Consider the following 57,671-nt stretch of genomic DNA (forward strand, 5'->3'; position numbering starts at 1 on the left):
CGACTACTTCCCGAAGGTTGGTACAGGCAGTGAGATAGGCCAAACGCTCACGCTCTCGCTAGGCGCTTTCCTGGCATTTACAACCGTGCAGTGGTGGGCCAGCTGGTACCCGGGCAACGAGCCTGGCGGTGGTGGTTACATCGCGCAGCGCATGATGAGTACTAAAAACGAAAAGCACGCCCTTTACGCAACCCTGTTCTTCCAGATCGGGCATTACTGCATTCGCCCATGGCCATGGATTCTGGTGGCATTGGCAGCCGTGGTGCTTTACCCGAACCTAGGCCCTGGCAACGAGAAACTGGGTTACGTAATGGCGATGAAAGATTTCTTGCCTCCGGGGCTTAAAGGTTTATTGCTTGTAGCCTTCTTTGCAGCCTATATGAGTACCATTTCCACGCAGTTAAACTGGGGCGCCAGCTACATCATCAACGACTTGTATGCACGCTTCATTAAGCCAGATGCCACTCAGAAACAATTGGTAACCGCTTCGCGTGTTACTACGCTACTTCTCATGATCGTTTCACTGGGCGTAACCACACAAATCACATCTATTGCAGCCGTTTGGAAATTTATAATGGAAGCCGGCGCGGGCCTTGGTTTGGTGCTTATACTTAGGTGGTACTGGTGGCGCATTAACGCCTGGAGCGAGATTGCAGCCACCATTGCTCCATTTATTGGGTACGGCGTGGCTAAGTATGTTATTGGATGGGAGTTCCCGGACAGCTTCTTCCTGACCGTTAGCTTTACAACGGTAGTATGGATTGTGGCAACTTTTGTTACGCGCCCTACGCCCGAAAGCAAGCTACAAGCGTTTTACGAGAAGATTCAGCCAGATGGAGCCTGGGCACCTGTACGTAAATCCTTGAAATTACCGAAGCCTAAGACAAAAGTATACCACCTGCTGGTTGCCTGGATCGCGGCTGTGATAATGGTTTACTCCACCCTGTTCCTGATCGGCGACCTGATTTTCCAGAACTATGAGCGCTTTGCCATGTGGCTTGTTTCTGCGGTTATATCACTTGTAATTATGGTTGTGATGTCTAAGCGGGTGAAGTTCTTTGAGGACTAACCCTGATAACAAAACCCCACGAGCATAAAACAGAAATCCCCTTTTGCAAGGGGATTTCTGTTTTATAGGTCAACCCCATCAATTCGCGTTGAGGTTGTAGCAGCCAACGCATAATTTGCGGTTGCGGCTAATTCGGAACTCGCTGCACAAAAACCTATCTTTGCACCAAATCAATGCTTATGAAACTGCAGACAGACTTCTCGCTAAAACCTTACAATACTTTTGGCATGGACGTTAAAGCCCGGCTCTTCGCGCGCTTTGATACGGTGCCGGAATTGCAGGAGCTGCTCCAGATGCCGGAGTTGGAGCAGGAACCCAAACTTATACTTGGTGGCGGCAGCAATTTGCTTCTCACAAAGGATTTTGATGGCGTGGTGCTACTAAATGGCATCAAGGGCATAGAGAAAGTGCGCGAAGACCAGGAGCACGTATACTTACAGGTTGGCGGCGGTGAAGTATGGCACGATTTCGTTTTAAAAACACTGGACCTGAACCTAGGCGGTGTGGAGAACCTGTCGCTGATACCAGGCACTGTAGGTGCAGCACCGCTGCAAAACATAGGTGCGTATGGCGTAGAACTGAAGGATGTGTTTGAGCAACTAGAGGCGGTAAGTATAAATTCAGGCCAAATCAAGAGCTTTACGGCCGATGCATGCCGGTTCGGATACCGCGAGAGTGTCTTTAAAAACGAGCTGAAAGGGCAATACATTGTAACACACGTTACATTCAGGCTGCAAAAAAAGCATAAGCTAAACACTAGCTACGGCGCCATTTCCACCACGCTGCAGGAAATGCAGGTGCAGCAGCCCACTATACAGCATGTAAGTGCAGCGGTTTGCCAGATTCGTCGGAGTAAGTTACCCGACCCAAAGCAGATCGGAAACGCTGGCAGTTTCTTCAAAAACCCCGAAATCCCGCTGGCGCAATACGAAGACCTGCAAAAGCAGCACCCAGATATCCCCTCTTACCCCGTTTCTGAAACAACCGTAAAGGTGCCTGCCGGTTGGCTCATTGAGCAATGTGGCTGGAAGGGAAAAATGCTTGGTAATTATGGCGTTCATAAAAACCAGGCCCTAGTGCTGGTAAACTACGGCGGTGCCAAGGGTGAGCAGATTCGTCAGCTTGCCTATGACGTTATCCAATCGGTGGAAGAGAAATTTGGTATTAAACTCAGCCCGGAAGTAAACATTATCTAAGTATAGCTCCCGCTGGTATTAAAAAGTATAGATCCGCTCCGAACTATTTAGGTGCTTCTTGCGATATATCAGCTATACTTAACTTCTATAACAATGCAATTTAAAAACTACTTCTTATACTTCGCTTTTTTCCTGAGCCTGGGTTTCTTAGTGTCCTGCGACGATGATTCCGACGAAGACGCCGAGCCAAGCAAGACAGAAATGCTTACTACCGGTAAATGGAAAGGCGATAAGATTCTGCTGAACGGAATTAACGCTGCATCCATACCAGGCATTGGCGCCAACGCCAGCAGCTTCCAGACGCTTGTCCTGGAGTTTAAAAACGACAATACTTATTTGGCAACATTCACTGTGGAAGGGCAAACAGAAACCACCAGCGGTAACTGGCAGTTCAACAGCGCGCAAACCACCCTTACGCTGGATATGTTTGGCGAGCTTAATGTTAAGAATCTCACAGATCAAAACCTGGATGTGACCACAACACTTAGCACTGAAAGCATAGAGTTCATTGCCTCGCTGTTCGATATTGATGCTACCCTGATTAAGCTTATAACAGGTGGAGGCGCTGTTAATGCTGAAATGCGTTTTGTAAAGCAGTAAACCCAACACTTCCAGAAAGCCTGTCCTGCTGCGCGGTTTTATGCGCCAGGGCAGGCTTTTTTTTAAAGCGCTGACTAAGAATTGGCTTTTTTACCTACCCTTCCTTCTCGATTTCCTTGGTTTCTACTTTTACAGCGTTAGCCTGGGGCCTAATACCTTTATCATGCTCCCTTGAAAATACCTGCGTAAATTCTGCACCAAGCAGAAAGATAACTGAAGTATAATATACCCACACCAAGATCAGCACCAGCGAGCCGGCAGCACCATACGTGTCGGCTAGTGGGTCGTGCTGAAAATAGATGTTGAGTATAAACTTGCCTATCACAAAAAGTATGGCAGTAACCGTGGCCCCAACCCATACGTTTAGCCATTTTATCTTGGCATCGGGCAATACCTTAAAAATTGTGGCAAAAATAACTATGCTGATAAGTATGGAAACTGTGATATTGCCAGCGGTAATCAGATAGATGGCTACACCAGAGAGCTGCTCCCGCAGGTAATCATTGATCAGGCCCATCACAACATCCACAGATAACGAGACCAACAGCAGAAAACCCAGGCTCACGACCAAAGCAAGGGATAAAATACGATCAATTATCAGCTTAACCCATCCTCTTTGGGGTTTGGCTTTCACCTCCCACATAGCATTCAAGGAATCCTGTAAGGCAACAAACACAGTGGTGGCGCTAAAAATCATGGTGGCAACGCCAACTATGGTCCCGATGGTAGTGGCCGCTGATTGATCTGCGTTTTCGATGATGCTTTGGATTTGTTCGGCGCTGCTGCGGCCCACGATACCACCAATCTGCTTAGAGAGCTGCCCACGAACGGCTTCTTCGCCGAAAACAGAGCCTGCAATCCGGATGGTGATAATCAGGACGGCGGGTAAGGAAAAGATAGTATAAAAGCCGATGATGGCAGCGTAATCCAATGGTTTGTCCTCGCCAAACTCTTTGAAAGTGCGCTTAGTCAGGTTCCAGGTAAGTTTAACTTTTGAGTTCATGGGCCTAAGTATTCTGTTGGCCTGCAGCCTGTGCTACAGTTTACAGCATATTCTTACGGAGCCCGTAAAAACAACGATACCTTTAGTACCAAACAGACATTTCTTCCAGGGATTTTCGAGCCAGGTTAGGCACCTTAACATTCTCGGCGGCATATCCCACGGGCAGCAATAGAAAAGGGCGTTCATTAGCAGGCCTATTCAGCAACTTGGATAGGAAGTTCATAGGGCTTGGCGTATGCGTAAGCGTTACAAGCCCTGCTTGATGAATGGCCGAAATTAAAAAGCCACATGCTAGCCCCACCGACTCTGAAACATAATAATTATTCCGCTTGGAGCCATCAGGTTGCACATCATACGCTTTCTTAAACACCACAATCAGCCATGGCGCGGTCTCCAGAAAAGGTTTTTGCCAATCGGTGCCCAAAGGCGCCAAATCCTCCAGCCACTCCTGGCTCATGCGGCCCTGGTAGCTTTCATATTCTTCTTTTTCGGCAGCAGCGCGTATCTGCGTTTTAAGGGCCAGATCTGAAATCACACAAAACGTCCAGGGTTGCTTGTGTGCACCGGATGGGGCCGAAGCGGCAGTAAGGATAAGTTTTTGAATAAGGTTACGTGGCACAGGCTTATCAGAAAAATCCCTGATAGAGCGCCGCTGGTCCATAAAGGTATAAAAATCACTTGCCCGCTCAAGAGATTCTGACACAGAGAAAGTAACAGGGGCATAAGGTATAAACGGGTTTGCAGTGGGGGCCATAAGCAGCATTATTGTTTAGCTAAGCTACAAAAAGTATGAGACTGATGCCTGCCACGGCAAGAATTAATTTAGCCTGAGTCTGGCAAGGTAATTCCCGGCTTCACCTTCTTGCAGCATCTCGAACACATAACCGTGCTCAACAGCATAGTCTTCCAGAATGGAAGGGTCTATAAACAGCCAGTTAAACCAGCCGCTCTCGTGGTCTTTATACTTCATATTATACTTCACCTCGCCATAATAGCCCGCGTTCAAGTCCAGCAACACAGACCCATCCTCATCCTCATACATATAAAGTATGTCTGAAGACTCGAGCAGGATTTGACCGCCTGGCTTTAGCAACAGCTTAGCATGCTTCAGAAAACGCTCCAGGCCAAGCAGGTTGCCTGCTATACCAATGCCGTTCATCAGCATAAGTAGCGTATCATAGTGCTGGCCTTTAAGAGTATAGATGTCCTGATGCAGAACTTGCTGCACGCCCTGTTGCTTCATAGCCTCCACGGCCCCCGCAGAAATATCCAGGGCAGTAACGTTTTTACCAGCCTGCTGTAGCGCTAAAGTATGGCAACCTGCTCCCGCCCCAATATCCAGCACAGCGCCACGGCAGGTATTTATGGCGAGCTGCTCTAGCTCCGGCATTTCTGCTACTTCCCTGAAAAGGTAGTCAACAGGAATGCAGTCATCTTCGGCCAGGTTACTTTCTACGGTAATCTCTGCATCCTTTGCGCCTGCCAGGTAATCCAGCATAGCTGTGCCAATTGGGTCGTTGTTCATGAGCTTAATAATATGGGGAAAGGTTTGCAATTTCGTGACAAATGCTTTGCTGTAAAAGCTTAAATATACTTGCGAGCGAGTTGTTGGCTTCACCAAGGCATGCATTCACCACACTTTCAAGTAATTACGATAAATTTTAAACTGGTAGCGTGTTGGTTCTTTATGAAAAAAATGTAGATTTAGAGAGAATTTTAGCTATAAGCCAGTGAAATCTGCCATGTATACGTATCCCCTGCTTATGATCCCGAAACTGGAGAACAAGTACCTGCGCCTGGAGCAAACCCGGAACCGCTTACTGGATGAGCTAGAGGCTTTAACGGACGAGCAACTCAACACCGCGGCACCGGGAGGCAAGTGGAGCCTGAACCAGCATGTGGCGCACCTGATTATGGTTGACGAGGTTACGCTAAATTCTATCCAATATAAGCTGAAGCAGCCCGGCACACTGAAGCCAGCAGGATTTAGCCAGGCCCTTAAAGCGCTTTTATTGAAGGTCGCGCTGCTCTCAGGCCGTAAGTATAAAGCACCCGCCCCCGTGGCCGATGTTCCTGACCACTCCGATTTGCAGGATTTGCGCCACAACTGGAACAATGCCCGCTTTGCCCTGGAAGATACATTGACAGCGTTAAACCCGGACCAAATCGACAAGTGCCTTTTTAAGCATCCGCGCGTTGGGCCGCTAAACGTCCTGCAGACACTTGCATTCCTGCAAGACCACTTCGACCACCACCAGAAAATTATGCAGCAGCAAATCCGGGACTTAGTGTACTAAGCATCCCGAATTATACTTGGTTTAGCCACCCACGCCCCATGCTGCTGGGCTATAAGCCTTACCAGTTAAGAATATTGCTCAGAATTTGTTCTGGATGCATGTATATTTACAAAGCTTAAATCAGTTTTGAATATGCTTTCCCAGCGCCACGAAGTTTTCTTTGAAGTTGCCCGTTTACTGAGCTTCACCAAAGCCAGCCAGTCTTTATTTATTAGCCAGTCTGCTATTAGCAAGCAGGTAAAGGCTTTGGAGGCATATTATAAAACTGGCCTTTTCGACCGCCATGGCAATACCGTGAGCTTAACTTCTGCCGGTGAGCTGCTCTACCATAAATTACTGAAAGCTAAGGAGCTGCAGCACGAGCTGTTTGAGGGGTTTAAAAACATAAACTCAGAATTCTTGCCGCAGGTGCGCATGGTTATTGGCTCTAGCACAACCATTTCGCTATACATACTCCCGGCTGTGCTCTCGGCATACTTAAACCAAAATCCTAACGTGCAGCTCACGCTGAAGAACCGGAATTCAGAAAACATACTTAAGGCACTTGTGGACCATGAGATCGATCTTGGCATTATAGAAGGAATAAACAAGTTGAATAACGTGAGTTACACGCCTTTTATGCAGGACGAGGTAATACCTGTATGCTCGGCTAAAAACCCACTGCAGCACCAGCAACTGCAGGTGCAAGACCTCTACAATAACCCGCTGGCTCTACGCGAGTATGGCTCAGGCACTCTAGCCGTGTTAGAAGAGGCTCTTTCACAGAAAGGCATCCGCCTGAACGATATACCGGTTAAAATACGCCTGGGTGGCACGGAGGCCCTTAAAAACTTTGTACGGGCCGATGACTCCTGCTTGTCGTTCCTGCCACGCCCAGCGGTGGTTAAAGAGCTTGAGACAGGTGAGCTTGTTGAGTTACAGGTGGCAGGCCTGAGCGTATGTCGCACGTTTTACTTTATCCAGCGCAAAGGCAGCGAAAATGATCTACTGTTCAAGAATTTTATCCGCTTCACAAAATCTCATTATTCCTAATTGGAATAGCCTATAACTAAATACTATTTGATTTCCTCATAGCTATATGTCTACTTGCCGTAGAACTTAAAACTATGAAGACATCAACAGCCAATTTCAGTTTATTAGATAACCTGAAATGCTCAAACTGCGCAGCCACGTATAGCGCATTTGAGATGCAAACACTCTCCCATTGTTGCGGCTTGCCGCTAGAGGCTACCTATGACCTGCAGGCTAAGCTATCTAGAAGCGTCCTTTCAGGCCGTGAAGCTACTATGTGGCGCTACAGAGAACTACTCCCGGTAATGCAGCAAGAGCATATCGTTAGCCTCGGGGAAGGCTTTACGCCTCTCCTACGCTTGCAAAACCTGGCAAGCCGCATTGGTCTCAGCAAACTACTACTAAAGGATGAAGGCCAAAACCCAACCGGCTCCTTTAAAGCACGTGGGTTAAGCATGGCTATTTCCAAGGCCAAGGAGTTCGGAGTGGAAGGCTGCATTGTACCAACTGCTGGCAATGCCGGCGTAGCTATGGCTGCTTATTGTGCAAGGGCAGGCATGAAGGCCATAGTTGTTATGCCCCGCCACACGCCTGATGCCTTTAAAGAAGAATGTTACTGGTATGGCGCCGAGGTTATACTTGTAGATGGACTTATTAACGACTGCGCAGCGAAAGCAGCCGCACTTAACACAAACGGAAAGTTATTGGATGTGTCTACCCTGAAAGAGCCGTACCGCCTGGAAGGCAAGAAAACCATGGGCTACGAAATAGCAGAACAGCTAAACTGGGATTTACCAGACGTGATACTTTATCCTGCTGGGGGTGGAACCGGTTTAATAGGAATTTGGAAGGCCTTTCAGGAAATGAAATCCCTTGGCTGGCTTGCCAAAGACATTAAGCTACCGCGCATGATAGCTGTGCAGGCAGCCAGCTGCCAACCCTTAGTCGAAACGTTTTATGGGCGCCAGCCTAACGCCAAACAATATGCAGGCAAACCAACCATAGCTAATGGGCTGGCAGTGCCACGGCCAATTGGGGAGCAGATGATGCTGCGCGTATTACAGCAATCGGGTGGCACAGCGATCGGCATAGCTGACCAAGAAATGATTAATGGCCTCCGCGACCTAGGCAAGTATGAAGGCTTGTTTGTAGCCCCAGAAGGTGCTGCGCTATGGGTGGCCACTCAGAAGCTTCTGCAAGCAGGAATGCTAGATGCAGACGAAAGCATATTGCTTTTAAATACAGGTAATGGCCAAAAGTATATGTCAAATATAGCTGGCATGTCAGCAGACTAACATCCCAAATTACGCTGGTTTTTGAGCCGCCAACAATGGATCTCCGCTTATAGCCTGATCATATAAATCCACTCATACTTACCAACCTCCTGCTCCTTGGGCAGGAGGTTCTTTTTTCAGCTCATACCTTTTTAAGTTTATACTTTAACGCCAACAATTAAACTGGTAAATTGGGCTTTTACCTCAACAGATTTATGTACTCTAAACCCTGCACCCCGCTGTTTAAATTATTTGTACTTGGCCTACTTATTTTTACCGTATCCTGTGATCGAAACACTAAGGAAAATACAAAATATAATGTAAATCTTTCCAACCGCCCCAAAGCTGAAAGTATAGATTCTGATGCGGTTTCTTCTGTACCTGAGGGCGAGGAGAGCCCCTTTATTGACTCCACAACTGATGCATCAGCTATACTTTCCAGACCGGAAGTCCCTATCCTCTGTTACCACCAAATCCGTGACTGGGCCGGCTCTGATTCTAAGCTCGCTAAGACATACATTGTCCCTGAGCGGCGATTTGAAGAACACATTAAAATGCTCGCTGATAGTGGTTATCACACAATTTTACCGGACCAACTAATGGCTTACCTTACCACAGGAGCCAGCCTGCCTGAAAAACCTATAATGCTCACCTTCGACGATACAAATCTTACACAGTATGAGACTGCTACCCCTATTTTAGAAAAGTATAACTTTAAGGGAGTATTCTTTATCATGACAGTTTCATTAGGAAGACCGCGCTACATGTCGAAGGCGCAGGTAAAAGATCTTGCAGCGCGTGGCCACGCTATTGGCAACCACACCTGGGACCATCACCAGGTCAAAAAATACGAATCCCAGGACTGGGAAACGCAGGTTTCAAAACCCAAACAGGATTTAGGGGAAATCACTGGGGCGCCTATAAATTATTTTGCATACCCATTTGGCCTTTGGAACACGCAGGGTATACCTGAGCTAAAGAACCGAGGCATAAAAGCTTCGTTTCAGCTTGCCGCTAAGCGCGATAGCATAGATCCGCTCCACACAATCCGTCGGATAATTGCAAGCGGCTACTGGAGCCCTAACTCCCTCTACAAGAATATAAAAGGCAGTTTTCATAAAACAAAAGATATCTCAGGGCAAATAAACAGGTTCAGCGTACACCAGTAAGGTATCCACGTCTACATTCATTCGCATAAATACTGAAAACATGGGGCAACACATGGGAATCGATTACGGCTCTAAACTAGCAGGCACTACAGCTGTGGCGATGGTAAAGGATAACCAATTGCACTTATGGCAAAGCCAAAAAGGCCAAGACGCTGATACATGGCTGTTAGAGTTGATTCGGGAACTAATGCCCAAGGTAATTTACATAGATGCTCCCCTAACGCTCCCTAGCGCATACTACCAAACACCTCAAAACCCCGATGCCGATTTCTTTTACCGGCAAGCCGACAGGGAAGTGCGCGCTATGTCTCCGATGTTCATTGGAGGGCTTACAGCGCGTGCCATGAAGCTACGGTTAAAGCTTGCCCATGAAGGCATAGCCATGCTTGAGACGTACCCGTCGCAAGCGGCCAAAGTTCTGCTCAATAATACAGCCAAAAAAAAAGCCCTGCCGCCCTAACTGAATACTCAGAAGAACTGCAGGGCTTATTAGCCTATCAACTTTATCAAAAGCCAACTAACTGGCACCAGCTTGATGCTTTACTTTGCTGGAAATCAGGACATAGACATTCATTAAACAAATCTATACTTTATGGTGATGCCAAAGAGGGGCGCATTATTATTTAGGCTTAATTGGTAATATCCGCTGCCGTTTCTAGCGTCCGAAACTCCATCTGCAACGCTTTGATTTTCACTTCTGTATCCGTTGGAATAGGTGCTTTTATCTGCTGCTTCTGCTCATTAAGCTCCTCTATAACTCTTTTGGCCATTTCCCAGTCTTGGTTAGACCAATTTCCTTTCTTTGCCCGCACATTTTCCATGAAGGTAATGTATGCATCTCGTATATTGTTCTCACTAAGCATGTTATAATCGGCCCACGTGCCCAATAGTTCAGTGCGCCAAGCGGCAAGTTCCGGCTCAGCCATATTCTGCTGATAGCGTTCATCGGCGGACCTGAATTCCTCTTTTAAATTCTTGTAATCTGCTCTCAGCTCATCACTAAACTGTTCTTGTTTCAGGTCCAACTCCTGCGTACGCGTTTTAAAATCGGCACGGGCCCGCTTCCAGTCTTCTTCGGTGCGGTTAGCAACGTTTGCAGTTGCGTTATTCACCCAGGTTCTGAATTCGGCAAGGTCATCCTCCATTTGTTGTTCTTTAGATGTTGAGCATGCCGTAAAGAACAGGCTGCAACAAAAAAGAACTATAGCTAATGGTTGAGTTAGTTTTTTCATAGCAATTCAACGATTTTAAGTCTTACGATTTCATACGCATTGGTCTGGCTTAAGATATATTAGACCTTACGGCTTACCTATACGTTGGAGTATTTAGGAGAAGCTAGTCTTTATAAATGATTTCAAACTTTAAACACCAACCATCGTAAGCAATATAAATAGTTGGAAAATTCATATACACTTTGTAAATTGATTCCAATCACCCAAAGATTTAGCCTTAAGTAGGCGACAATTGCAATAGCTTATACTTCGAGTATGCATTAAAACCGCACAAGTGAAGTATAAGCTATTTTTATGCCTGCACAGTGGTTAAACCGTGTAATTCCAGCATCTCGTAAACCTTCCAACTCGTTTAAGCATGTTTAGCCAGCTTGCTATCAGCAATTTAAACCTTATGCAAGATCTGTGGAAAACAGCTTTAAACAACAATACAATAAACCCTATACACAATTCTGATTATCAGATAATTAACTAAGTCAGTTAAAAGTTATTATGAAAGACACTTACTTGCCTGACGAAACCTTCATGAGGGAAGCGATCAGGTTATCCAGAGAGAAAATGGAACAAGGTTACGGTGGGCCGTTTGGAGCAGTGATAGTACGCCAAAATGAGATTATAGCCCGCGGATTCAACAATGTACTCTCCTCCCATGATCCAACCGCGCACGCCGAAGTAGATGCAATAAGAAAAGCCGCTTTGGCATTGGGCACCCACGATTTGGCAGACTGTACGATCTACACTAGCTGTGAGCCTTGCCCTATGTGCCTGGGTGCTATTTACTGGGCTAGGTTAAAAAAAGTATACTTTGGCAACACCCACAGCGATGCAGCCGAGATAGGGTTTGATGACTCATTTATATACCAGGAGATTGAAAAGGAACGCAGCCAGCGATGCATCCCGATGCAGCAGTTACTTCCCGATGAGGCGAAGGTGGCTTTTGAGGCATGGATGCAACGCGAAAATAAACAGCCTTATTAAGAACTTTAATAGTGAGAGTATTGTCAGCAAAAGTACAAAAATCTATATTGCACAAGTTTTGCCTGGTCCCGGCACTTTTAGAAGGCTAAAATAAGCCCTTAAATTGCCCCTGCATCAGTCAACAAACCTGACTAAAAACCTCGAATGAAGCTTCTTACAAAAATCTATTTAGCCTTCGGCTTTATCATGCTTATTTTTGCATTTGTAACAGCTTCTTACGTGCTGCAGTCATCAGTCATAGAAACGGATGTGCAACGGGCAATAACCTCCTCTGAGATCCTGCGCCTTTCAGAAACCATGGCTAAAGCCATAATCGATTCGGAGACAGGTGTGCGTGGGTTTCAGGTATCAGACAACGAGGCATTCCTGGACCCTTATTATAAGGGTAGGAAAGAGTATACCGCTACCATAAAGCGGCTCTCAGGCCAAGTTACCGATACCTTGCAAACCAAGCGGCTGGCAGCTATAGACGAGACCTATGATCGTTGGCTGCATACTTTTGCTGCACGCTCCATCAAACTCCAGAAAAGGTCGCTTCAATCAGATTCTGGCAAGGCAGCTTATGAGGACTTTCGCATAAATGTTATCCGAGAGGGTGTAGGCCGCAAGATGATGGATAGCATCAGGGCCCATATTGATGCCTTTGACAAGCATGAGCTAAAGCTCAAAAACGTTCGCATGGCAGAATTGAACGGCACGCTGCGCTTAACGAACAATCTGGCCATCGCACTTACGATTATCTGCCTTGCCGTTGGCTTCATGATTATCCAGATCCTTGTAAAAGCTATACGAACCAGGTTGGAAGGGCTTGCCACCATGGCCACAGAAATCACAAACGGTGACTTTAAGGCACGTGTTGTGGACAAGCGCAGCGATGAGATCTCTGTGGTGTCGAAATCATTGAACACGATGGCTTGGCGCCTGGATGAGAGTTTTACAGACCTGCAGAAAAGCAACGATGAGCTGGACCAGTTTGCCTATGTCGTATCGCATGACCTAAAGGCCCCCCTACGCGCTATTAACAGCTTGGCCGAGTGGATTGAGGAAGACCTTGGCACTGCCCTGGACCCAGACGTAAAGCGTAACATAGACTTGCTGCGTGGCCGTGTGCTGCGCATGGAGAATCTGATCAATGGCATTCTGGAGTATTCTCGCATCGGTAGAAAAGAGCTCCCTCAGCAGCATTTCTCAAGCCACAAACTGGTAACCGACATAGTTGACTCACTCTCGACGGGGCAGAACGTTCACGTGGATGTTGACCCATCTTTGCCAGAGCTTAATACAGAACATATATTTATGCACCAGGTATTCTCAAACCTGATCAGCAATGCCATAAAGTATAACGATAAGCCAAACCCGCACGTGCATATTGGCGCCAGAGAATTGAGCGGCAACTATGAGTTTTGGGTTGAAGATAACGGCCCAGGTATTTCCAAGGAGTATCATGAGAAGGTGTTTGGCATTTTCCAAACCATGGAGGCCCGCGATACAAAAGAAAGCACTGGCGTAGGGTTAGCCATTGTCAAAAAGATAATTGATGAAAAAGGCGGCTCAATTCACATCGAGTCTGAGCCAGGCTTGGGCAGCAAATTTGTTTTTAGCTGGCCTAAAGCTGAAAATACTGTAACCGCAGCAACAACCAGCCTGGAATTGGCATAACTTATAGTATACCTACCCCATGACGACCACCCCTCACCCGTGCCTTGCTGAAAAGGAACAACTGCAAAAAGAATTTGAAGAGTTCTCATACATTGTCTCGCACGATTTAAAAGCGCCTATCCGTGCCATTTCCAACCTGTCGGCCTGGATTGAAGAGGATTTAGGAGAGGACCTGTCGCCGGACGTAAAGCAGAACATTGACCTGCTCCGCAACCGCACCGCGCGCTTAGAGCGCATGATTGAGGCTTTGCTACAGTTTTCGCGGGCCACCCGCACCGACATGGAAATTGTGCCGGTCAGTGTATCTGAGTTGATTGATGAACTTCGCGATGAACTGCCTGAGAATGTAGGGCTTAATCTGCCTGAAGAATTACCGGAATTTATTACCTATAAATTAAAACTGAAACAAGTCTTGCGTAATATCATGCAAAATGCTGTTACCTTTACAGATAAAAACCAGCCTTGCATTTTCGTGGCATGGTACCAGCAGGATGGCATGATAACATTTAGCATTGCAGACGATGGACAAGGTATTCCGGAAGATGCCTACGAAAAGATATTTTCTCTTTTCTATACTGTATCGCCTAAGGATGCCCTGGACACTGTTGGTGCCGGACTGGCAATTTCAAAAAAAATTGTGCAATTTGTAGGAGGCTCTATCAGGGCTGAAGCTAACCAGCATGGCGGTACAACCGTGCACTTTAGCTGGCCTTCAAGTATACAAACCCTTAATTAACTTTAATACCTTTTTAAAGTCTCAGGCTCATATGGAAAAATTGATAAATATCCTGTTGGTGGAAGATGACGAAGTGGATATTATGAACGTGCAGCGCGCTTTCAAGAAAAACACAATCACTAACCCGCTTTTCATAGCTCACAACGGAGAAGAAGCCTTGGAAATGCTTCGGAACGGTGAAGTGCCTTTTCCGCATATCATCATTCTGGACATCAACATGCCCAAAATGAACGGCATTGAGTTTTTGAAGGAACTTCGCTCTGACGATGCCTTTAAAAGCGCCAGTGTTTTTGTGATGACTACCTCAAACCAGGACAGTGATAAAATCAATGCCTATAACTTTAATGTTGCAGGGTATATTCTTAAGCCGCTCTCCTTCGAGAAGTTCATCTCATCGGTAGCAACGCTTAACAACTACTGGCAACTGTGTGAGCGTCCGTAAGACGGCACAGGCAAGAGGTTGCAGATATAATCATAAGTAATAGTTTCAAGTGCATAAGTTTCTCCAACATAAGCAAAAGGCCGTTGAGCAGCTGAAAATCCTCATCATTGACGATGACGAGGTGGACCAAATGGCTCTTAAGCGCTCTTTACATAAATCTGGACTGAACACACAGACGTTCTCGGCCTCCTCCGGCTCGAACGGACTGCAGTTGTTGCATCAAGAAACCTTTGACTGTATTTTCATCGATTTCAAACTACCAGATATGGACGGTTTGGACTTGCTGGAGCAATTGCAGCATTTGGAACTGGAAGCGCCACTTCTGTTGGTTACCTCGCACGGGGACGAACGCATCGCAGCTCAGGCAATCCGGCTGGGCGCGGCTGATTATATCCCAAAAAGCATACTTACGCCTGAAGCTATTTCTCACAGTGTTCGCTCGGCCATACGTTTGCGCAAAGCTGAAACAGAGCGTTTTAAGTACGAAAAAAGCCTCCGCGACGCACAATATCAGCTTGATCTGATAATTTCAAGCTCCCCTATGGCTTTTTTTAGCACCAATGCTGCCGGCGAGTTTTTATTTGTCCAGGGCAAGGTTTGGGAGATGCTAGGCCTTAACCCGGAGGAGTTAGTCGGGAAATCATGCCTTGATGTGTTGAGTAGCTTTCCGCGTGTACTCAACCGTTTTAAAAGAGCCCTCAACGGAGAAACTATTCAGTCGATTGATGACCTCAATGGTTCCTTCTTTAAAGCACACTATGTACCGATTTACAATGAGTTTGGCAAGTTTGTGGGCATAACCGGGTTTGCCATTGACATTACGGACAGGATGAATAATGAGCGCGAACTGACACAGGCGAAAGAACTCGCAGAAAAATCAGTGCGTGTAAAAGAGCAGTTCTTGGCAAACATGAGCCATGAAATCCGAACACCGATGAATGGTATACTTGGCCTGACAAATGTGCTCCAAAAAACAAACCTAGACCAAGAGCAGCACAAATTTCTCAAAGCCATCCAAACGTCTGCCAACAACCTCATGCTCATCATTAACGATTTGCTTGATTTATCTAAGATCACCTCGCAGCAGTTCACTTTTGAGAATATCTCTTTTAACCTAGATGAACTTATTCAGGATATTGTAGACTTAATGCAAGTGCGTGTAAGCGAGCGTAACAACGTGCTGCTTACGCACCATAACGGCAATGTACCTCAAACACTAGTCGGGGATCCATTCAGGCTGAAACAGGTGCTGCTGAATCTCATCGGCAATGCCAATAAGTTTACTGAAAATGGTGACATTAAGCTTCTGATTCATACTTTAGAAGACTCAAATGGCAAGATATTGCTAGAGTTTACTGTAGAAGACTCCGGTATAGGCATCGCTGAAGACAAACTTCAGCTTATTTTCGAGAGCTTCAACCAGGCAACCAACGACACAACCCGTAAGTATGGCGGCACTGGCCTGGGGCTTTCTATTTCCAAGAGCCTCGTCGAAATGCAGGGAGGCACAATTGCTGTGCGTAGCCAACCGTTGGCTGGCAGTGCCTTTACCTTTACCCTACCCTTCTCTGCTCCCAATGCCTCAGAAACACAAAAAGAAGTGCCAATTGAAACGCAAGAGTCTGGGGAGCTAGAGCTCTTGCCTATGAGCCATTTGCGAATCTTGCTTGCCGAGGATAACGAGATAAACCAATTGCTCATATCAACCGTGCTCGCAGATTGGGAAGTGGAGCTAGATATGGTGACCAACGGTATGGAGGCGCTGAAGATGTTTAAGAAAAATCGTTATGACCTTATTCTAATGGATATGCAGATGCCAGAAATGGATGGCTACGATGCCACAGGCTACATCCGGAAGCACGGCGGCGAGCAAGCATGCATTCCAATCATTGCTCTTACGGCACACGCTACTACTGGGGAAGTTGAAAAGTGCCTCGCTGCAGGTGCAGATGCTTACGTGTCTAAGCCCTTCGAGCCGGAGCACCTGTATCAAACCATCTATAAGCTTACGCATCAGAATGGCTGCACAACCACCTCGGCGCATGCTGCCCCAAGTATAAAACTGGAACCATTGCACAAACTGTCTCCGGACCGGGCAAGCTTCCTGAACGAGCTGCTCACGCTGTGCCTTAATAGCACGCTTACCGCACAGGAAGCGTTAGCCAGTTATGACGAAAAGCGTAACTTGCAGCAACTAGAACATGCCGTAGCCGACCTGCACGATAGTATCGCTGTTATTTCAGCCCAACCCTTACTCGGCACATTAGAGGAACTACAGCAAGCCATTGAGCAGCATAACATCCTAAGCATAAAACCACTGATCGTACAGTCGATGTTACAGAGCAAGGAGCTCGTGGATTTGCTAAATCAGGAACTTAGCCAACTACATGAAATAGCCTAAACCTAAAAGCCTATAAAAAAGAGCGGCCATACTTTCAGAAAGTATGGCCGCTCTTTTTTATACTTGATGCTATATTAGCGCTTCATCAGGTTTGCCATGTTGCTCAGGCCGCCACGCTTGCCGGCCATCTTGTTCATAGAGCGCATCATCTTACGCATGTCATTAAACTGCTTCATGAGGTTGTTAACCTGCTGCACATCCGTACCGCTACCTTTGGCAATTCGCGCACGGCGGCTTCCGCTGATCATGTCCGGGTTCTCGCGCTCGGCTTTGGTCATGGATTTAATGATTGCCTCGATAGGCTTGAAAGCGTTCTCATCAATCTCCACATCTTTTAATGCTTTGCCTACACCCGGGATCATGCCAACCAGGTCTTTGATATCACCCATTTTCTTAATCTGCTCCAGCTGCGTCAGGAAGTCATCAAAGTTAAACTGGTTCTTGCGGATTTTCTTGTTGATACGCTTCGCCTCGTCCTCATCAAACGCCTGCTGCGCACGCTCAACCAGGGAGATAACATCACCCATGCCAAGGATACGCTGCGCCATACGATCCGGGTAAAACAGATCAAGCGCCTCCATCTTCTCGCCGGTAGAGATAAACTTGATAGGCTTCTCAACAATGGCACGGATAGAAAGGGCCGCACCACCACGTGAGTCACCATCCAGCTTTGTTAGCACAACGCCATCAAAGTTAATGCGCTCGTTAAACGTTTTGGCAGTGTTCACCGCATCCTGGCCTGTCATGGAGTCAACCACGAAAAGGGTTTCGGTTGGGTTGATGGCCTTTTTGATCTCGGCAATCTCGTTCATCATCGCCTCATCCACCGCCAAACGACCGGCGGTATCGATGATAACTACTTTCTTATGCGTCTTCTTGGCGTGCTCAATGGCGTTCAGGGCGATCTGAACAGGATTTTTGTTATCCAGCTCGGTATAAGCCTCTACGCCAACCTGCTCGGCAAGTACCTGCAGCTGGTTAATTGCAGCGGGGCGGTACACGTCGCAGGCTGCCACCATTACGGAACGGCCTTGCTTCTTGATATGGTTGGCAAGTTTACCTGTGAAGGTTGTTTTACCGGAACCCTGCAACCCAGAGATAAGTATAACTGCTGGCTCGCCCTTCAGGTTAATATCCTGCTTCACTCCGCCCATCAGCTCGGTCAGCTCCTCGTGCATGATCTTCACCATCAGCTGGCCCGGAGACACAGCAATCAGTACATCACGGCCCAGGGCCTTCTCTTTGATGTTATCAGTTACAGTTTTGGCAACTTTATAGTTTACGTCGGCATCCACTAAGGCACGGCGTACCTCTTTAATGGTTGTCGCTACGTTGATTTCGGTAATGCTACCCTGACCTTTCAGCGTTTTAAACGCGCGGTCCAGTTTGTTACTTAAATTATCGAACATCTCTTTTTCTGGATTTACCTACAAAAATAAGGAATATCAGCAATACTTGCTACTCAAATGTACGACAACTGCCAGATCAGTTAAGGTTCCGGGCCAAGTATAAATACAACAGCAGCCCACAGAGCGCGTAAAGCCAATATCGGAATCAATAATTCCCTATATTTGGAAATGAACGCTTATTAGGAATTGCTTTGAAAAAAACTGACCTCACAGACTTATTATATATTTCATACTATTGGCCGCCTTCAGGGGGCCCGGGCGTGCAACGCGGCCTCAAGTTCTGCAAGTATCTGCCGCAGTTCGGCGTGATTCCCACCGTGCTCACCGTCGACGAAAAGCAAGCCTCCTACCCGCTCCTGGATGCCACTTTTGCGCAGGAAGTGCCCGATGGGCTGAAAGTATACCGCACGGCAACCTCTGAGCCTTTTGAGTATTACAAGAAGCTTTCGGGGAAGAAGGAAATCCCTTACAGCGGGTTTGCCAATCAGCAATCCAAGGATACGTTAGTGGACAAGGTGTTCAAGTTTGTGCGCGGCAACCTGTTTATACCTGACGCACGCGTTGGCTGGAACAAGCATGCTCTGCGCAAAGCGCAGGAGCTGTTAAAAGTCGGTAAATATAAGGCCATACTTACCACCAGTCCGCCGCACTCCACGCAGCTTATCGGCTTAAAACTGAAGAAGAAGTATAACCTGCCCTGGATTGCCGACCTCCGCGACCCCTGGACCAACATCCATTATTACGACCAGCTGTACCATACGGCGCTTGCCAAGCGGCTCGATGAAAAGTATGAGCGCCAGGTGCTGGAGCAGGCCGATGCCATTATCGTAACCAGCGAGGATACCAAAAGGCTTTTCCTGAACAAGCCGGCCAGCATCGACCCGGACAAGATCCATGTAATCCCGAACGGGTATGATGGTGCAGATTTTACATACCAAAGCAAGCCGCCAAAAGATGAGTTGCTGATAACCTATACCGGAACGATAACAGAGAACTATAACATTGATGTTTTTCTGAAGGTGCTGGCACATTTACTTTCAGTGCATAGCGAGATAAACTACAAGCTGCGCTTTGTGGGCAAAGTATCCGAGGGCGTTAAAAAGCGCATCGAGAAGGCGGGCGTATTGGGCATCACGGAGTTTATACCCTATGTGCCGCACCACGAATCAATCAGATATATGATGGAAAGCACCGTGCTCTTCCTGGCTATAGCTGATGTAGATAACGTGTACGCCAACGTTCCAGGCAAACTGTTTGAGTACCTGGCCGCCAACAAACCCATTATTGCCCTGGGTCCGGTGCACTCCGACCTGGACCGCATCATTGATGAGTGTGGTGCTGGCCGGCTGTTCCATTACACCGCCTATGACCTAATGCTGGATCACATGAACCAGTGGAGCAAAGCCTGGAAGATCAACCCGAACCTAGACTTGCCATACATTAACCACTCGCGCTACTCCCGTGAGGCGCTCACAGAGGAATTAGCCAGCCTCATCAAATCGTTGAGCAAATGATATGTATGTATCCGTTAACAGTGAAAGCAGCCCCCAAAAGGCTGCTTTTTCGTTTACTGAAAAGGATTAAAAAAATTGATGGTATAACTCGCATCGATACGCCGTATTTCCTATCTTAAGTATTAGTTCATACTTTTTGCAGCCGCTTAGCCGCAAGTATGGGCTATGCTTATTCTCACCTTAATCCGATAACCTATGAACGCACTCTCCTATGCCCACGGAACAAGCAGCACACCTCTACGTGGTGAAACCATCAGCCAAAGCCTGCGCGAAACTGTAGAAAAGTATGGTGACCGCGAGGCCCTCGTGATGGTGACACAGAATTACCGCGCCACGTATCATGAGTTTTGGGAACAGGTAGAACAGGTGGCCAAAGGGCTGCTTGCCGCGGATATTCAAAAAGGCGAGCGTGTGGGCATTTGGTCGCCGAACCGCTACGAATGGGTGCTTGTGCAGTTTGCCACCGCACGCGTAGGAGCCATACTTGTAACCATCAACCCGGCCTATAAAGCCAACGACCTGAAGTATGCTTTGCAGCAGAGCCAGATAAAATTACTTATCGCCGCGCCCAATTTCAGGCAGACAAATTATGTGGAGATTCTGGATGAAATAAAGCCGCACTGCGAATACCCGGAGCAAACGGTTATACTTGGCCGTGACTGGGAGTCTTTTCTGGAGACAGGAAAAACGATAAGCACCGAGGCGCTGGAAACACGCGAGCAAACGCTGCAGTTCGACGACCCGATCAACATTCAGTATACTTCCGGCACGACTGGCTTTCCGAAGGGCGCTACACTCTCGCACCACAACATACTGAATAACGGCTTCTTTATTGGCCAAATATTAAAGTATACCGAGCAGGATCGCGTCTGCATTCCGGTGCCGTTTTACCATTGCTTTGGGATGGTGATCGGGAATCTGGCTTGCATTACACACGGCGCATGCATGGTGGTGCCCGGCGAGTTTTTTAACCCTGAGCAGGTTATGAAAACAGTGCAGGAAGAGAAATGCACCTCCCTCTATGGCGTACCCACCATGTTCATAGCTGAGCTAGACCATCCTAGTTTTCCGAAGTATGATTTCTCAAGTCTCCGCACTGGTGTGATGGCAGGCTCCAACTGCCCTATCGACACCATGAAAAAGGTGCAGCAAAAGATGAACATGCGCGAGGTAACGGTGTGTTACGGCATGACGGAAACCAGCCCCGTGTCTACACAAAGCCGCACTGATACGCCATTAGAAAAGCGCGTAGCCACCGTCGGAACCGTACACCCGCACCTGGAGGTTAAAATAGTAGACCCGGAAACTGGCTTTATTGTGCCTAAAGGCCAGCGCGGCGAATTATGTACGCGCGGCTACTCTGTTATGCTGGGCTACTGGAACATGCCGGAAGCCACGGAACGTGCCATTAAAGACCGATGGATGCACACCGGCGACCTGGCCGTGATGGACGAGGAAGGTTACATTCAGATTGTGGGGCGCATCAAAGATCTGATCATTCGTGGCGGTGAAAACATCGCTCCGCGCGAAATAGAAGAATTTCTCATGACGCACGAAGCCGTGGCTGACGTGCACGTTATCGGTGTACCCGACTCAAAGTATGGCGAGGAGGTTATGGCCTGGGTAAAGCTGCATGATAACACCGAAACTACTAATGAACAGCTCAGCGAATTCTGCAAAGGTCAAATCCCGACATTCAAAATCCCTAAGTACTGGAAATTTGTGGATGATTTCCCGATGACGGTGACTGGCAAGATAAGAAAAGTGGAGATGCGGGACCTTTCGACCAAAGAACTCGGACTGTAAGTATGAAACACCGTTGCTATGATTAGTAAAGAGATATTGCTGACGTTTAGCTTATGGAGCCTTAGCGTAAAATAAGTATCTTGCAACGCGATTGGGTGACCATTATACTCCCGGCGTATTAAGCAAAAAGTTACAGAATGGCATTAGACCTTAACAACAAGGCTATACTTATAACGGGCGGAACCGGCTCGTTTGGAAAGAAATTCGTGGAGATGGTATACGCCCGCTTCCCAAATGTTAAAAGAGTGGTGATTTACTCGCGCGATGAGCTGAAGCAATTCGAGATGTCGCAGGTGTTTCCGCACAGCAAGTATAACTCTATCCGTTATTTTATTGGCGATGTAAGGGATGGCGAACGGTTTAAGCGCGCCTGTGAGGGGATCGACATAATTGTGCATGCAGCTGCCTTAAAGCAAGTGCCTGCTGCCGAGTATAACCCCATGGAGTGCATCAAAACCAACGTGCTGGGTGCTGAGAATGTTATAAATGCCGCACTTGATTGTGGCGTAAAAGACGTTGTAGCGCTCTCTACGGACAAGGCAGCAGCGCCCATAAACCTTTACGGCGCCACCAAACTGTGCTCCGATAAGCTGTTTGTGGCCGCTAACAACATGCGTGGCAAACGCGATATCCGTTTCTCAGTTGTTCGTTATGGTAACGTGATAGGCTCAAGAGGTTCTGTAGTACCCTTCTTCATGAAAAAGCGTGCGGATGGCGTGTTGCCTATTACACACCCAGATATGACACGCTTCAACATCTCCTTGGAAGAAGGCGTAGAGCTCGTTTTCCATGCGCTCGAACACCACTGGGGCGGTGAGATATTTGTGCCGAAGATTCCATCCTACCGCATTACTGATGTGGCTGAGGCTATTGGCCCGAACTGTGAGCAGGAGGTTGTGGGCATACGCCCCGGTGAGAAGCTGCACGAAGAGATGATCACTGAAACCGACTCGCTGAACACCGTTGAGCTGAACAAATATTATGTGATACTTCCCTCTACCCCAGTATGGGAAACGGAGGATTTCCTAAAAGTGCATAATGGCCAAATGGTAGAAATGGGCTTTAAATATAACTCTGGTACCAACACCGAATGGCTTACCGTGGACGAGCTTCGCCAACAGATTCGCCAGCACGTTGATGAACACTTTAGTGTTTAAATTGCAACGTATGAATTAGAAATTAGAAAGGGGTAGCTAAACCTTAGTTGATTAATTTCTAATTTTTAACTTCTCATTTCTTATTAGAAATAATGAGCTCAGAATTCAGAACAAATATTAAGCCTATACCTTACGGCCGCCAGCATATCACCGAAGACGATATTCAGGCGGTGATAGAAACGCTGCAATCGGATTACCTGACGCAGGGGCCGAAGGTTGTTGAGTTTGAGCGCGCTTTTGCCGCCTACGTGGGCGCTGAGTATGCCGTTGCCGTGTCTAACGGTACGGCGGCGCTGCACCTGGCCGCCCTGGCGCTGGGCGTAAACGAGCAGAGCCGCGTGATCACGACACCCATTACCTTTGCCGCCTCTGCAAACTGCGTGCGCTACTGTGGCGGTACCGTGGCGTTCGCCGATATCGACCCCGAAACCGCGCTGCTGGACGTGGACAAGGTAAAGCAAATGCTGGAGAGCAAGCCGAAAGGCTACTATGCCGGCATCATCCCCGTGGACTTTGCGGGCAACCCCGTCAACCTGGAGGCGTTCCGAAGGCTGGCCGATGAGCACGGCCTTTGGGTCATAGAGGATGCGGCACACTCGCCGGGGGGCTATTTTGTCGATAGCAAAGGAGAGAAACAGCTTTGCGGAAACGGTAATTACGCCAACCTGGCCATTTTCTCCTTTCATCCGGTCAAGCACATCGCAACCGGGGAGGGCGGCATGATCACCACAAACGACGGGAAACTATACAATGAACTGCTGAAACTCCGTACCCACGGCATCACCCGCGACCCGAACCTGATGGAGGAAAACCACGGCGGCTGGTACATGGAGATGCAGGAGCTGGGTTACAACTACCGCATCCCGGATATGCTCTGTGCCCTGGGCATCTCGCAGCTTCAGCGCGCCGATGCCGGACTGGCCCGACGCAAAGAAATAGCAAATGTATACGACAACGCGTTTGAAGGCTCCCCGGGCATTGAGGTGCTAGGCACTAATCCCGACGCTTTTGACGCGGCCGGTGAAACCGGGCACGCGTATCACCTATACGTTATCCGGGTGGAAGACCGCAAGGGCTTGTACGACTTCCTGCGTGAGCATGGCATCTTCGCGCAGGTGCATTACATCCCGGCCCACACCATGCCCTATTACCGTGGCCTGGGCTACGGCAAAGGCGACTTCCCGGAAGCTGAGCACTACTACAGCCAGTGCCTGAGCCTGCCTATGTACCCGACGCTGACGCAGCAGGAGCAGGAGTTTGTCATTGAGAAGGTGAAGGAGTTTGTAGGGTAGTGAAGAACCTAGCCATCATACCGGCCCGCGGGGGCAGCAAGCGTATACCCAGAAAAAACATCAAGGATTTTCTCGGAAAGCCCATTATTGCCTATCCCATACAGGCGGCTTTGGACTCCGGACTGTTCGAGGAAGTAATGGTTTCCACGGATGATGAGGAAATAGCGGAGGTAGCCACCAGGTTTGGGGCAAAGGTACCTTTCCTGCGCAGCGCTTCCGCCTCCGATGACTTTGCATCCACGGCGGCTGTGCTCGAAGAGGTGTTATCATCCTATAAGGAAACTGGGAAGGAGTTTAGCCACGGTTGCTGCATCTACCCTACCGCACCTTTCACAACCGCCGCGCGCCTGCACGAGGGTTATCTAAAGCTTACCGAGAGTGACTTTGACACGGTCTTTCCGGTGCTGCGTTTCGGCTACCCGATTTTGCGTAGCCTAAACATAGGGGACGGCAAGGTTGCCATGAACTGGCCTGAGCACCTGAACAGCCGCTCGCAGGACTTGCCTGCAGCCTTCCACGATGCAGGGCAGTTCTACTGGTTTCAAACAGAGAGGTTTTTACAGCAAGGCAAGCTTTTCACCGCCAACTCGGGCGCCATGGAAGTCTCAGAGCTTGAGGCGCAGGATATCGATACGGAAACTGACTGGAAACTGGCCGAACTGAAGTATAGATTGATGCATGGAATTGAGTAAGCAGAAGCAAAGAATCATCTTCCGCGCTGACGGCAACGGCCACATTGGCCTGGGGCACGTGGTTCGCTCGCTGGCCCTGGCAGAGATGCTGCGCCATGATTTCGGGTGCGTGTTCGCCATTCAGGCCCCAAGCGCTGAGCTGCAGCAACAGATCAGGGAAACCTGTGAGGGGCTAATCATACTTCCTGCCTGCGAGCCCGACGAAGAGAGGTTCGAGTACGAGTTGGATGCATATATTGCCGAAGACGTGATAGTGGTGCTGGACGGTTATCATTTCGCCACCCGTTATCAGCAACATATCAAGCGCAAAGGCTGTCCTTTATTTTATATAGATGACCTGCAAGCCTTTGAAATTCCTGCCGATGTGGTTTTGAATCAGGCGGGCGGCGTAGATGGTTCGAAGTATAAAACAGCTGAATACACCAAGCTGCTGCTAGGCCCAAAGTATGCTTTGCTCAGACCTCCTTTTTTAAAGACTGCCAGTAAAAAGAGAGTTTTCCCCGGAGGTGCTATCCGTCTTTTCCTGAACCTTGGTGGCGCCGACCCAAAAAACCATACGCTAGAAATTGCTCAAGAACTCGCAAAAGTAGAGTTTATCTCTAAAGTAGAGATCGTGGTCGGTAGCGCCTACAAGCATTTGACAGAACTAAAGGCTTGGGTGACAACTAATCCAACCTATGGACTTCACCAGAACCTGGGTGCCCGTGAGCTGGGCCGTTTGATGGAGGGATGCGCCATGGCCATCACTTCCGCCAGCGGCGTGGCTTATGAATACGCCAGCGTGGGGGGCCTGCTTTATGCCATGCAGACAGCCGACAACCAGTCAGGGCTCTATGATTTCCTGACAAACAACGGCCTGGCGTTTACCTATGAAGAACTATCGCAGTTAAAGTCTAATGATATTGAACAAGCCTTTGATGAAAAGGTAAACATACAACGGCAGCACTTTGAGGGCGGCCCTGGAGAGCGCCTGAGGGAAGTCTTTAAAATTCTCGGGCTGATGGCAGGTATGAAACTGCGTGAGGTGACACCGGAGGACATGATGCTGCTATTCAACTGGGCCAATGACCCTGAGGTACGAAAGCGCTCCTTTAACCCGAACCCCATCTTGCTGGAGGGCCACAGCCGCTGGCTGCAGGCCAGGCTGGCGGATGAGCGGACGAAACTCTATATCGCGGAAGTAGCCGGAGAGCCCGCCGCACACATTCGCTTCGAGCTGAAAAGCAGCACGGCTACTATAAGCTACCTTATCGGTCCGGGTTTCAGGGGCAGGGGCCTGGGGCATGTGGTGCTGCAAAAGGGCACTGACAGGCTTGTGCGGCAAAACCCTGACCTGAGGCTGATCGAGGGACTCGTGCAGCGGGACAATATCGCCTCAGTGCGCGCTTTCGAGAAAGCCGGATTCCAATACGGACAGCCCGACCCGAGCCACCCGGATGCACACCGGTTTGTGCTGCAACCAAAAACAATGAAGCAAGAATAACATGATCAACGACATAAACATAGCAGGCCGCCTGGTTGGCCCATCGCATAAGCCATTTATCATTGCCGAGATGTCCGGCAACCATAATCAATCCCTGGAGCGCGCACTTGAGATCGTAGACGCCGCGGCGGACGCCGGGGCGGATGCTATCAAGCTGCAGACCTACACCGCAGACACCATGACGCTGCCCGGTGCCTTCACCATCGAGGACGAGAACTCGCTCTGGAGGGGCCGTGAACTGTACGACCTCTACAAAGAGGCGTATACCCCGTGGGAGTGGCACCGCCCGATCTTCGACAGGGCCAGGGAGCGCGGCATGCTCGCCTTCTCCTCCCCCTTCGACGAGACGGCCGTGGACTTCCTGGAAGAGCTCGGGGCGCCAGTTTACAAGATCGCATCCTTTGAGAACACCGACCACCCGCTGCTGCGCAAGGTGGCCGCCACGGGCAAGCCGGTTATCATGAGCACGGGAGCGGCCACGGTGCAGGAGGTGGCAGAAGCTGTAGAAGTACTGCTGGGCGCGGGCTGCCAGGAACTCATCCTGCTTAAGTGCACCTCCACTTACCCATCTACTCCTGAGAATACCAATCTTGTGACTATTCCGCACATGCGCGAACTGTATGGTGTGCAAGTAGGATTATCCGACCATACGATGGGCGTGGGCGCGGCCGTGGCTGCCGTGGCGCTTGGGGCCACCATGGTGGAGAAGCACTTTACGCTGCGAAGGGCCGATGGCGGCGTGGACTCGGCCTTCTCGCTGGAGCCCGAGGAGCTACGGTCCCTGGTGGTGGAAACGGAAAGGGCCAGGCTGGCGCTGGGCCGGGTGCAGTACGGCGTGCAGCGGGCCGAGGAGAAAAGCCGCCTGTTCAAGCGCTCCGTGTACGCGGCCAGGGACATAAAGGCGGGCGAGCCGCTGACCGGGGAGAACATCCGTGTGATACGTCCCGGTTTAGGCCTGGCACCGAAGCACTACGACACGCTGCTGGGCAAAACTGCCAAGCAGGATATTAAGGCTGGCACACCCCTCAAATGGGAGATGGTATAAGGTATGCCTAGTTGGTACCAGACTTACAGCAATATACTTTTTACGCACTTCTCGGAAGGGTTTCTTCAGCTTCCGGAAAACGCGAAGGCTGCTGTTTCCCCTAAGAATGCACTTACGCGGCTCCTTAAAATGGGTGGATACACTTTTGTGCGCTTATTTGGCAACTTACTAAGTGCCGTTGAAAAACCGCAGGCACTTGAGGGCAAAGTATGGCTTTACGTAGTTAGTCAAAATAATTATGACAGCCTGAAATTTATTGCGGAAGGCTTACCTGATAGTGTATTCGTAGCAGGCCAAAGCAAAGCTTTAGGGAAGTATAGATATGCGGTACAGCGAATATCACTGCGACAAAAAATCATCTTCTATTATAAGCTTCTCCCTTTAAGCCTGCAATTTTTAAAGCATAACCGCAAAAGCACTTTACGGTTTTTTGACCTCCTGTATGATGCCATAGGTTTTTATGAGGTTTATCTTGAAAAGATAAGAAAGTATAAACCGAAAGCTATCATCTTTGCAAACGACCATAATGCGGATGCCAGGGCCATGCTTCTGGCTGCTAAAGCTAACGGTATAAAAACGGTATACATCCAACATGCCAGTGTTAGCGCGCTTTTCCCCCCCCTATCTTTTGATTTAAACTTGCTGGAAGGCCAAGATGCATTGGATAAGTATTGTAGTTGCGGACCAATATCCGGTGAAGTGAAGCTCATTGGCTTGCCAAAAGCCGATGCATTTGTTTTCAAACGCAATCAGAGCAACACGATCCGTACCATCGGGATAGGTTGTAACTTACTTGATGATCTCACAGAAATTAAAAACCTGGTTAAATCACTAAGTTTAGCATTGCCAGATATCAAATTTATACTTCGGCCACACCCGCGCGATAAGCGCAATTTTCAAGCAATGGTAGCTATGTCGCCAAACATAACTTTATCGGATAGCCACCATGAACTAACATTCGATTATTTGCAGCAACTTGATGTTCAGATAAGTGGAAACTCAGGTATACATCTGGAGGCAGTGTTACTCAATGTATGGAGCATCTTCTACGATTTTAATCCAAGCCAAAGACTGGATGATTACTATGGCTTTATAAAGCATGGTTTGGTAGACACTTCAGATAGCACAGTGCATTTGCTCTCTCTACTAAAACTTAACCTGACAAGCAAGCCTAATGTGGTTGGAAGAGCTGCGTATTACAATTCAACTATAGATACGCCTTACGACGGAAATAGCAAAACCTTGGCACTTAACTGCATAAATTCTTTTCTTAGAAGCTAATTATTTTCTATATATCTATATTTATATTTATTAACTTACCAGTATATCGATCTCTTAATGCTGAAAACAATCTTATGCGCTACATTCTTTGTCGCGCTGATACTCTGTCTCCCATTCACTCAAGCTGCTTTAGCCCAGACTAATAATAGTGCTTTAACACTAAATGGCGCGGATTCATATGTGGATTTAGGCGTAGATAACAGAGGAATAACGAACCAGTTAACCTTAGAAGCCTGGATCAAAACAGATACTAAAAGTCATGATCACATTATTTCTAAGTATGACCGCGACAGGCAGAGAGGCTTCCAGCTGCTAATCCAAAACGGTAAAGTATGTCTTGCAGGGCGTGATGGTTCTGGGATGTATCGCACGTCTGGATATTCAAATACTGTTGTGGCAGACAATCAGTGGCACCATATTGCAGGTGTAATAGAAAGAGGTGTTTGGAAAATTTATGTAGACGGAGAATTACATAACCAGCAAAATACAGGCTTCGCAGCTGCTGCGTTAAACAGCGATTTTAATTTATTAATAGGTAATTACTACTACCCACAGCTTGGCAATCACTTCTACGAAGGCTCAGTTGACGAACTCAGAATTTGGAATATAGCCCTTAGCGAAATGGAAATAAGGCAGCACATGTGCAGCGCAGTTAATCCGAATACGCCAGGCTTAGTTGGTTACTATACTTTCGACAACTCCCCAGGAGGACTTATCCTTGACAGCAGTTCTTCAGATATTAAAGGCCACCTGATCAATATCACTCCCCCTAATGCCTTTGTCCCCTCAGGAGCTCCGATAGGCGACATCAGCGTGTACAGGTATCCTCAAAAGTGGGATCAATCACTTGAGCTGTTAGATGGCGAAATTAACTTCTCGGTGACGAAGGTATCCCCGCAAATTCGAGGTTTTCATTTATATAAAGTGTTCTCACCCCCAGCATCTACTAGCGGTATTGATAACCATCAGGATGTAAAAGAATACTATGGCGTATTTAAAGTTGGGCCTGCCAGCGCAAAGTATAAAGTGTACCATAAAAAGCCTCTTGCCGCTTGTGGTACTACGCTATACTTCCGCCAGAACAATGCAGACAACACATGGGAGCAGGTAGCTGATACAACAGGTGCGCCAATGATGTTCTATACCACTGCTGAAAACTACGGCGAATATGCTGTAACAAATACTAGTAACGCTGAGACTATAGCCGAACAACCAGTTGAGCTCAAAGCTTGCTCTAATGACCAAATAACGTTAGATGCTACTACAGAAAAGGCAACAGCCTACACTTGGAACAACGGCCAGACAACGCCTAAACTGACCGTTTCGGCGGCTGGCACCTATACAGCCACAGTCATAGTAAATAATTGCCCTTTGGTTCGTACATTCACCGTAATTAAAGAAGATTGCCCCATCATCCCGGACATCACTGTGCCGAATATTATCATCCCTAATATTATAACCCCGAATGGGGATGGTAAAAACGACAGCTTTGTAGTACAAGGATTGGAAAAAAATACAATGGAGATAAAAATTTTCAACCGCTGGGGAAAATCTATGTACCACACTGCTCGTTATGACAACAGCTGGTCGGCCGCAGGCTTGCCAGACGGAGTTTATTACTATCAGTTGACCGACCCAAACACCCAAAAAGTTTATAAGGGCTGGTTTGAAGTTATTAGGTAACCAATTTGTACATACAGCAATACATTCTTCACCATTTTTACCAAGTATACCCCGCTGCCCAGCAACTTGACCTAAAGTATGGTACTGATAATGGTGCCAAGGTAAGTATTAAAAAGTATATTGGTAGTTTCTTCGAGAAAAAGCGCCCGCGGCCACAGCAGGTTGTTTGGAAAGAATGGAAAGGCGAAAACCTTCCTTTTTTCTTTGACACCGATACTGACCAGGAAATTGTTACTTATGGCCCTGATGGCACGGCAAGTATAAACTATGATATCATTGCCTCTGCGTTTTACTTGCTAAGTGGCTGGCAGGAGTTTTACGGTCCGGAGCGGGATAAATTTAAGCGCTATACTTACAAGGCAAGCGTGCAAGCCAAGTATGGTTTTATCACAAAGCCTGTGGTAAACTATTATTTCGATATCCTTCGCGACGTACTGGAGAATGTATATCACAAAGACCTAAGCTACGACCGTTGGGGTAACAATTCATTCGCCACCTGCCTAACCTGCGACGTGGACCGCTTGCAAAGTGGCTGGAAAGTAGCTGGCAAACAGCTCATGCAGCAGGGCAGATTTTTTGAGGTGACGAAGCTATGGCTGCAAAAAGGTATTGGCCGCGATGCCTGGAACAACCTGCCTGACGTAATGCAAACTGCTGAGAAATATGGCGCAAAGGCCACATTTTTTTTTCTGCCCAGCAACCAGCGTTTCAACGGCCACCCAAACGCAGACTATGACCTTACGAAGCTGAAATACCAGGAGCTTGCCCAACGCGTTGCTGACCAAGGCCATGAAGTTGCTTTACACGGCAGTTTCGGCACAACAAACGACTTGGTACAGCTAAAATCAGATAGAGCCAAGCTGCCTTTACAGGCCCAGGGTAATCGATTCCATTACCTCTGTTACCAACCTGAAACCACACCGCTGGTACTGGAGCAGAGCAACCTGAAGTACGACAGCACTCTTGGCTTTGCCGAACACATCGGCTTCAGAAACTCATACTGCCACCCTTTCTACCCTTTCAACTTCAAAAACCGACGTGCCCATACTTTTATAGAGCTGCCACTCTTGCTCATGGATACCACCCTATATAACCCAAACTATATGAACCTGAAGCCCGTGGAGGCGCTACAGCATCTGCAATCGGTGGTGGCCGAAGTACAGAAGTTCAACGGGCTATTTACCCTGCTTTGGCATAACGAAAACTTTTCAAAGTATACCGAAGCGGTGGCAGAGAGCGGCGGTATGACTTGGCTGGGTCTGGTAGGAGAATTGCTCCAGCAGCTCAAGGATGCCGGAACACGGTTTTATACCTGTGCTAAGGCTGCAGAAAAGGCGCGGGCATAATTCTGAACTTTCAGGCTGAAACTCATTCCATTTATTAACTTTGCGGTTCACTCTTGCACCCAATGAGCAGAACGTTACAGCGCGAAGGAATCTGGAACACAACCATCTCGTACGCCGGTATTTTGATTGGCTACGTAAATACCATTCTGCTTTTCCCAAACTTCCTGGATGAGGCAGAGGTAGGCCTCACGCGACTGCTTTTGTCGATTTCCGTGATGTACGCGCAGTTTTCGGCACTTGGCTTTGCGAACATGAGCGTGCGCTACTTCCCATACTTCCGAGATGAGAACCGGCAGCACAACGGCTTTTTATTTTTGCTGCTCTCAGTCCCAGTCATGGGTTTTATACTTACTACGGCAATTTTCCTGCTGTTTAAGCCTGCCGTGGTGGATTATTATATTACCAATTCGCCGCTCATTATTGATTACTATTACTACCTGATCCCGCTGGCCTTGTTTGCGCTCCTGTTTAACATGTTTACAGCCTACCTGCGATCTCTGTATAAAACCATTGTATCGTCCTTCGTGCAGGATTTTCTCTTGCGCATACTCACTACTATACTAATTAGTATCTATGCGTTTAAGGTGATGGATTTTCAGACGTTTGTGCTGCTCTACATCATCATAAATTCTGCCGGAGCATTGGTGCTTGCCATCTATATTATTCGCCTAAAGCAACTATTCTTAATGCCCTCGCTAGCCGTGCTGCGCGTTATACCTATCCGGGAGATATTATACTATGGGTTTTTCACTTTTCTTGGCAACGTTTCTACAACCATCATCACCACCGTAGATCAGGTTATGATATCATCGTATAGCCTCTCTGATAATGGGATCTACACCACGGCTTTCTTCATGACGAGCGCCATACTTGTGCCTGGCCGTTCCATACTTAAAATTGCGCACCCACAGGTTGCCGAATTCTGGAAAGAGAAAAACATGCAGGGCATGGGCAACCTGTACCAGCATGTAACCATGATCAACCTGATTGTAGGGCTTCTGCTCTTCGTAGGCATATGGGCGAACATCGATAACCTCTACGACTTTATGCCTGAGAGTTATCGGGCCGGCAAGTATGTGGTGCTTTATCTGGCATTGGCACGCCTCGTGGATTTGGCAACCAGCCTGAATGGTGCCATACTAGCCACTTCTGAAAAGTATAAATGGGACCTTGCTTTTAACATCGTCCTGGCCGGCCTCACTATCTGGACGAACTGGTACTTTATACCGCGCTACGGGATTGAAGGCGCCGCGCTGGCCTCCATGATCTCTTTAGTAGTTATGAACCTAGCAAGGTTGTTCTTTGTGCAGATTATCTACAAGATTCAGCCGTTTACTTGGCAGGCTGCGGGTGTTTTGGCTATTGCCGCGATTACCTTGGGTGCTTCTTACCTCTTGCCCTATCTTGGCGATGTGTGGCTGGATTTGGTGGTACGCTCGCTCATGATCGTATCGATCTACGCCATGCTGGCCCTGAACCTTAACATTTACCCCGAAATGAATGCCTGGCTAAGGAAGGTGATCTATGGTGTTACTGGCTGGAAGCTGTAAGTGTGATTGCTGCTGCACTGTTTCTTTTAAGGCATAAATACGTTCGATCAATTCCACCACTTTGAAACCATCGGAAGCATTGGTACTGACTGCACCGCCATGCTTCAGCGTGTGTACAACGTTCTCGATAACATACTTATGGTTGGCAGCGCTCCCGCTATATGGCCCGTAATTATTGGCAGGCTCACTGGCAGGTAAGTCAGGCATTTGATAGTCCTGAATTTGGCACTGAGACACCTGGTTCATATACTGCCCATCAATCTTGATGCTTCCTCTCTCACTAATAATAGTCATGCTACTTTCCAGATTCTGGCCAGGCACTGAGGTAGAGTAGTTAAAAGTGCATAAACCGCCCCTCTCCAACTCGAACTGCAGAAAGCCACTATCCTCAAAATCAGTCAGCCCTTGGTGGTTGAAATTTCTGAACTGGCCCCGTATATCCCTAAAATCACCGAAAAGCCAATAAAGCATATCAATAAAGTGGCTAAATTGAGTAAAAAGCGTACCGCCATCCTGTTGGGCATTGCCACGCCAGCTCAAGGGTGTGTAATAACGTGCATCGCGGTTCCAGAAACAGTTTACCTGCACATGGTATACTTCCCCCAAGAGCTCCTGTTCTAGTACACTTCGCAGCCATACAGCCGGCGGGCTGTACCTGTTCTGCATCACGCAGAAAATATGCTTGCCTGCCGCTTTGGCTGTCGCAATCATGTGCTGGCTGTGAGTTGCTGCCAGAGCCATGGGCTTTTCGCATACAACGTGCAGCCCTAACGCCAAGCCTCTTAAAGTATGGGTGTAATGCAGGTAATTAGGCGTGCAGACGCAAAGCACTTCGGCTGGTATTTCAGAAAGTATAAATTCGTCCAGGGAGGCAAACTTTGGCACGTCTGTAAACTCGCTACTTAAGCTGAAACCTTCCCGGTTATCAATAAGCGCTACCAACTGGCAAGCCGGGTTAGCCATGATAAGCACTGCATGGCGTTTGCCAATATGGCCTACCCCGATTACAACAAATCGAACAAGCCCCAGATCAGCCATTCTGCTTTACATAAGAAGTCACATGGTGGCAAATATACTCCAGTTGATCTTCTTTTAGCTCGGAGTGCATAGGCAACGATAGTACGCTGGCGCAGAGCTGCTCTGCCACTGGAAAATCACCGGCATTATAGCCCAAGTATGTATAAGCTTCCTGCAAATGCAGCGGTTTTGGGTAATAAATCATACTTGGGATGTGATGCAAGCGCAAATGCTCTTTAAGCCCATCCCGCAGCTCAGAAGCAACTTTTAAAGTATATTGATGGTACACATGGCTGCTGTAACCAGACATGCTCGGTGTAACAACATGATTTAGCATACCAAGAGCATTTTTATAATATGCAGCTACACGGTCGCGGGCAGCGTTGTAAGCATCGATATACTTGATTTTTACGTCTAGCATAGCAGCCTGCAAGGTATCCAAGCGGGAGTTGATGCCTACATTCCGGAATTCATACTTTTCGCTCTGGCCGTGGTTTGCTATTTGCTGCATGCGGGCAGCCAGTTCTGAGTTATTCGTGAATACAGCGCCGCCATCGCCCATTCCGCCCAAAGGCTTGGATGGGAAAAATGAAGTTGTGCCGATGTGGCCGATCGTTCCGGCCTTTTGTGCAACAGCTCCAGCCGGCTGATAATCCGCCCCAAGAGACTGCGCATTATCCTCTATCACCCAAAGTTTATACTTCTCGGCTAGCTGCATCAGCGGCGTCATATCACTGCACTGCCCAAACAAATGCACAGGTATGATAGCAGCAGTTTTGTCTGTGATAACCTTTTCTGCAGCTTCAGCGGTCAGGTGAAACGTAGCGGCATCCACATCAGCAAAAATTGGTTTTAAGCCCAATAAAGCCACTACTTCAGCAGCAGAAACATAATTGAAGGCCGGAACGATCACCTCAGCCCCTGCCGGAAGTTGCAAGGCCATCAACGCGATTTGCAGCGCATCTGTGCCGTTGGCGCAGGGTATGGCATGCTTCACAGCGAGGTAACGCTCCAGGCTCCGTGCAAAGTCTTGCACCTGCGGCCCGTTTATAAAAGCCATACTCTCCATAACATTACTGAAAGCCTTGTCCAGTTCGGGTTTGAGCTGTGCGTACTGGGCTTTCAGGTCCACCATTTTTATATCTTCCATGGGTTGGCTTAAGGGTGTTATTTGCTAACAAATATACACATTGCACCAAGCAAATCAGCATGTGCCTGGCATCCGTTTCATACTTTTGGCTTTGTCGAGGATCTGTAACCCCTTAGTACTCTGCAGCGTTAAGAGAATCCCAAACATCAGAAATTAGCGATGAAAACATTTAACCACACCTTCTATACATTCTTCGTACTTCTTTTATTTACTGCCTGCAGCAACCAGAAACAGACCGAGCGCGAACAAGCTTTGGCAGACTACAGAAATTTCGTAACTGCATTTGAGCAGGATAGCCTCACGGAAACAGAAATGCGGGCCATGTCCCTCGAAATATACGACAGCACCGAATGGGCCAATGAAAAGGAAAGGCTCATGCAAACTCAGGATTCAAGTAGAGCGGTCATTGAAACCTCCTTGGCAGATCTAAAGAAAGAACAGCAAACAGAAGTACAAGATTTAGACCAGCGTTTTGACAACGCCATGCATCAGCGCGAGCAACAGTATCGCGATGTGAGCCACCGGTATGCATTACGCCGCAAACTGCTAGGCCTGGAAGTGAAGAAGGATGACCTTAGCGACATTACAAGCCATAATATTGAAGCTGTTTATGATCGTTTCGTAGGTTCTTTGTCTGCAGATACCGCTTCCTATCAGGCCAGGGACTGGGATTTGATTGAGGGTTGGTGGCTTGCGCTTAACAGCCGTTACAGAACTCTGGAACAGCAGTTATCTGGTGCCACAAAAAAGCGTATCCAGGAAAACCAGCAGCAATACCAGCGATTAAGAAGCAAAACGGACATTGACCAAGTATAAATTACCCTTTCTTGTTTTGCAATAATTTACTTAACAAGAATAACCTGTACAGGTCATAGAGCATTAAGTTAGGGTAGCCCGATGCGAGGTTCTGCTTTACCACGCGCTCTATCGTAGCAAAAACCAGTTGGTATGGGCGTGCAAGCCGCCAGTTTTGGAGCATGTTGTAAGCCTGCATTATGCGTATTGGCTCCACCTGCTCCCCTTCCGCATATAATTGGGCCAGATTTTGAACTGCCTGCTCTGTTTTTAGCAAAAGTACTGTCGTTTCTTCCAGGCCCAGGTGCACCACTGGGTTATTTATATGCTTTACACTAATATTGTTCTCCTGTAGATGTTGCGCAAACACAGTATCTTCGTGGCCATATTTTTTAAGGCTTTCGCGAAGCGGGAATTTGTAAAAGACAGCTCGTTTAATCAGCGCATTGCAAAGAAACACATCATTATATGGTTGCTGTTGCCGTTGTGTCGCGCTCTTGGCTCCCCGCAGCCGCCCATACTTCCAATGTAGCCTGAAAGGCTTTTCTGGCTTCGTAGCTACATAAGCCACCCCGCCTATAACTACTTCGCTGAGTTGCGCTTCAACCAGGTAATTGAACAGGAAATTGAAGGAGACTGGCAAGCAATCGTTGTCAAGAAAAAGCAGGTGCTCATACTGGGCATCAAAAGCAAGCCGGTTGCGAATACTAGAGCGGCCAATATTATTTGGCAGTTCCTCGTAAACTACACCCGCTTGTCCGGCTAACGGGCGATTTAATTGCCGAAACTGATCTTCTGATGCATCATCATAGATCCTTATCTCATAAGATATGCTTAACCGAATGCATTGGGCCAGCAAGGTATGCACCATTGCTGTTACGTCCTGGTTAAACACAGGTATAAGTATGGAAAGGCTAGTAACCATTTATGAGATTAAACTCTTGAACCTGAGAGTCCAGTACACGGCCTTTTTCACATTTTAGCACCCGCCTCGGATAGCGGTTAATGATCTCATAGTTATGCGTGGCCATAAGCACGGCAGTGCCTTGCTTGTTAATCTCTTGAAACAGCATCATGATTTCATCGGCTACGCGGGGGTCCAGGTTGCCGGTGGGTTCATCGGCAAAAAGTATGACAGGCTCATTTAACAAGGCTCTGGCCACCACTACACGCTGCTGCTCACCTCCTGATAATTGGTGCGGCATTTTGCTAGCGGCAGCATCCAAGCCAACGCGCATAAGCACTTCCGATATGCGTTGCTTCCGTTTGGACTTATCGCTCCAGCCCGTGGCACGTAGCACAAAAGCAAGGTTGTCAGCCACCGATCGATCAAAGAGCAGTTGAAAATCCTGAAAAATGATACCCACTTTCCGGCGCAGGTATGGCACCTGCTTGCGCGGTAGCTTGCTCAAATTAAAATCTGCCACCGAGGCATGTCCCGTCAGGAGAGGCAAGTCGGCGTAAAGAGTTTTCAGCAACGAGCTTTTTCCGCTTCCTGTGCGACCTACCAAGTATACAAATTCACCTTTCTCTATATCAAAATTAACGTTGCTGAGTATTGTATTTACGTCTTGGTAAATGGCAACATCACGTAGCGAGACCACCGGTGAAGAGGAAAAATTCATATACGTCTTAAATGTCTAATTTCTGAAGCTTGCCAAACTCAAGTGATTCTATCAGCCCGGCAAGTGCATCTTCTTTTCCCTCTAAGCCATAACGGTCGAGGTTTTTAAGTGGGCGGTCAGCCCGGAAATAGGCAATCAGCACGAAGTTTTCGTCCCGCAGCTGAATGTAATCCGGAATTTTAGCCTTGCCCTTTACTTTGATGATGTACATTCTTTTAGAATTATGAATTAAAAATTAGAAATTAGAAATGAAAGGGATATGCCCCATCTCTAATTTCTAATTCATAATTTCTAATTAAAGTATACTATTTTTTGCCTTTGGCGTGGTCTGCAAGGAATTTCTCTAGACCTATATCCGTTAATGGGTGGTTTAGCAAGCCGGTAATAACGTTTAGCGGGCAGGTGACCACATCGGCACCAACCTCAGCGCACTGCACCAGGTGCATTACGTGGCGCACCGATGCAGCTAATACCTGTGTCTGGTAACCATAGTTGCCATAGATATGCACGACTTGCTCGATCAATTGGATACCGTCAGTAGAAACATCATCTAAACGGCCCACAAAAGGAGAGACATACGTTGCCCCCGCCTTAGCCGCCAGTAGTGCCTGGCCAGCCGAAAACACCAGTGTGCAGTTTGTTTTAATACCTTTATCAGAGAAGTAGCGAATCGCCTTGATGCCGTCGCGGATCATAGGAACCTTAACAACGATATTCGGATGCAATTCAGCTAGAAATTCGCCTTCACGCACAATACCGTCAAAATCAGTAGCTATCACTTCCGCACTGATATCGCCATCAACAATCTCGCTGATCTTTTTATAGTGCGCAATTACGTTATCGTGGCCAAAAATACCCTCTTTCGCCATCAGCGAAGGGTTTGTGGTTACGCCGTCAAGAACGCCGAGGTCATGTGCCTCGTGGATATCTTGCAGGTTAGCTGTATCAATAAAGAATTTCATAATGCGGTATTGTAGGTTTTCTCTACAAATCTAACGCATTAATTGACAAACAGGAAAGATTGTGCTAAAATTTGAAAGGCAGAATAGCCGAAAAGTAGGGGCAAAAAAAAGTGGCAAACCGAACATCGCGCCGCTACAACCACCTACCCTTGCTACCTTCCGGTCCTGGGGGAGTTCAGCGGGAGCTGGCCGTGCCGATTTGCCGTTACAAAAGTACGGAGATTATCATTAACTGCAAACTTTGAGCACAATATAATTGATATTTATACTTGCAAAAAAGCTGTTTGATTGAAAATCAGCTGGTTATTTTTATGTGTTACGGGTCAAAATTATGCCCTTAATAAGTTATCACCGCTTTATTATCGATGAATCTAATGTAGTGCGCCAAATACAGGCATTTGATATCTTCTCATAAATAAATTGCCTCATACCACCAAACTACCTTACCTTTGCGCATGCCAGAAAAAATTCTCATCCTCGATTTCGGTTCGCAGTACACCCAGCTTATTGCCAGAAGGGTTCGCGAGCTTAATGTTTATTGTGAGATTTACCCGTACAACAACGTGCCGGAACTCACAGAAGAAGTGAAAGGCGTGATCCTGTCAGGTAGTCCCTGCTCCGTTCGCGACGCTGAACATCCCAACATCAATCTTAACCAGTACCTTGGCAAATTGCCTGTACTCGGCGTGTGTTACGGGGCACAGCTATTAGCCCACGAAAACGGCGGCGAAGTAACCCCATCCACCATCCGCGAGTATGGCCGTGCCCGCCTGAGCGAGTTGCACAACCATGACCGCCTCTTGAAGGAACTCACCCTGGGTTCTGTGGTTTGGATGTCCCATGGCGATACAATTAAAGAAATCCCGGATAATTTTGAGGTAATTGCCAGTACGGACAGCGTACGCGTAGCCGCTTTCAAACTGCGTGACCAAGAAACGTATGGCATCCAGTTCCACCCAGAGGTAACCCACTCTGATGAGGGAAAAACGCTGTTGCGCAACTTTGTGGTGCATATCTGCGGCTGTGTGCAAGACTGGACCTCCGAGCAGTTTATTGATGCCACCGTAGCTGAGCTTAAAGAGCAGCTAGGAAACGACAAAGTGGTGCTAGGACTTTCAGGCGGTGTTGACTCAAGTGTAGCCGCCATGCTTATACATCACGCCATAGGCAAAAACCTATACTGTATTTTTGTAGATAACGGGCTATTGCGCAAAGATGAGTTCCAGACTGTACTGGACTCGTATCAGCATATGGGCCTGAACGTAAAAGGTGTTGACGCCAAAGATAGGTTTTACACTGCCTTAGCAGGATTAACAGACCCGGAGCAAAAGCGCAAGGCCATTGGCCGCGTGTTTATTGAGGTGTTTGATGAAGAGGCGCACCAGATCGAGGACGTGAAGTGGCTGGCGCAGGGTACCATTTACCCGGACGTAATCGAATCGATGAGCGTGAAGGGGCCTTCTGCCACAATTAAATCACACCACAATGTGGGAGGTTTGCCTGACTTTATGAAGCTGAAGGTGGTAGAGCCGCTTAAAGCACTATTCAAGGACGAGGTTCGTTTAGTGGGTAGAGCCATGCATATTGATGAAACCATACTTGGCCGCCATCCTTTCCCTGGTCCCGGACTTGCCATACGTATACTCGGTGACATCACGCCTGAGAAAGTAAACGTACTGCAGCAAGTTGACCATATCTTTATCAGCAATCTGAAAAAATCAGGTTTGTATGACGAAGTATGGCAGGCCGGCGCCATACTTACTCCCGTGCAATCGGTTGGGGTAATGGGCGATGAGCGCACCTATGAAAATGTTGTTGCATTGCGCGCCGTTACAAGTATAGATGGTATGACAGCCGATTGGAGCCGGTTACCGTATGAATTCCTGGCCGATGTGTCAAACGAAATCATTAATAAGGTAAAAGGCGTAAATCGCGTTGTATACGATATCAGCTCAAAGCCGCCTGCTACGATCGAGTGGGAATAGTTTTTTTGAGAAAACATACTTAAGACACTAGCCGCAGGCTCTCATACGTTAGGGCCTGTAGCTGGTGTCTTATGCCTTACAACCAATTTAAAGAATATGAAGAATCGCTTCTGGAATATAATTGCCGGCCTGGCCCTGGCCAGCTCGCTTTGCATCACCGCTCAGGCGCAGACCCAAGACCCTGCCACCACGTACAGCAATGGCAAAATTCTGCTGCAGCAGCAACGCTACGACCTGGCCATGGCAGAATTGCTGCCGCTGACTAATACGAGCAACTATGCCCCGGAAGCATCATACTTTTATGCACTCGCAGCCCTGAAAAACGGAAACCCAAATGCAGCTTATAAAATGCTGCTGCAGCTACAGAACCAGCACCCAACCTGGGAGGGTATGCAAGATGCTGATTATTTGTTAGCGAATGTTTTATTCGAGCAGAACGAATACGAACGCGCCTTAAGTAAACTACAGGAACTCAAAGGTTCATCTTTGGAAAGTGATGCTGAGGGCCTGAAAAGGTATTACCTAAACAAGATAAACGACAGAGCCACGTATGAAAAACTGATGCGCCGCTTTGGGTCAGACAAGGCTGTGGCGCAAGTATACGCCGATAAGCTACTCGGAGGCTGGTACAAGCCACAGGACCGCCAGATGTTGGAGAGCCTAGTACAGGAGTTTAAACTTGATCGGAACCGCTATTTAAATAAAGCCGCGTTGAGCCGCCAAGGCTACAATGTGGGCTTGCTCCTCCCCTTCCAGCTTAACCAGGATTTTGCGCAGTCTGCCCGTAAAAATCAGTTTGTGACCGATATGTATGCCGGCATGAAACTGGCGCAGGATTCGCTTCAGAAGCAAGGTATCACTATTAACCTGTTTACTTATGATACAGGCGCTGATACTGTTAGTGTAAAACGTGTGCTTGAGTTGCCAGAGGTGAAGCAAATGGACCTGCTGGTTGGGCCTATTTATAAATCCACTGCAAAGGTTGCGGCACGCTATGCAGCCCAAAATGATATTAACGTTATCAACCCGCTTTCGCAGGATGTAGAAATGGCCAAAGGCAATAGTAATGTCTTCTTGTTTGAGTCATCGGTGGCGACGCAGGCACGGCAGGCTGCAGCTTATGCTTACCAAAACTTCTCGCCAAAGTCTGCCATCATACTTTATGAGAATGCTAAAGAGGATACTACGTTTGCCTTTTACTACCGAAAGCATTTTCAGCAGCTTGGTGGTAAAATAAAAGTATACAAGAAGTTCAGCCCAAGCCAGGCAACTGCTACTGCGGCAACATTTAATGCACTAAACCTTCAGGATGTAGGGCACCTGGCCGTATTCTCAGATAAAATGACAGCCGCTGTAAATGCTACCAGTGTTGTGCAAAGCAAAGCAGCGAAATTGCCATTAGTAACTTATGATAAATGGCTTGAGATTAACCAAATCACACTCCGCCAACTCGACAACCTGGAAGTATACTTCATCAGTCCCAAGTATATGGATAAGCTCAATCCAACCAACAAGTGGTTCCGCGAAAAGTATATCAGCAAGTATAACCTCACGCCATCGCAGTATGCTTTTGCAGGATTCGAGATGCTCTATTATTTTGGGCAAATGCTGCATCAGTATGGCCCTCAGTTTAATGGCCAGCTCAGCGTAGCCGGGCTGCAGCAAGGCATACTTTACCAGGGCGTAGGCTACACAGACCGGTCGCAGCGCAACCAACTGCAACCTGACAACCAATACGTACCGATAACAAAACTGGAAAACCTACAACTAACTGTTGTAAACCCGGTTTATTAACCAAGATCACATTTTAGTATAACATACCTTATGATACAAGCACCAAAGAGCAACGAACTTTTCCTTCGCGCACAAAATAGCATACCCGGCGGCGTAAACTCGCCGGTAAGGGCATTTAGAGCAGTAGGTGGAAATCCTCGTTTCATGGTTTCGGCTAAAGGGCCTTACATGTATGATGAAGACGGCAACCGTTACATGGACCTTATCAACTCCTGGGGACCAATGATTCTCGGCCATGCCGCTGATGTGGTGAACGAAGCCGTTAAAAAAGCCATTCCGAACTCTTTGTCGTTTGGTGCCCCTACCAGAAAAGAAATTGAGATTGCCGAGCTGATTGTGAGCATGGTGCCAAGTATAGAAAAGGTGCGCATGGTAAACTCCGGAACAGAGGCAACGATGTCGGCTATCCGCGTGGCGCGTGGCTATACAGGCCGCGATAAAATAATTAAGTTTGAAGGCTGTTACCATGGCCACGGCGACTCTTTCCTGATTGCAGCGGGCAGCGGCGCCATAACACTTGGTGTGCCAGATAGCCCAGGCGTTACAAAGGGCACGGCAAACGATACCCTCACGGCACCCTACAACAACCTGAAAGCAGTTCAAACGCTAGTTGAGGCCAACAAAGGGCAAGTAGCAGCCATTATTTTAGAACCAGTAGCTGGAAATATGGGCTTGGTTACACCAGCTGATGGTTTCCTGCAAGGCCTCCGCGACTTGTGCGACAAAGAAGGCATCGTGCTTATTTTTGATGAAGTGATGACTGGTTTTAGGTTGTCGCCGGGTGGTGCGCAACAACTTTATGGCGTAACTCCTGACCTGAGCACGCTAGGCAAAATAATTGGCGGCGGCATGCCTGTTGGCGCTTATGGTGGCAAAAAAGAGATCATGGATTATGTAGCCCCGGCTGGCCCTGTATACCAGGCAGGTACGCTATCAGGCAACCCAATCGCCATGTCGGCGGGTATGGCTATGCTTACCTATCTTAATGATCATCCAGAAGTTTATACGCAGTTAGAGCAAACAACTCTTAAAATGGTAGAAGGCATGCAGGCAAATATGCAGAAGCTTGGGCTTAATTTTACCATTAACCGCATTGGCTCTATGTTCAGCATCTTCTTTACTGACCAACCAGTGTATGACTTTGAATCGGCCAAAAATTCTGACACAGCTTTCTTTGGTCGCTACTTTAACGCCATGCTGCAAAGAGGTATTTACCTTGCCCCGTCACAGTATGAGGCCTTGTTTGTGTCAACAGCTATCTCAGAGGAGTTAGTGGCGCAATACATACAGGCAAATTATGAGAGTCTGCAGCAGGCGCTACAAGCATAGTATGAATTCGATTAGAATAAGTGAGCGGCAGCGCCTTACCCCGGTGCTGCCGTTTTGCTTTACAAATTTTGATACATCTCATAGTTCTCCTTACTTTTACATTCCCAATCACCCACTAACATGATTTTATCTGATAAGCAAATACTTGAGGAAGTAGAAAAAGGTACCATCCTGGTAGAGCCTTTCAACCGCGATTGCCTCGGTACAAACTCCTACGATGTGCATCTTGGCCGTTACCTTGCCACTTACAAAGATGATGTTTTAGACGCACGCAAGCACAACGAGATTGAGACTTTCGAGATTCCTGAGGAAGGCTTTGTACTAGAGCCCGGTAATCTATACCTAGGTGTTACGCTGGAGTACACTGAAACCCATGCGCATGTTCCGTTTCTGGAAGGAAAGTCAAGTGTTGGCAGGTTAGGCATTGACATTCATGCTACAGCCGGCAAAGGAGATGTGGGTTTCTGCAACACATGGACGCTGGAGATATCGGTATCAAAAAAAGTACGTGTGTACTACGGTATGCCTATTGGGCAATTGATATACTTTGAAGTGAAAGGCGGCATTGAGAATTATTACAATCAAAAGCAAAATGCCAAGTATAACCACCGCACCATTACCCCAGTTGAATCAATGATGTGGATGAACGAGTGGTAGTACCATTCAACAATATATTTTTAAAAAGCCCGTTTGATATACGTTAAACGGGCTTTTTGGCATAGTATGTGCACTATATTAGGTATATTAATTACTTACAAATGTTGGAATCTTTCGGCTGTCAAAGCCGTTTGTAAGTAATATAGTCTATTGAAAACAAAACTAAAAGGAAGGATAAGATTATGAAAAAGGTACTGGTAATGGCTTGCATGATGTTTGGTTCTACGTTCGCTGCAAAAGCTAGTGGGGATAAATCCTCAAAGGCAATCGCGAATGCCAGAGCAAAGCATATGTCTGACCAGATGATACGAGATTTGCGCCTTAATAATTATCAGTCCAGAAAATTAAGAGATATTAACCAGCAAGTTGCTGAGCAGATTACTGCCATTGAAGAGCAGTATGCCGGCAATCCTGCTAAAATTGAAGAGTTATGCAAAGGCGTTTGCGCCAAGCGTGACAGTTATCTGGAGAACGTACTAAGCACAGTACAGTATAATTCATATTTCGGCGATCGTAAAGATTATGATGCAGAAGATAAAAAGTTTGTAGCGCAGACACTGCGTGGTGAGGAAAGTGAAGGTATTGCTATCAATGCTGAATCGGACCAAGCCACAGTAAGCGTGAATTAAGCCTTTTAACTTTAGTAGTATACAAAAAAGCCCGGGCCACCTAAAAATAGGTGGCCCGGGCTTTTTTATTTATTGGTCATTCTTTTGGCGCTCTTGCTCTACATGATCAGAAAGTTCCTTGCATAGGGCTCTGATTTTATCAGCCATTACCTGGTCGCTGGTTGCGGTGGCAATGCTTTGTGCCATGGCACCCATCGTATCGATGTAAAAATACTTCATCTCATCAATAGGCATGTCCTTCGTCCAGAGGTCAATTTTCATGGTTCCAGCCTCGTCGCGGTCCCAAAGCGAGATGTTTATCGCCTTGGCAAAGTGGATCTTATCTCCGGCATCTGTGGCTCTCCAGCTAATGGCTTCCGGGATGCGGTTATCGTCCAGGGCAATGCTAAAGTATATTTCTGATTTCTTCATGTGCTCAATATTAAACTTTATTGTATAGTATTCTCGTAATATGTCTGAAAGATATATGAGCACAAAGTTACACGATGCACCACGGATTTAAAACTCTCCTACTTTTTTTTACGCTCCTCACCCTGTCGGGATGTTCCAGGCTATCGCTATCCTCAAAAAAAGGGAAGCTTTACACGGTTGCGTTTTATAATACCGAGAAGTTTTACGATGCCACCAATGACCCTGCAAAGTATGACGATGCCTTTACCTCTGATGGCACGATGAAATGGACGCAGGAGAGATATCAAACAAAACTAAAGCATATTGCTGAGGTCATTTCAGGTATCGGCGGAGACAATGGGCCAGCCATACTTGGGCTCTGTGAAATAGAGAACCGCAAAGTACTAGATGATTTGATAAGTACTGCTCCCCTTCGAAAACATGGCTATAACATAATACACCAAGATATGAGTGATGCCACCGGCCTGGACGTGGCGCTGCTCTATAAGCCCAAAATTTTCAAACCTACCTCCACTCAGTTTATCAAAATTGATTTTAAGGAAAAAGGCTATACTTCACGGGATATCTTACAGGTAAAAGGAGAACTACGTGGCGAGCTTGTGACCATCTATGTAAACCACTGGCCGCCAGCAGCCAGAACGCGCCGCAGAAAGCCTGATGATAGCCGCTGGAAAGCAGCTGCCACCACTTTGCGCCGGGAGATCGACAAACAGCAGGCAGCAGACCCAAGCACCAGAATTATTGTACTTGGTAATTTTGGTGCAGAGCCGCGCAGCACAGCCATGCAGCAAAACTTAAAGGCAACCGGCAGGCCGAACCCAGCCTTCAATAAGGAGCTCTTTAATACGCATTATATGGCTTATGTAAATGGGCTGGGGAGTTACTATAACCGCGGTGACTTTGAGATGCTGGACCAGGTCATGATCTCTAAATCCCTGATTGATGAGCGAGGTAGTTTAGAGTATGTAAGGGGATCTGCCAAAATCTATAACCCTACAAGCATAAAGTATACGTTGGGAAAGTATAAAGAAGCTCCACGCAGTACCTTTAACGGCAAGCTTTATATAGGAGGCTTTTCAGATCATTTCCCAGTGTTTATACAAGTGCGTAAGGCCAAGCGATAATGCAACGCATATAAAACAAGAGAGGCGAGCCGTATGGACTCGCCTCTCTTGTTTTATAGCTAAGGATAACTTAAACGTAGTTGTTAAGCATTACTGGCATTACAAGCATTAGTACGTCTTCCGCTTCCTCGTTCATGATTGGCATCAGCAAACCGGCACGGTTAGGCGTAGAAAGTTCAAATGTGATCTCATCAGAATCGATGTTGTTAAGCATCTCCATCAGGAATTTAGCGTTAAAGCCAATTTCCATGTCCTCGCCTTCGTACTGGCAAGACAGGCGCTCATTTGCCTCGTTAGAGAAATCCAGGTCTTCGGCAGAAACCTGCATTTCCGAACCAGACAGTTTCAGTCGGATCTGGTGCGTAGTTTTGTTTGAGTAGATCGAGATACGCTTCACAGAGCTCAGCAGGTCGCTGCGGTCTATCACCAGTTTGTTAGGATTCTGCACCGGAATCACGTTTTCATAATCCGGGTAACGCTCGTCAATCAGCCGGCAGATCATGCGGATGTTATCGAAGCTGAAGAAAGCGTTGGACTGGTTAAACTCCATTCTAACTGCAGTAGCCTCGTTTGGCAGCGTAGATTTAAGCAGTGTAAATGCCTTGCGCGGAACAATGATTGAAGCCTCTTGCTCTGTGCCAACATCGGTGCGGCGATAACGCAACAATCTGTGACCGTCAGTGGCTACAAACGTAACGTTCTCGGAGCGCAGCTGCACAAAGATACCTGTCATGGCCGGGCGAAGCTCATCATTGCTTACCGCAAAGATGGTCTTGTTGATTGCACGAGCAAGCACATTAGAAGGAATCTCGATAGCATTGCCGCCCTGCACGGAAGGAACGCGTGGGAAATCAGTCGCATTCTCACCAGACAGTTTATAACGTCCGTTTGATGAACTGATCTCGATCGTATAGGTCTCTTCGTCGATGGTGAAAGTTACCGGCTGGTCTGGCAGGTTTTTCAAGGTTTCCAGCAAAATCTTGGCAGGGGCGGCAATTCGGCCGTTTTCCTTTGCCTCCACCGGCAGCTCCGTCATCATGGATGTCTCCAGATCACTCGCTGTGATGGTTAAGGTGCTGTTGTTGATCTCGAAAAGGAAATTCTCGAGGATCGGAACCACCGGATTGTTAGTTACTACTCCGTTTATGCTGGATAGCTGCTTCAAAAGAGCAGAAGAAGAGACGATAAATTTCATTATGTATACCTATAATGTTATTTAGGCAAAGTTAAAAATATTTCGTTTTTCTCCTAAGCCTTTTACCACTCCTTTTTTGTGGCAGGCTGTGTTATAGCGAGATAATTTTAAAACCGCTCATACTTTCGCTTACGCAGGTAATAACGGATAACTCCAAATAGACCCAATAATATAATAGGTGCCGCTAAGTTCAGCAACTGCCAATACGTTTTCTCTTCTCTTACACGTACTTTATCCAGTGGCCTGAGCTCAATTTTCTTGTTCCTCACATTTATGAGGCCTTCTGAATCTAGGAGGTAATGCACCGTGTTCATGGCCAACTCCTTGTTTGCAAACGTAACATTGTTAAACCTGTCGAAACCCAGTTCATAGGCCTGGCCAGTTCTTGCGTTAATATCGTTACGTACCAGGTCGCCGTCAGAGAAAACCGCTATTTTGCTTTCTTTGCCGATTTCCTGTACTTGTGTGTTCTGCACACCGGCTGGCGCTTTACGGTTTCGGAAAAGCGATGTAAACTTTCCTTCCAGCAAATAACCAACAGGTTGCTGGCCTGCTTTATACTGTTCCGGGTTTACTTCGATCCGAGCTTCTTCCAGGGTAAGCGGCACCGGGGCATCCAAAATGCGGGAATAGTTTGAAGTATAAAGTAAAGGCGTCTTCTGGATTCCGTCTGCCTTTACCGTATCAATGGTACTTGCAAACTTAGAATAAACGGCATCCAGGTTGCGTGTAATTGGGTGATCACCGAAGTTATTCAGCAGTGGGTAAAAGCGCCAGTTAATCATTTCAGTTTGTGGCTTATCACCCAAATAACCTGTTACCAAAGGTATGAACCCTGAGTTAAGGTCCATGACCATGTTGGGGTTGAGGCGCACGCCATACCGGAATAGCAAGTCGTCGAGGTTGAGGTTGTAAGGCAGGGCAAACATACCGCCTGCGCCTACACTGTCCATATCAGCATACATCGGGTCCACGAAGAACACCGCTTTGCCGCCCTTCATAATGAACTGGTCTATTTTATACTTGTCCGCTTCCGTGAAAGGCTTGGTTGGCTTGGCAACAATTATCAGGTCCAGCCCATACAGAGAAGGAATCTGTGCCAGATCGCCACGGGCAACACGGTAGTATTCCTGCAGGGAGCCTAAAAGGTCTGTAACCTGCTGCTGCTCCAACTCGCCCTGCCCGGTGATATACCCGATGATCTTATTGCCCTGAAAAGCGATCTTGCGGATAGCCGTCGCCAGCTCATACTCCACTCCTTCTACCGATTGGTTTAGCCGCTCGTCCGGGGAGGCAGCCAGGTTCCCCTTTAATAAGTTAACCGCAGCTTCTTTGCCATTATACTTGATTACAGCCCCCGGAAAGACTAACCGCTCTACCTGCTTACCGTCTTCGGTGGCACGCAGATTTGTCGGGATAATGCCTTTCTGGGCCAAAGAAGTATAAAACTCGTTCCGCTGCTTTTCGTCAGTGATCTCGGTGGGGTCAATAAAGTTATAGCGCAGGTTGCCATCGGCGTAGATCCTGAACTCATCCAGAGTTTCGTGCACAGATTGCTGCAGGCGCTTAAAACCCGCCGGGAAATCACCCTCCAGGTATACGTCCACCACAACCTCGTTATCTAGGCGGCCCAGCATCTGCTTGGTTACTGGCGCAATGGTATAGCGCTGGTCCTCGGTCAGGTCTACCCTGAAGAAAAAGTTAGTTGCCAGCACGTTCAGAAGTATGATTCCTGCCAGGCAAGCCGAAAAGATAAGGATGTCGTTGTTGCGTTTACTTTTTGTATGCTCCATTACCACTTTCTGCTTCTAAGTACAAGTCTTGTTGCTAAAACCATCACAGCGATCACACTCACAAAGTATAGAACATCCCGTGAGTCGATAAGGCCTTTGCTGATGGCATTGTAATGGTAAGAAATCCCGAGCTGGCTGATCAGGTAGTCAAAGCTGCCCCACATAGGTATGGAGGCAATGGAATCGAAGCCGGTGTAGATGATAAAGCACAGGAACACTGCTATCACAAAAGAGATAATCTGGTTATCAGAAACAGAAGAGGCAAACACACCGATGGCGCAAAAAACACCCGCCAGAAATACCAGACCTAAGTATGAGCCTACAACAGCGGCAGAATCGATGTTCCCTTGCGGATTGCCTAACTCATACACCGAGTAATAGTATAAAAGCGTTGGCACCAACGCCAACAGCGCCAGCAATAGGGCCGCGACATACTTGCCAAGTATAAGCTGCAGATCAGTGATAGGTTTGGTAAGCAGCAACTCAATTGTTCCTTCGCGTTTCTCCTCGGCAAAGGTGCGCATGGTAATGGCCGGAATCAGGAACAGGAAAACCCAAGGCGCCATGTTGAAAAGCGTCTGCAGGTCGGCGAAGCCATACTCCAGCACGCTGCTTTCCGGGAATACCCACATAAACATGCCAATAGCCACCAGAAACACCGTGATCACGATATAGGCGACCAGGGAGTTAAGGAAGCCGTTAAATTCTTTCTTTAAGATTGCAAGCATCTTTTTTAATTAGAAAGTATGAATTAGAAAGTAGAAATTAAGTAAATCTTAAGTATGAAATGTTCAATAATCCAGATTTACTTCACCCCCTTATTTCTAATTTTTAACTTTGAATTTCTGATTATTTAGTCAGTTGTTGGAAAATCTGTTCCAGGGAGTTCTCTTCCTGTTTGAGGCCAACCAGCGGCCAGTTTCGTTCGGCAGCCAGCCTGAAAACGTTTGCCCGCACATCTGCTGCCTTGCTTGAAACGATGCGATAGGTATGGCCATGCGCAAGCTCTACGCGCTGCACGCCAGCTATACTTTGCAGCACCTCTGCCTCTACTGGCGCCTCAAACTCTACCAAGGTAATTTTCTCGTTTCTGCCTCCGGCCTGTAGGCTGGCCACATCGCTGTCGGCAACCAGTTTGCCGCGGTTAATAATCACCACGCGGTCGCAGATGGCGGTAACCTCTTGCATAATGTGCGTGGAGAAGATAACGGTTTTATTCTCGCCGATGCGCTTGATCAGGGCCCGGATCTCTACGATCTGATTTGGGTCGAGGCCTGTGGTTGGCTCATCAAGTATCAGCACCTTCGGGTCGTGCACAAGGGCTTGGGCCAGTCCAACGCGTTGCCTGTACCCTTTGGAGAGGGCGCCAATTTTTTTACCTTGCTCCAGCTGCAGGCCGCACAACTCCACCATTTCCTGCACACGCGCCTTGGCAAACTTGCTTTTGAGGCCATACACCGAGGCCACAAACTGCAGGTACTCGTGCACATACATATCCAGGTAAAGCGGGTTGTGCTCGGGCAAATACCCAACGTTCCGGCGAACGGCAATGGCATCCTGCACAACATCGTGGCCGGCTACCAGCACCGTTCCGCTGGAGGGCGGCAGGTAGCAGGTCGCGATCTTCATGGTCGTGGATTTACCTGCGCCGTTTGGCCCAAGAAAACCGAGTATCTGACCGGGCTCCACAGTGAACGAAATATCATCCACTGCGCGCTGATCGCCATATATTTTTGTAAGGTTCTTTACTTCAACAGACATTTATCCGGGGATGCTTGGAAAACAGGTTTAATGTATAATCCGCTCATACTTTACAGCGCAAAGCTACAAAAGCTAAACCATACTTGTATCTACTTCTGGCGCTTCCCTTTTGGCATCAGCGGGCGTACTTCTATGTCTACATGGTGGTAGTTCGGGTGAGACTCCAGTGCGTGCATAATGGTGGAGGCGATATCCTCGGGGCGCATCATGTTCTCAGACACTGTGATATTCTCAAAATTATCGAAGAAGTTAGTTTGCACCGAGCCAGGATAAATGCACGTGACTTTCACGCCATACTCGCGCACCTCTTTGTACAGCGAGTGAGAAATGCCACGAACCGCGTGCTTCGTGCCGCAATACCCCGACATCTGCTCTATGCCCGTAGTGCCCGCAATAGACGATATATTAATGATATGGCCTTCTTCCAGTTCCTTCATGCCAGGTATAACCAGCCGCGTGCAGTAAAAAATGCCGTTCACGTTTGTCTCGAACATGGTATGCCAATCCTCCAGGCTCATGTCCTCCATCAATCCGGCTATGCCAAGGCCAGCATTATTTATGAGCACCTGAATGTGCGTGCCCAGGCGAGAGATCGTTTGGTCGAAAGCTTGCTGCACCGATTCGTTGTAGCGCACATCGCACTCGAAGAAATGAAAATTTTCGTGCTTTAAGTTAGGAGCCGTGCGCCCCCATCCTGCCACCAGGGCACCCTTATCGAGCAAGCTCTTAACCGTGGCCAGACCTATACCTTTGCTAACGCCGGTTACCACGGCTATTTTTCCATCTAAATTCATAGTTTTGATTGTTTAGGTATGATAAATGATCTGAGGCGGATTATTAAAGTGAACTCAGCTTTTCTCTACTGCCTCAAAAAACTTCTCTAGTTTATACGGGTCTAACTGGCCATTGCTGCGCACGCCACTGCACAGGTCCACGCCGAAGGGTTGCACCACCTCTATTGCCTCGCGCACATTGCCGGCATGCAGCCCACCAGCCAGAAAAACGGGCTTATGTATACTTTCCCGGATGCGGCGGCTTATCACCCAGTCGTGGATGCGGCCTGTACCACCCAGTTCTTTTACCTTTAACCCAGGGTTACCGGAGTCCAGCAGGATAGCGTCTACGTTCTGCTCCAGCCTCATGGCCTCTTCTATACTTTGCTCGCCGAGCACATGCACCACCTGCACTAACTTAATGCCGGGCAGGGCTTCTCTTATTTGCTGGTAGGTTCCCTCCTGCAAGGCATCAACTAACTGAATTGTATTGGTATAGACCAGTTTGTGGTGTCCGATAATGGCTTGGGCACTGGTGCGGCTGGTTAGTAAAAAAGAGGCAAGCGGCGGCGGAATAGTACGCACGATCTCACGGATAAGGGCATCGCTGATTATTCCTGGTCCGCTGGGCATTTCGCCTACCAGGCCAAGGGCGGCAGCCCCAAACCGGGCGGCCGTTTCTGCCTCCTGTACGCTACTGATGCAGCATATCTTTACTTTTGGTTTCATATTTAACAATAATCCAGACTACAACCTATAGCTAAGCCCCAGGCGCACCACGCGCATATAATTTTCTACATTACTTCCATCCCTCTCGCCTGTATAGCTTGTGAGCCCATGCGCGTAACTTAGATTAAGCCCAAAACGATTTTTATACATGGCAAGCCCAATACGTGGCCTCACATCGGTACGTGGTCTTATGCGCTCCTCGGATGTTGTTATGGTTTCTCCATTACTATCTTCCGCTTCACCATTTTCTTCGCTCTTCAGACAAACACCCAGATCAGTTCCCAGTAACAGATCCACATCCAGGCCAGAACTAAAAAGGCGCTTCCCAAAGTATGGGTTAAGGTTTATGAAATCGTGCCGAAGCGTAGTATGGCCCTTAGCATACCGGAAATAAGCACTACTTGAAATACCTGTTATCTCTGTGCGGCTACGCAGTTGCTCCACACCAAGCTGCGCGCCCAAAATATACTTTCTTTCGGAAACAAACTGCGCTTGCATACCGATGCCATCGTTTATAGAAAACCTGGCCCCGTACGGGTTATTGGTGTAACTATATCCCTCATCTGCTGTGATACTAGTATAGATAAAAGAACTTTTGGCGGCCCCGGATCCGCCAAATTTTGAAATGCCGGTAAAGGCAGTACCAGATATTTCGACTGTTTGGGCAAAGCTTGAGCCAGCAAGTAAGAGCGTGCCGCACAGTAGTTTCGTTGTTTTCATGTTTTAGTATGAGTTTTGAGCGTAAGGTATAAAGTTTGGTTTTTTAGCTAAGCTATTGAATATCCCCTAACTGCGGGCGTATGAGTAACTCCTCCACCACACTGCTCCCGGACAAGGTATAGGCATTCCAGAGCGCGAGTGCAACGTCTTCGGCCTTTATAAAACGCTCTGGCGGCAGGTCAACTCCCTCCCAGCTTGCCGTAAGCGTGGCCCCCGGAAGTATGGCCGTTACCCGCACGTTATGCTCCTTCAACTCTTCGCGCAGCACCTTCGTCATGCCATACATGGCATACTTCGAGATACAGTAAGAGCCACCGTTAATGTATGGGGTGATGCTTGCCGTGGAGCAAATGTTAAATATATGGCCTGCCCGGCGCGCTATCATGCCGTGCACAAATGCCTTCGTCATGTAATAAGCGCTATATAGGTTAGTGTTGATCATAAACGGCAGCGCCTCATCATCTTCCTCGGTTATTTTGCCAGGTATAAAAAGCCCGCTGTTATTCACCAGCACATCAAGTTGCACCCCCAAACCATCAACATACTTTTTAAAACGCTTCAGTGAGTCACGGTCACTCAGGTCTGCCTCCTGAAAGAAAACTTTAGAGAACGTATAGTTTTGCTCAATCTCCAGCTTTAACTTTTGCAGGTCTTTTTCGTTTCGGGAACAGGTAATGATATGGAAGCCTTCTTTGGCAAACTGCTCAATAACGGCTCTGCCAATCCCTTTAGTACCACCGGTTACCAAAATATATCGTTGCATAGTAAGCGTAGTTTTATATGTTTTACAATTTTAACCGTAATATAGGTATTTAAGAGTATTTTTGTTTGGAAACCCCTTTATTCGCCTGTTTTTAAATACCTGAGCACCGCAATATGTTGCAACATTTCGGAAAGTACCTGATCTTTATGAAGAGCCTTTTCGCCCGGGCCGAATCTTCTAAAGTTATTTTTAACCGCACCATCGACGAGGCGATCCTGATCGGGATAAACTCCATATTCATCGTCGCGATTGTATCTACATTTATTGGCGCCGTAACCTGCGTGCAGACCTCCTACAATCTTGTAAACGCCTTGATTCCGCGTTCCACCATAGGCTACATGGTGCGCGAAATGACTATCCTAGAGCTCGCCCCTACCATCACATCCATTGTATTAGCAGGGAAAGTCGGATCTAACATTGCCGGCGGGCTGGGCACGATGCAGATTACCGAGCAGGTGGATGCCCTAGAGGTGATGGGTATAAACTCTGCCTCCTACCTTGTGCTGCCTAAGATCGTGGCGGCCATGCTGGTTTTCCCGATGCTGGTTATCATCTCCATGTTCCTGAGTATAGCTGGCGGCTATCTGGCTGGCACCATTACAGGTGAAATTACAGCACAAGAATATATCACGGGTATTAGGGATGATTTTATTCCTTATAACGTGGTTTTCGCGCTGATCAAAGCTGAGGTTTTTGCGTTTTTGATCGCCTCTATTTCATCTTTCAGAGGTTACTATACTTCAGGTGGCGCTTTGGAGGTTGGAGCAGCAAGTACTACAGCCGTTACAAACAGTGTTATCGCGGTACTCATCGCAGATTTTGTTTGTGCCCAGTTGCTCCTGTAAGCTACGCAACTATAAACTGTACTTTAGCTAACCTGGTAAGTATAAACAGACTACATTATCATGATCGAAATACACAATATACATAAGACCTTCGGGGATAAAAAAGTACTGGATGGCGTTAGCGGCGTTTTCGAGACTGGCAAAACCAACCTACTCTTGGGTGCCAGCGGTACAGGTAAAAGCGTGCTCCTCAAGTGCATTGTTGGTCTTGTAAAACCGGATATAGGCAGTGTTACGTTCGATGGCACCTATTTTACTAATAACAAGCTGGACATCCGGCAGGAGATTCGCAGGAAGATTGGCATGCTGTTCCAAGGCTCGGCGCTATTTGACTCCATGACGGTGGAGCAGAATGTAGAGTTTCCACTGAAGATGCTTTCAGATATGCCGAAAGATGAGCGCATGGACCGCGTCAACTTTTGCCTCCAGCGCGTAGGCCTCGAGAACTCAAACAATAAAATGCCTTCTGAGTTGAGTGGCGGAATGAAAAAGCGTGTCGGTATTGCCCGGGCTATTGCGCCTAATTGTACTTACCTGTTCTGCGACGAACCTAACTCCGGCCTTGACCCGCTTACTGCCATAAAAATCGATGAACTTATAGCGGAAATCACGGAAGAATACGGCATCACGACTATTGTGGTGACGCACGACATGAACTCTGTGATAGAGATTGGCGAAAAAATCATGTTCCTGTATGAAGGCAGAAAGATTTGGGAAGGCACCCGTGATGACATCCTCGACTCGAATGTAAAGGAACTTAACGAATTTATCTTTGCAAACAGGTTGATGCGCGATGCAAAAAAAGTAGAAGAAGAGGAAGAGGAACAGCAACGAGCGGCTCAGAAATAAAAAAGCGGGTTGTATAAAACAGAAGCGCTCCTGCTATTCGGCAGGAGCGCTTCTGTTTTATAATAGTTAAACCGGATATCTCTTAGACTCCGTAAAGCATACCTGCAATAGTGGCAGTCATCATACAGGCCAGCGATGCGCCTAGCAGTGCCAGAAAACCTAACTTAGACAACGCGCCCTGTTGGTTAGGAGCCATACTTCCGATTCCGCCAATCTGAATGGCAATAGAGCTAAAATTAGAGAAGCCGCAGAGTGCATAAGTTGCCATAATAAGCGCCTTCTCCCCTAGCAAACCGGCTGCCTTCATGTTTGCTAAATCAAGGTATGCCACAAACTCGTTTACAGCCGTCTTCTGGCCGAGTAAGCTACCCACTAGTAACGTATCCTGCCAAGGTACGCCCATTATAAAGGCAAAAACCCTAAATATCTGGCCCAATATATACTGAAACGAGAAACCATCGAACTGCCCACTTGTGCTAGCCACAACGAAATCGTTCAGGCCGGTTAGTGCGCCAACTTTTATGAGCATATAGTTTAGCATGGCAATTACCGCAATAAAGGCTAGTAACATGCCACCTACATTCGCTGCCAACCTCAGGCCATCGCCTGCGCCACGGCTCAAAGCATCAACTAAGTTTACGCCAAGCTGCTCCTCATTTACCTCTAGTTCTGTATTTATCTTATCAGGCTCAGTCTCAGGAACCAGAATTTTTGCAAGTACAATACCCGCTGGGGCGTTCATGATAGATGCCGTGAGCAGGTGAGCTGCAAAAATAGCCTGTTGGTTTACATCGCTTCCACCCAGAAACGCTACATAAGCCGCCAGCACACCGCCGGCCAGTGTGGCCATACCGCCCGTCATTAAGCACATCAATTCCGATTTGGTCATGCGCGAAATGAACGGCCTCACAAGCAAGGGAGCCTCGGTTTGCCCCAGGAAGATATTACCCGCTGCAGATAAACTCTCGGCTCCGGAAAGCCGCATCCCCTTTGACATAACCCAGGCGATACCAAACACGATTTTCTGCAACACGCCGAGGTAATATAAACCAGCCGAAACCGTGGAGAAGAAAATAATAGTTGGGAGCACCGAGAAGGCGAAAATGAAGCCTAAGCCACCGTTTTCAGCTGGGTTTGCCAGGTTGCCGAACAGAAACTGGGCACCTGCCTGCGAAAAGCTTAGAAGTTTTACAAAGAGGCGGCTCACAAACGCGAAGCCATCAGCCACAATGGGAACCTGCGTAACGAGTACGCCAAAAAGGATCTGAAGAAAAACGCCGAAACCGACCAGTTTCCAGTCGATGGATTTTCTGTTTTTTGAGAACAATATGGCGATGCCAAGGAGCACAATAAGGCCACCAAGCCCTCTAAGAATATCGTACATTACAGTTGGTTGAAAGACAAAATCTGTCAAAATTAAGCCTAATATCTTATAAAACA

54 protein-coding genes and 1 other RNA gene (1 of these 55 cut by a window edge) are annotated in these 57,671 nt (G+C 47.6%); 33 read left to right on the forward strand and 22 right to left on the reverse strand.

What is annotated here, in order from left to right:
• From D1627_RS08070 to D1627_RS08080, 3 genes are all read left to right on the forward strand, one after another.
• Nucleotides 1-1,069: the 3' portion of a sodium:solute symporter family protein gene (locus tag D1627_RS08070; RefSeq protein ID WP_119431697.1), read on the forward strand. Its footprint begins 680 nt before the window's first position; the window shows 1,069 of its 1,749 coding nt (coding positions 681-1,749); its start codon lies off the left edge, out of view; the stop codon is at nucleotides 1,067-1,069.
• A gap of 179 nt (nucleotides 1,070-1,248) precedes the next feature.
• Nucleotides 1,249-2,265 carry a UDP-N-acetylmuramate dehydrogenase gene (gene murB / locus D1627_RS08075; protein ID WP_119431865.1) on the forward strand — a complete coding sequence of 339 codons (1,017 nt, stop codon included), beginning with the start codon at nucleotides 1,249-1,251 and terminating at the stop codon, nucleotides 2,263-2,265.
• A 93-nt stretch (nucleotides 2,266-2,358) separates the two neighbouring features.
• Entirely contained in the window at nucleotides 2,359-2,865 is a 507-nt protein-coding gene (locus D1627_RS08080; protein WP_119431698.1) for a DUF5004 domain-containing protein, read from the forward strand.
• A gap of 94 nt (nucleotides 2,866-2,959) precedes the next feature.
• On the opposite strand, the gene D1627_RS08085 is transcribed toward D1627_RS08080, so the two are convergent.
• The 3 genes from D1627_RS08085 to D1627_RS08095 all read right to left on the reverse strand — a co-directional run bounded on the left by D1627_RS08085 (nucleotide 2,960) and on the right by D1627_RS08095 (nucleotide 5,393).
• Complete coding sequence (locus tag D1627_RS08085) at nucleotides 2,960-3,868, reverse strand: YihY/virulence factor BrkB family protein (protein ID WP_119431699.1); 909 nt, start codon at nucleotides 3,866-3,868, stop codon at nucleotides 2,960-2,962.
• Nucleotides 3,869-3,950: 82 nt separating this feature from the next.
• Nucleotides 3,951-4,622, reverse strand: coding sequence for a nitroreductase family protein (locus D1627_RS08090; protein WP_119431866.1), 672 nt, complete (start codon nucleotides 4,620-4,622; stop codon nucleotides 3,951-3,953).
• Between the two features lie 63 nt (nucleotides 4,623-4,685).
• Nucleotides 4,686-5,393: a class I SAM-dependent methyltransferase gene (locus tag D1627_RS08095; protein ID WP_119431867.1), complete on the reverse strand. Its 708-nt coding sequence runs from the start codon at nucleotides 5,391-5,393 to the stop codon at nucleotides 4,686-4,688.
• Between the two features lie 217 nt (nucleotides 5,394-5,610).
• Between D1627_RS08095 and D1627_RS08100 the strand changes: the two genes are divergently transcribed.
• From D1627_RS08100 to D1627_RS08120, 5 genes are all read left to right on the forward strand, one after another.
• Nucleotides 5,611-6,165 carry a DinB family protein gene (locus D1627_RS08100; protein ID WP_233555554.1) on the forward strand — a complete coding sequence of 185 codons (555 nt, stop codon included), beginning with the start codon at nucleotides 5,611-5,613 and terminating at the stop codon, nucleotides 6,163-6,165.
• A gap of 132 nt (nucleotides 6,166-6,297) precedes the next feature.
• Nucleotides 6,298-7,197 (forward strand): LysR family transcriptional regulator, encoded by a 900-nt coding sequence (locus D1627_RS08105; RefSeq protein ID WP_119431700.1) that lies wholly within the window; start codon nucleotides 6,298-6,300, stop codon nucleotides 7,195-7,197.
• A 74-nt stretch (nucleotides 7,198-7,271) separates the two neighbouring features.
• Nucleotides 7,272-8,471 (forward strand): threonine synthase, encoded by a 1,200-nt coding sequence (locus D1627_RS08110; RefSeq protein ID WP_119431701.1) that lies wholly within the window; start codon nucleotides 7,272-7,274, stop codon nucleotides 8,469-8,471.
• A 194-nt stretch (nucleotides 8,472-8,665) separates the two neighbouring features.
• On the forward strand, nucleotides 8,666-9,619 hold the full coding sequence (locus D1627_RS08115; RefSeq protein WP_119431702.1) for a polysaccharide deacetylase family protein: 954 nt from the start codon (nucleotides 8,666-8,668) through the stop codon (nucleotides 9,617-9,619).
• Nucleotides 9,620-9,671: 52 nt separating this feature from the next.
• On the forward strand, nucleotides 9,672-10,079 hold the full coding sequence (locus tag D1627_RS08120) for a DUF429 domain-containing protein (RefSeq protein ID WP_158607156.1): 408 nt from the start codon (nucleotides 9,672-9,674) through the stop codon (nucleotides 10,077-10,079).
• A gap of 169 nt (nucleotides 10,080-10,248) precedes the next feature.
• On the opposite strand, the gene D1627_RS08125 is transcribed toward D1627_RS08120, so the two are convergent.
• The gene (locus D1627_RS08125; RefSeq protein ID WP_233555555.1) at nucleotides 10,249-10,764 is read right to left on the reverse strand and encodes a hypothetical protein; all 516 of its coding nucleotides are present in this window, start codon (nucleotides 10,762-10,764) and stop codon (nucleotides 10,249-10,251) included.
• Nucleotides 10,765-11,343: 579 nt separating this feature from the next.
• Here D1627_RS08125 and D1627_RS08130 point away from each other — a divergent pair.
• The 5 genes from D1627_RS08130 to D1627_RS08150 all read left to right on the forward strand — a co-directional run bounded on the left by D1627_RS08130 (nucleotide 11,344) and on the right by D1627_RS08150 (nucleotide 17,067).
• Nucleotides 11,344-11,829, forward strand: a complete 486-nt coding sequence (locus tag D1627_RS08130) for a nucleoside deaminase (protein ID WP_119431705.1) — start codon at nucleotides 11,344-11,346, stop codon at nucleotides 11,827-11,829.
• Nucleotides 11,830-11,973: 144 nt separating this feature from the next.
• On the forward strand, nucleotides 11,974-13,488 hold the full coding sequence (locus tag D1627_RS08135) for a sensor histidine kinase (protein ID WP_119431706.1): 1,515 nt from the start codon (nucleotides 11,974-11,976) through the stop codon (nucleotides 13,486-13,488).
• 19 nt (nucleotides 13,489-13,507) lie between these two features.
• Complete coding sequence (locus D1627_RS08140) at nucleotides 13,508-14,224, forward strand: sensor histidine kinase (protein WP_119431707.1); 717 nt, start codon at nucleotides 13,508-13,510, stop codon at nucleotides 14,222-14,224.
• Between the two features lie 31 nt (nucleotides 14,225-14,255).
• Complete coding sequence (locus D1627_RS08145) at nucleotides 14,256-14,666, forward strand: response regulator (RefSeq protein WP_119431708.1); 411 nt, start codon at nucleotides 14,256-14,258, stop codon at nucleotides 14,664-14,666.
• 49 nt (nucleotides 14,667-14,715) lie between these two features.
• Nucleotides 14,716-17,067 (forward strand): hybrid sensor histidine kinase/response regulator, encoded by a 2,352-nt coding sequence (locus D1627_RS08150; RefSeq protein WP_119431709.1) that lies wholly within the window; start codon nucleotides 14,716-14,718, stop codon nucleotides 17,065-17,067.
• Nucleotides 17,068-17,141: 74 nt separating this feature from the next.
• Here D1627_RS08150 and ffh read toward each other — a convergent pair whose 3' ends face one another.
• Nucleotides 17,142-18,476: a signal recognition particle protein gene (gene ffh, locus D1627_RS08155; protein WP_119431710.1), complete on the reverse strand. Its 1,335-nt coding sequence runs from the start codon at nucleotides 18,474-18,476 to the stop codon at nucleotides 17,142-17,144.
• Nucleotides 18,477-18,667: 191 nt separating this feature from the next.
• On the opposite strand from ffh, the gene D1627_RS08160 reads away from it, so the two are divergent.
• The 11 genes from D1627_RS08160 (at nucleotide 18,668) to D1627_RS08210 (ending at nucleotide 33,325) form a co-directional block, all read left to right on the forward strand.
• A complete protein-coding gene (locus D1627_RS08160; RefSeq protein WP_119431711.1) occupies nucleotides 18,668-19,990 on the forward strand; it encodes a glycosyltransferase family 4 protein in 1,323 nt (440 codons plus the stop codon).
• Between the two features lie 195 nt (nucleotides 19,991-20,185).
• Complete coding sequence (locus tag D1627_RS08165) at nucleotides 20,186-21,796, forward strand: AMP-binding protein (RefSeq protein ID WP_119431712.1); 1,611 nt, start codon at nucleotides 20,186-20,188, stop codon at nucleotides 21,794-21,796.
• Nucleotides 21,797-21,933: 137 nt separating this feature from the next.
• Nucleotides 21,934-22,953 (forward strand): UDP-N-acetylglucosamine 4,6-dehydratase (inverting), encoded by a 1,020-nt coding sequence (gene pseB / locus D1627_RS08170; protein ID WP_119431713.1) that lies wholly within the window; start codon nucleotides 21,934-21,936, stop codon nucleotides 22,951-22,953.
• 92 nt (nucleotides 22,954-23,045) lie between these two features.
• Nucleotides 23,046-24,245 (forward strand): UDP-4-amino-4,6-dideoxy-N-acetyl-beta-L-altrosamine transaminase, encoded by a 1,200-nt coding sequence (gene pseC, locus D1627_RS08175; protein WP_119431714.1) that lies wholly within the window; start codon nucleotides 23,046-23,048, stop codon nucleotides 24,243-24,245.
• The gene (gene pseF / locus D1627_RS08180) at nucleotides 24,245-24,937 is read left to right on the forward strand and encodes a pseudaminic acid cytidylyltransferase (protein ID WP_119431715.1); all 693 of its coding nucleotides are present in this window, start codon (nucleotides 24,245-24,247) and stop codon (nucleotides 24,935-24,937) included. Before pseC ends, pseF begins: the two co-directional genes overlap by 1 nt.
• Nucleotides 24,924-26,420, forward strand: coding sequence for a UDP-2,4-diacetamido-2,4,6-trideoxy-beta-L-altropyranose hydrolase (gene pseG, locus D1627_RS08185; RefSeq protein WP_119431716.1), 1,497 nt, complete (start codon nucleotides 24,924-24,926; stop codon nucleotides 26,418-26,420). The genes pseF and pseG overlap by 14 nt, the downstream gene beginning before the upstream one ends.
• Nucleotide 26,421: 1 nt before the next feature.
• Nucleotides 26,422-27,465 (forward strand): pseudaminic acid synthase, encoded by a 1,044-nt coding sequence (pseI, locus tag D1627_RS08190; RefSeq protein ID WP_119431717.1) that lies wholly within the window; start codon nucleotides 26,422-26,424, stop codon nucleotides 27,463-27,465.
• Between the two features lie 129 nt (nucleotides 27,466-27,594).
• Complete coding sequence (locus D1627_RS08195) at nucleotides 27,595-28,746, forward strand: glycosyltransferase family protein (RefSeq protein ID WP_233555556.1); 1,152 nt, start codon at nucleotides 27,595-27,597, stop codon at nucleotides 28,744-28,746.
• A gap of 57 nt (nucleotides 28,747-28,803) precedes the next feature.
• Nucleotides 28,804-30,429 (forward strand): LamG-like jellyroll fold domain-containing protein, encoded by a 1,626-nt coding sequence (locus D1627_RS08200; protein ID WP_119431719.1) that lies wholly within the window; start codon nucleotides 28,804-28,806, stop codon nucleotides 30,427-30,429.
• 5 nt (nucleotides 30,430-30,434) lie between these two features.
• Nucleotides 30,435-31,775, forward strand: coding sequence for a polysaccharide deacetylase family protein (locus D1627_RS08205; RefSeq protein ID WP_119431720.1), 1,341 nt, complete (start codon nucleotides 30,435-30,437; stop codon nucleotides 31,773-31,775).
• A gap of 62 nt (nucleotides 31,776-31,837) precedes the next feature.
• The gene (locus D1627_RS08210; protein WP_119431721.1) at nucleotides 31,838-33,325 is read left to right on the forward strand and encodes a lipopolysaccharide biosynthesis protein; all 1,488 of its coding nucleotides are present in this window, start codon (nucleotides 31,838-31,840) and stop codon (nucleotides 33,323-33,325) included.
• Here the strand turns inward: D1627_RS08210 and D1627_RS08215 are convergent.
• Nucleotides 33,284-34,363, reverse strand: a complete 1,080-nt coding sequence (locus D1627_RS08215) for a Gfo/Idh/MocA family protein (RefSeq protein WP_119431722.1) — start codon at nucleotides 34,361-34,363, stop codon at nucleotides 33,284-33,286. The two genes, D1627_RS08210 and D1627_RS08215, sit on opposite strands and share 42 nt — an antisense overlap.
• The gene (locus D1627_RS08220) at nucleotides 34,356-35,492 is read right to left on the reverse strand and encodes a DegT/DnrJ/EryC1/StrS family aminotransferase (protein ID WP_119431723.1); all 1,137 of its coding nucleotides are present in this window, start codon (nucleotides 35,490-35,492) and stop codon (nucleotides 34,356-34,358) included. The genes D1627_RS08215 and D1627_RS08220 overlap by 8 nt, the downstream gene beginning before the upstream one ends.
• A 159-nt stretch (nucleotides 35,493-35,651) precedes the next feature.
• On the opposite strand from D1627_RS08220, the gene D1627_RS08225 reads away from it, so the two are divergent.
• Nucleotides 35,652-36,308, forward strand: a complete 657-nt coding sequence (locus tag D1627_RS08225; RefSeq protein ID WP_119431724.1) for a hypothetical protein — start codon at nucleotides 35,652-35,654, stop codon at nucleotides 36,306-36,308.
• Nucleotide 36,309: 1 nt separating this feature from the next.
• Here the strand turns inward: D1627_RS08225 and D1627_RS08230 are convergent, their stop codons facing one another.
• The 5 genes from D1627_RS08230 to ffs all read right to left on the reverse strand — a co-directional run bounded on the left by D1627_RS08230 (nucleotide 36,310) and on the right by ffs (nucleotide 39,081).
• Nucleotides 36,310-37,212, reverse strand: coding sequence for a glycosyltransferase (locus D1627_RS08230; RefSeq protein WP_119431725.1), 903 nt, complete (start codon nucleotides 37,210-37,212; stop codon nucleotides 36,310-36,312).
• Nucleotides 37,202-37,912, reverse strand: coding sequence for a cell division ATP-binding protein FtsE (locus D1627_RS08235; RefSeq protein ID WP_119431726.1), 711 nt, complete (start codon nucleotides 37,910-37,912; stop codon nucleotides 37,202-37,204). The genes D1627_RS08230 and D1627_RS08235 overlap by 11 nt, the downstream gene beginning before the upstream one ends.
• 7 nt (nucleotides 37,913-37,919) lie before the next feature.
• Nucleotides 37,920-38,123: a fructose-6-phosphate aldolase gene (locus D1627_RS08240; RefSeq protein WP_119431727.1), complete on the reverse strand. Its 204-nt coding sequence runs from the start codon at nucleotides 38,121-38,123 to the stop codon at nucleotides 37,920-37,922.
• A gap of 94 nt (nucleotides 38,124-38,217) precedes the next feature.
• Nucleotides 38,218-38,874, reverse strand: coding sequence for a fructose-6-phosphate aldolase (fsa, locus tag D1627_RS08245; protein ID WP_119431728.1), 657 nt, complete (start codon nucleotides 38,872-38,874; stop codon nucleotides 38,218-38,220).
• 106 nt (nucleotides 38,875-38,980) lie between these two features.
• Nucleotides 38,981-39,081, reverse strand: an RNA gene (ffs, locus tag D1627_RS08250) — signal recognition particle sRNA small type.
• A gap of 248 nt (nucleotides 39,082-39,329) precedes the next feature.
• On the opposite strand from ffs, the gene guaA reads away from it, so the two are divergent.
• The 5 genes from guaA to D1627_RS08275 all read left to right on the forward strand — a co-directional run bounded on the left by guaA (nucleotide 39,330) and on the right by D1627_RS08275 (nucleotide 45,268).
• Complete coding sequence (guaA, locus tag D1627_RS08255; protein WP_119431729.1) at nucleotides 39,330-40,859, forward strand: glutamine-hydrolyzing GMP synthase; 1,530 nt, start codon at nucleotides 39,330-39,332, stop codon at nucleotides 40,857-40,859.
• A 96-nt stretch (nucleotides 40,860-40,955) separates the two neighbouring features.
• Complete coding sequence (locus D1627_RS08260) at nucleotides 40,956-42,653, forward strand: ABC transporter substrate-binding protein (protein ID WP_119431730.1); 1,698 nt, start codon at nucleotides 40,956-40,958, stop codon at nucleotides 42,651-42,653.
• Nucleotides 42,654-42,683: 30 nt separating this feature from the next.
• The gene (gene hemL, locus D1627_RS08265) at nucleotides 42,684-43,982 is read left to right on the forward strand and encodes a glutamate-1-semialdehyde 2,1-aminomutase (protein WP_119431731.1); all 1,299 of its coding nucleotides are present in this window, start codon (nucleotides 42,684-42,686) and stop codon (nucleotides 43,980-43,982) included.
• Between the two features lie 120 nt (nucleotides 43,983-44,102).
• Complete coding sequence (gene dcd, locus D1627_RS08270) at nucleotides 44,103-44,639, forward strand: dCTP deaminase (protein ID WP_119431732.1); 537 nt, start codon at nucleotides 44,103-44,105, stop codon at nucleotides 44,637-44,639.
• A 182-nt stretch (nucleotides 44,640-44,821) separates the two neighbouring features.
• The gene (locus D1627_RS08275) at nucleotides 44,822-45,268 is read left to right on the forward strand and encodes a hypothetical protein (protein ID WP_119431733.1); all 447 of its coding nucleotides are present in this window, start codon (nucleotides 44,822-44,824) and stop codon (nucleotides 45,266-45,268) included.
• A 69-nt stretch (nucleotides 45,269-45,337) separates the two neighbouring features.
• Here D1627_RS08275 and gldC read toward each other — a convergent pair whose 3' ends face one another.
• On the reverse strand, nucleotides 45,338-45,679 hold the full coding sequence (gene gldC, locus D1627_RS08280; protein ID WP_119431734.1) for a gliding motility protein GldC: 342 nt from the start codon (nucleotides 45,677-45,679) through the stop codon (nucleotides 45,338-45,340).
• Between the two features lie 74 nt (nucleotides 45,680-45,753).
• Between gldC and D1627_RS08285 the strand changes: the two genes are divergently transcribed.
• Nucleotides 45,754-46,803, forward strand: coding sequence for an endonuclease/exonuclease/phosphatase family protein (locus tag D1627_RS08285; RefSeq protein WP_119431735.1), 1,050 nt, complete (start codon nucleotides 45,754-45,756; stop codon nucleotides 46,801-46,803).
• Between the two features lie 70 nt (nucleotides 46,804-46,873).
• On the opposite strand, the gene dnaN is transcribed toward D1627_RS08285, so the two are convergent.
• The 8 genes from dnaN to D1627_RS08325 form a co-directional block, all read right to left on the reverse strand.
• On the reverse strand, nucleotides 46,874-47,998 hold the full coding sequence (dnaN, locus tag D1627_RS08290) for a DNA polymerase III subunit beta (protein ID WP_119431736.1): 1,125 nt from the start codon (nucleotides 47,996-47,998) through the stop codon (nucleotides 46,874-46,876).
• 107 nt (nucleotides 47,999-48,105) lie between these two features.
• Nucleotides 48,106-49,791 (reverse strand): gliding motility-associated ABC transporter substrate-binding protein GldG, encoded by a 1,686-nt coding sequence (gldG, locus tag D1627_RS08295; protein ID WP_119431737.1) that lies wholly within the window; start codon nucleotides 49,789-49,791, stop codon nucleotides 48,106-48,108.
• Entirely contained in the window at nucleotides 49,791-50,519 is a 729-nt protein-coding gene (gene gldF / locus D1627_RS08300; protein ID WP_119431738.1) for a gliding motility-associated ABC transporter permease subunit GldF, read from the reverse strand. The genes gldG and gldF overlap by 1 nt, the downstream gene beginning before the upstream one ends.
• Nucleotides 50,520-50,640: 121 nt before the next feature.
• Entirely contained in the window at nucleotides 50,641-51,552 is a 912-nt protein-coding gene (gene gldA / locus D1627_RS08305) for a gliding motility-associated ABC transporter ATP-binding subunit GldA (protein ID WP_119431739.1), read from the reverse strand.
• Between the two features lie 89 nt (nucleotides 51,553-51,641).
• Entirely contained in the window at nucleotides 51,642-52,346 is a 705-nt protein-coding gene (locus D1627_RS08310; protein ID WP_119431740.1) for an SDR family oxidoreductase, read from the reverse strand.
• 54 nt (nucleotides 52,347-52,400) lie between these two features.
• A complete protein-coding gene (locus tag D1627_RS08315) occupies nucleotides 52,401-53,054 on the reverse strand; it encodes a phosphoribosylanthranilate isomerase (protein ID WP_119431741.1) in 654 nt (217 codons plus the stop codon).
• 18 nt (nucleotides 53,055-53,072) lie between these two features.
• Complete coding sequence (locus D1627_RS08320) at nucleotides 53,073-53,774, reverse strand: outer membrane beta-barrel protein (protein ID WP_119431742.1); 702 nt, start codon at nucleotides 53,772-53,774, stop codon at nucleotides 53,073-53,075.
• Between the two features lie 52 nt (nucleotides 53,775-53,826).
• Nucleotides 53,827-54,537 carry an SDR family oxidoreductase gene (locus D1627_RS08325; protein WP_119431743.1) on the reverse strand — a complete coding sequence of 237 codons (711 nt, stop codon included), beginning with the start codon at nucleotides 54,535-54,537 and terminating at the stop codon, nucleotides 53,827-53,829.
• A 113-nt stretch (nucleotides 54,538-54,650) separates the two neighbouring features.
• Here D1627_RS08325 and D1627_RS08330 point away from each other — a divergent pair, with 113 nt between their 5' ends.
• Together D1627_RS08330 and D1627_RS08335 are read left to right on the forward strand one after the other, a co-directional pair.
• Entirely contained in the window at nucleotides 54,651-55,382 is a 732-nt protein-coding gene (locus D1627_RS08330; protein ID WP_199688400.1) for an MlaE family ABC transporter permease, read from the forward strand.
• A 60-nt stretch (nucleotides 55,383-55,442) separates the two neighbouring features.
• A complete protein-coding gene (locus D1627_RS08335; RefSeq protein ID WP_119431744.1) occupies nucleotides 55,443-56,231 on the forward strand; it encodes an ABC transporter ATP-binding protein in 789 nt (262 codons plus the stop codon).
• Between the two features lie 82 nt (nucleotides 56,232-56,313).
• Here D1627_RS08335 and D1627_RS08340 read toward each other — a convergent pair whose 3' ends face one another.
• On the reverse strand, nucleotides 56,314-57,615 hold the full coding sequence (locus tag D1627_RS08340) for a NupC/NupG family nucleoside CNT transporter (RefSeq protein WP_119431745.1): 1,302 nt from the start codon (nucleotides 57,613-57,615) through the stop codon (nucleotides 56,314-56,316).
• Between the last annotated feature and the right edge of the window lie 56 nt (nucleotides 57,616-57,671).

This window comes from Pontibacter oryzae (genome assembly GCF_003576375.1).
Taxonomy (GTDB): Bacteria; Bacteroidota; Bacteroidia; order Cytophagales; family Hymenobacteraceae; genus Pontibacter; species Pontibacter oryzae.

What these genes read in the sequence shown, in the direction of transcription:
- murB (WP_119431865.1), top strand. Translation starts at nt 1,249, where the DNA reads ATGAAACTGCAGACAGACTTCTCGCTAAAACCTTACAATACTTTTGGC.
- D1627_RS08080 (WP_119431698.1), top strand. Translation starts at nt 2,359, where the DNA reads ATGCAATTTAAAAACTACTTCTTATACTTCGCTTTTTTCCTGAGCCTG.
- D1627_RS08085 (WP_119431699.1), bottom strand. Translation starts at nt 3,868, where the DNA reads ATGAACTCAAAAGTTAAACTTACCTGGAACCTGACTAAGCGCACTTTC.
- D1627_RS08090 (WP_119431866.1), bottom strand. Translation starts at nt 4,622, where the DNA reads ATGGCCCCCACTGCAAACCCGTTTATACCTTATGCCCCTGTTACTTTC.
- D1627_RS08095 (WP_119431867.1), bottom strand. Translation starts at nt 5,393, where the DNA reads ATGAACAACGACCCAATTGGCACAGCTATGCTGGATTACCTGGCAGGC.
- D1627_RS08100 (WP_233555554.1), top strand. Translation starts at nt 5,611, where the DNA reads ATGTATACGTATCCCCTGCTTATGATCCCGAAACTGGAGAACAAGTAC.
- D1627_RS08105 (WP_119431700.1), top strand. Translation starts at nt 6,298, where the DNA reads ATGCTTTCCCAGCGCCACGAAGTTTTCTTTGAAGTTGCCCGTTTACTG.
- D1627_RS08110 (WP_119431701.1), top strand. Translation starts at nt 7,272, where the DNA reads ATGAAGACATCAACAGCCAATTTCAGTTTATTAGATAACCTGAAATGC.
- D1627_RS08115 (WP_119431702.1), top strand. Translation starts at nt 8,666, where the DNA reads ATGTACTCTAAACCCTGCACCCCGCTGTTTAAATTATTTGTACTTGGC.
- D1627_RS08120 (WP_158607156.1), top strand. Translation starts at nt 9,672, where the DNA reads ATGGGAATCGATTACGGCTCTAAACTAGCAGGCACTACAGCTGTGGCG.
- D1627_RS08125 (WP_233555555.1), bottom strand. Translation starts at nt 10,764, where the DNA reads ATGGAGGATGACCTTGCCGAATTCAGAACCTGGGTGAATAACGCAACT.
- D1627_RS08130 (WP_119431705.1), top strand. Translation starts at nt 11,344, where the DNA reads ATGAAAGACACTTACTTGCCTGACGAAACCTTCATGAGGGAAGCGATC.
- D1627_RS08135 (WP_119431706.1), top strand. Translation starts at nt 11,974, where the DNA reads ATGAAGCTTCTTACAAAAATCTATTTAGCCTTCGGCTTTATCATGCTT.
- D1627_RS08140 (WP_119431707.1), top strand. Translation starts at nt 13,508, where the DNA reads ATGACGACCACCCCTCACCCGTGCCTTGCTGAAAAGGAACAACTGCAA.
- D1627_RS08145 (WP_119431708.1), top strand. Translation starts at nt 14,256, where the DNA reads ATGGAAAAATTGATAAATATCCTGTTGGTGGAAGATGACGAAGTGGAT.
- ffh (WP_119431710.1), bottom strand. Translation starts at nt 18,476, where the DNA reads ATGTTCGATAATTTAAGTAACAAACTGGACCGCGCGTTTAAAACGCTG.
- D1627_RS08165 (WP_119431712.1), top strand. Translation starts at nt 20,186, where the DNA reads ATGAACGCACTCTCCTATGCCCACGGAACAAGCAGCACACCTCTACGT.
- pseB (WP_119431713.1), top strand. Translation starts at nt 21,934, where the DNA reads ATGGCATTAGACCTTAACAACAAGGCTATACTTATAACGGGCGGAACC.
- pseC (WP_119431714.1), top strand. Translation starts at nt 23,046, where the DNA reads ATGAGCTCAGAATTCAGAACAAATATTAAGCCTATACCTTACGGCCGC.
- pseG (WP_119431716.1), top strand. Translation starts at nt 24,924, where the DNA reads ATGGAATTGAGTAAGCAGAAGCAAAGAATCATCTTCCGCGCTGACGGC.
- pseI (WP_119431717.1), top strand. Translation starts at nt 26,422, where the DNA reads ATGATCAACGACATAAACATAGCAGGCCGCCTGGTTGGCCCATCGCAT.
- D1627_RS08195 (WP_233555556.1), top strand. Translation starts at nt 27,595, where the DNA reads ATGGGTGGATACACTTTTGTGCGCTTATTTGGCAACTTACTAAGTGCC.
- D1627_RS08200 (WP_119431719.1), top strand. Translation starts at nt 28,804, where the DNA reads ATGCTGAAAACAATCTTATGCGCTACATTCTTTGTCGCGCTGATACTC.
- D1627_RS08210 (WP_119431721.1), top strand. Translation starts at nt 31,838, where the DNA reads ATGAGCAGAACGTTACAGCGCGAAGGAATCTGGAACACAACCATCTCG.
- D1627_RS08215 (WP_119431722.1), bottom strand. Translation starts at nt 34,363, where the DNA reads ATGGCTGATCTGGGGCTTGTTCGATTTGTTGTAATCGGGGTAGGCCAT.
- D1627_RS08220 (WP_119431723.1), bottom strand. Translation starts at nt 35,492, where the DNA reads ATGGAAGATATAAAAATGGTGGACCTGAAAGCCCAGTACGCACAGCTC.
- D1627_RS08225 (WP_119431724.1), top strand. Translation starts at nt 35,652, where the DNA reads ATGAAAACATTTAACCACACCTTCTATACATTCTTCGTACTTCTTTTA.
- D1627_RS08230 (WP_119431725.1), bottom strand. Translation starts at nt 37,212, where the DNA reads ATGGTTACTAGCCTTTCCATACTTATACCTGTGTTTAACCAGGACGTA.
- D1627_RS08235 (WP_119431726.1), bottom strand. Translation starts at nt 37,912, where the DNA reads ATGAATTTTTCCTCTTCACCGGTGGTCTCGCTACGTGATGTTGCCATT.
- D1627_RS08240 (WP_119431727.1), bottom strand. Translation starts at nt 38,123, where the DNA reads ATGTACATCATCAAAGTAAAGGGCAAGGCTAAAATTCCGGATTACATT.
- fsa (WP_119431728.1), bottom strand. Translation starts at nt 38,874, where the DNA reads ATGAAATTCTTTATTGATACAGCTAACCTGCAAGATATCCACGAGGCA.
- guaA (WP_119431729.1), top strand. Translation starts at nt 39,330, where the DNA reads ATGCCAGAAAAAATTCTCATCCTCGATTTCGGTTCGCAGTACACCCAG.
- D1627_RS08260 (WP_119431730.1), top strand. Translation starts at nt 40,956, where the DNA reads ATGAAGAATCGCTTCTGGAATATAATTGCCGGCCTGGCCCTGGCCAGC.
- hemL (WP_119431731.1), top strand. Translation starts at nt 42,684, where the DNA reads ATGATACAAGCACCAAAGAGCAACGAACTTTTCCTTCGCGCACAAAAT.
- dcd (WP_119431732.1), top strand. Translation starts at nt 44,103, where the DNA reads ATGATTTTATCTGATAAGCAAATACTTGAGGAAGTAGAAAAAGGTACC.
- D1627_RS08275 (WP_119431733.1), top strand. Translation starts at nt 44,822, where the DNA reads ATGAAAAAGGTACTGGTAATGGCTTGCATGATGTTTGGTTCTACGTTC.
- gldC (WP_119431734.1), bottom strand. Translation starts at nt 45,679, where the DNA reads ATGAAGAAATCAGAAATATACTTTAGCATTGCCCTGGACGATAACCGC.
- D1627_RS08285 (WP_119431735.1), top strand. Translation starts at nt 45,754, where the DNA reads ATGCACCACGGATTTAAAACTCTCCTACTTTTTTTTACGCTCCTCACC.
- dnaN (WP_119431736.1), bottom strand. Translation starts at nt 47,998, where the DNA reads ATGAAATTTATCGTCTCTTCTTCTGCTCTTTTGAAGCAGCTATCCAGC.
- gldG (WP_119431737.1), bottom strand. Translation starts at nt 49,791, where the DNA reads ATGGAGCATACAAAAAGTAAACGCAACAACGACATCCTTATCTTTTCG.
- gldF (WP_119431738.1), bottom strand. Translation starts at nt 50,519, where the DNA reads ATGCTTGCAATCTTAAAGAAAGAATTTAACGGCTTCCTTAACTCCCTG.
- gldA (WP_119431739.1), bottom strand. Translation starts at nt 51,552, where the DNA reads ATGTCTGTTGAAGTAAAGAACCTTACAAAAATATATGGCGATCAGCGC.
- D1627_RS08310 (WP_119431740.1), bottom strand. Translation starts at nt 52,346, where the DNA reads ATGAATTTAGATGGAAAAATAGCCGTGGTAACCGGCGTTAGCAAAGGT.
- D1627_RS08315 (WP_119431741.1), bottom strand. Translation starts at nt 53,054, where the DNA reads ATGAAACCAAAAGTAAAGATATGCTGCATCAGTAGCGTACAGGAGGCA.
- D1627_RS08320 (WP_119431742.1), bottom strand. Translation starts at nt 53,774, where the DNA reads ATGAAAACAACGAAACTACTGTGCGGCACGCTCTTACTTGCTGGCTCA.
- D1627_RS08325 (WP_119431743.1), bottom strand. Translation starts at nt 54,537, where the DNA reads ATGCAACGATATATTTTGGTAACCGGTGGTACTAAAGGGATTGGCAGA.
- D1627_RS08330 (WP_199688400.1), top strand. Translation starts at nt 54,651, where the DNA reads ATGTTGCAACATTTCGGAAAGTACCTGATCTTTATGAAGAGCCTTTTC.
- D1627_RS08335 (WP_119431744.1), top strand. Translation starts at nt 55,443, where the DNA reads ATGATCGAAATACACAATATACATAAGACCTTCGGGGATAAAAAAGTA.
- D1627_RS08340 (WP_119431745.1), bottom strand. Translation starts at nt 57,615, where the DNA reads ATGTACGATATTCTTAGAGGGCTTGGTGGCCTTATTGTGCTCCTTGGC.